Here is a 57671-nt window from a genome sequence, read left to right on the forward strand (position 1 = left end):
TCCAAGTAGCTTACATACGGCATATGCGGCTGCTATGTTTTCTGCATTGGATATTAGGTTTACTTTCACATCACTTACTGATAAGCTATGATTCTCTAGTTTTAACGAGATCTTCTGGATCCGAGTAGCCAAGCACTGGGATGACAAAAGAAGTGGCTGGAATGACAAAGAGGGTGACACCGGAGCTGATATTGGAATTTTATTCCCAGTGAATTTGTTGAATATATCAGCAGTAATCTCATTGTCACATCCTATCACAGCAACCTTACTACTATTTATCAGCCTTGATTTAACCGCTATGTAATTCTCCATACTTCCATGCCTATCTATGTGATCTGGTGTAATATTGAGCAGTGCTGAAATGTCCACGTTAATTTCATTCATCAACTCCAATTGAAAAGAGGAAAATTCAATTACATAAATTTCTGCATCTCTTTCTAGATCCAAAACAGGAACGCCTAAATTTCCACCAATAGCTACTTTTTTCCCTGCAGATTTTAATATGTGCCCTATTAGTGATGTAGTGGTTGATTTACCATTTGTTCCTGTGATGCCTATTACCTTCTGGTTCGTAGTTTTAGCTTCAAGAAATAGCTCAATGTCTGATTTTATTTTGCAATCAAATCTCCTTGCAAGTTTTACTATCCAATGTGGCTCTGTTGGCACTCCAGGGCTTAAAACCAATGCACTGATCTCATGCCAATTGTATTCCTTGGGATGAATAAAATTACATTTTTTATACATCATTTTTGCATTTGCTATTTGCTCTTCATGATCATCCCATGCATATATTCTTGCACCATTCTTTATTAGAGCGTTAATGGCGGATAAACCAGTTTTACCAAGACCAAAAACCGCGACGTTTTGATTTTTGTATTTGTTTAGTTGCACTGCTAGATAACTTATGCGAACCATTTTATAAAGATATCGTACAAACTACAACAGACTTCTTGCGTAGGTTACAACTGTCATTCAGTAGAAACAAAAAACTTCCTTGACAAACCCCGCCAGTCCCCTTATCATGAGAATGAAGCTATTTATTTATCTTCGCAATCTGTGCAGGTTAATGACAAAAAACTTAGGGTATTTGGCGTCTCATGTTTAATTTTTCGCACTACGTGCATCGCATGTCTTTAAAAATTTCTGGGTTTTTACCTATATAAGCCGAAACGCGCTTACAAAGCGTTTAAGACAGCAAAAAACGTCAAATTGACAAGGGAGAATTTGAATGCTAGCTACTACGGGGTTTCTTTGCCTTTTTTCCTGCTTAGTAAATTTCTTAAACACTTGCGGTGTAGGTTAGTTGCAAGTTAAAAGTAACTAAATCGCTCTTAATCAAGCGTTTTAGAATAAAAAAACGCCGATATTTTAGTACATAGTAAATAGCCAACCACCACGGGGCTTCTTTTGCCTTTTTTTTCGTTTGGTAAATTTCTTAATGTTTGTAGCTAACATGAACAAACATTTGAGAGTAACTTCCGCTAGTAGGGTGTCATCCCAGTGTCACGCACTGGGATGACATTATAAGGGCACTGGGATGACAAGAAGAGGGCACTGCCGTCATAAAGGAACCAGTGTTAGCTACTTGGATGACAGAGAGTAATGCAAGAAAATAATTGGATTTTTTGTAATGCTACGGAGTTCAGTGTTTTCTATAAATTTTCACGTAATTTGTTAGCAAAATTGACAGTTGCTGAAATACTGAGTAAAATACTTATACAATAGTGTTAAGTGAGGAAAAATGGATTTTGCCAAATATATCAAAGATGATACTCTTAGAACTTGTCTTGAAAAGAAATGAGAAAGAGAATATGATGAGATAAGTAAAAAATAGTAGGTAAAAATGTATCCAAGTGATATAAGTGACAAAGAATGGGAAATTTTGGAGCCAAGTGTTGCACAAGGTGCAGTAGGACGGCCAAGAAAACACAATATTAGAACAATTATTAATGCAATAAGATACATAATGAAAGGTGGTTGCCAGTGGAGAATGCTGCCAAAAGATTTTCCGCCATGGAAAACGGTGTATGATTATTTTCTCAGGTGGCGTAATAGTGGCAAATTGGAAGAAATACACGATATGTTAGTAAAAAAGGTAAGAAAAATGGTTGGCAAAAATGAAATACCTTCGGTAGGAATAATTAATCAGTGAAAACCACTCAAAAAGGGGATCCAGAGGATATGATGCTGGCAAGAAAATAAAGGGTAGAAAACGCCACATCATTGTGGATACAATAGGCCTAATTATTACAGCTGATGTTCATAGTGCAGGCATTCAAGATCGTGATGGTGCTCTAAATCTTTTTACTCAAGCTAAACGAAAAGCTCCAACGCTACAAAGGTTTTTTGCTGATCAGGGATATATTGGTAAATTGCAAAATTACTGTTTATTGAAAACAGGATACGATTACTAAAAAAGCAGCTGATGCTGTAGGATTTCAAGTTATTCCTAAACGGTGGATTGTTGAAAGAACTTTTGCTTGGCTTTCCAATTTTAGACGTATGAGCAAGGATTATTCCTCTTACTTCAAAAACTAATATCTCCTTTAATATGATTACTATTATGCTTGCTAAATTAGCTGCTTAGCTCCTTTCAAGACAGGTTCTAAAGCTGCAACTTGACTTGCTATTGTATTTTCTTGTGCTTGTTTCCCCGAAGAAACTCTTGCATATAAACTCACTGTTACCATTTGATCCTCCTTGAATCCCATTTTTATGTTTTAAATTTTTTTGGCTTACTTGCTTTGACACGGCTTTTTCATAAGTATCTAACAAATACTTTTCTGCCAACCGGTTAGTTTCATAGCTACAGCTAATCCGTATAGCTAATCTCTTATTTCCCATGAACTTTCCTTGAAATAATATGTTCATATCATTCATTGAAACTGATGGTTAATTGATTGTTGGCACTATAAATAAATGGCACTCTTGTCTTTGGACACAGAAGTTTTCGAGAAATGCTTTTCTCTAATTTTATGTTTTTTGCAACGTTGTTGGCGGAGTAGTTTCGCCACTATTAAGCAACATATACCTAAATGAGGTAGACAAAATGCTAGAGAAGGCAAAAGAGGTGACTGGAGAAGGGAAATATCAACGTATAGAATACGCCAGATGGGCAGATGACATAGTAATACTAATAGACGGGCGCTAGAGATGGGAATAGCTCGAGAAGTTGGTGTACAAAAGGTTACAAGAAGAATTAGCAAAACTAGAAGTAAGAGTAAATGAAGAAAAGACAAAAGTAATCCATCTAAAGAAGGGAGAAACGTTCAACTTTTTAGGATTTGATTTTCGAGAGAGAATCACAAAACAAGGAAAGTGGAGTGTACAAAGAACACCAATGATGAAAGCTCGAACAAATTTGCTTCAGAGACTGAAGATACCGTCTTGCAAGTCAACAAAAAAATTACAAAAATTGTTCAAGCTGTATCATAAAATCAAAAAATACTTCCAATTCACATTTTGTGTAACGTTACACAGATTATAGTTAGTGAATATGTTGATAAGTAAATTTCCGCTTTTTTGTACGTATAAAATTAATTTACTTATCAACATATTCACTAACCAACTACAAAATTTGTGTAAGATACTATTTCACATAAGATGTGATTGGAGCATTTTTTGATTTTAAAGCACTAAACTTTCAGCCAAACTCCTAGCTCTGTAGTTTTTGATATGATCTGGATCAAAAGCCTTTTTTGACCTTAAAACACCAAAAACAATATGGAGTAACTTACGCATTGCAGCTCCCACAATGGCCATGTTATGCTTGCCTTTCTCTTTTAACCTTTCGCAAAAAGTCATAATAATAGGATTATGATTCTTAGCTACTATAGCAGGAAAGTACATTGCCTTACATAATGTTCGTGAACCAGATTTACTTAATCTGGGCTTGGCATGTACAGATGTACCTGACGTTATATTTTGTGGTATAGTTCCTGCATATGCTGCCAATTGTCTGGCATTTATAAAAGCTTTTATATCAGGAATTTCAGCTAAAATAGCTATTGCTGATTCCTCTCCTATTCCTGGAATAGTTAATAGAAGTTGAAAATCCTCCAACAAATATTTGTGTTGTTTTAATAGTTCACGTATGGAATTTTTTATTGTTTCTATTGATTGTTCTATGTTAATTGCTAAGTTTTCCCAAACATTTACAACTTCTTCAGGCAGTCTCTCTTTCTTTTCTAAATGATTATTTACTAATGTCAATTCATCTTTTAATGCAACTGAGCAGCGATAAAGCTGTTTTAATTGTTTCTTTTCATGAGAAGGTGGTGTCCAACGAGAAGGTTCCTGTCTTTGACAATAATCTGCAATAATCTCTGCATCAGTCTGGTCATTCTTCTGTCGTGCAAGCTTACTTTTTGCATAAAACCTTATGCAAGCTGGATTTACAACACTAACAAAATGTCCAGCGTTGTGGAGGAATTCAGCTAAAGCTTCACTATAACAACCAGTAGCTTCCATGCAGGCTTTTACTTCTTCTAGGTTATGTTTTTGTAGAAAGTTCATCAGACCTTGAAACCCAGTATCATCGTTTTTAAAATTCCTTTTCCTACTTTCACGTTTTCCTTTTTTGCTTATGAATGAGAGAGAAACATCAAAGCGTTCTTTTGAAACATCTATACCTAAAAAGTTGTTGATCATATATAACCCCATATGTTACCATTTTAAATGAAAAGTAAGGCTAACCTTGTGAATACAGAATTAGAACCATTTAGGTTTTTCTAAGATACCGTCCAGCCTTTACTTTTGAGAAGGGAACTCTTATCTTCAGTACAGATTTTATATCTAAGGAGGAGAACAGAGTTCTTCCCTTCTCCACCTAACGCTTAAGCTTAAAACATTAGATGCTTTTTTCAAGATACAAGGAGGTATTTCGAAGACATAAATCGCAACCAATAAGGAAAATGATAAAAATCATCAATCCAATATTGAGAGGGTGGATAAACTACTTTAGGATTGGGAACTCAAATCGAAGCTTTAACTACGTAAAATACTGGGTAAACAAGAAAATAAGACGCAACTTAATGAAATCCAGAAAAATGCGAAAAGGATTTGGCTGGAAGAGGTGGAGTATGGAATGGATAGGTAAGCTTGGTCTGTATTCGGACTATAGAATAAGATATTACGTTCCGAAAGCCTTGCCAGCACAATATGTTATAGACTTTGGTAAAGAATCTACTAGGAAAGCGTAGTGCGGATGCTGCGTTTGACGAGGCGGGAGCTGGAAACGTAAATATGGGAATTTTGGATTGAGGTCCAGGATGAAAATAATGGATCAGCCACCAAGCCCTAAAAGAAGCGCGCCAGTTCTCGATCCTACATCATAGAAAATACTGTCATAAAAGGAAGTTTTCTTGTTCGTGTGAAACTCAACACAATGGATTCTCTGAAAAGTTTTCGAGTATATTATATTTTTAATTTGTAGAATAAGATTTTTTCCTTTTTGCATGTTTCACCTAAAAAGGACACATTTTAGACTTCTTTGTTGAAATAAAACAGAAACAAAAGTGCTGTTTATTGCAGCTTTTGGGTAATTTAATGGTAAAAATTTTAGAGAGAAGTTTTATACACAATCACTGATATTTTTCCTTAAGTTGACGCCATTGGCTGAACGGATACCTGCAATCAACTTGCAAGGTATTTTTAAGTAACATTAAAGATTCATTATACATTCTTTTCATGAATTCCACTGCTTCCTTGGTAAATCTAAAGTCCAGACCTTGTTTTGTTATATTTATCGAGTCTTCATTCAATAATTGACACATTGTCTCTATACTACAATTATCAACCCCTATATTACCCAAGACTATGGCTTTTACGAACGATGAGCCTTTTAGCTTCCTCTTTCTTTTTATGAATCCTGTTGTAGCTGAGATTTTATCTGCTTTTTCATTAAAAAATTCTTTGAGCTTTTTTGAGATGCAAACTATTCTTTTCATTGTATAAGTTCTCCATTTTGTTTGTTAAATTTAGGAGAACTTATATCTTCTTTTTCTTTTCTTTACACCAAATTTATTACCACAGTCCCTTAACTTGACGCGTATGGTTTATTTAACACTCCCTAACCGACAGCTCATGCTCGACTTGTCACTCAAACTAGACACTTATGCAGCTGTGCATAGAATGACAGAAGAGACTTGCGTTAGATATTGTTTATTTACTTTCGATCTTTTCTATCAATTTTTTAACTAAGCCTCTTAGCTTTTTACTGGATTCATCAAGCTCTTGAATCTGCGAGCTATGCTCTTTCATTAGTTCCTTATAGTTACCTCTTATGTAGTCAATCATTTCCTTCATCTGAGCAATCATCTTGTTAACATCCATACTACCCAAATCAGGCACCATGCCAGGCATAGCCCCTTCTAACATACCGCCAGCCATAAGCTGCTGGGACATTTGCATAAATGGTTTTAAAGTCTGATTAAGCAATTCAGGATCCTTGGCTAATTTTTCTATTTGCTCTTTGCAAGTATCCATATACTGCTTCATAAATTCATCTTCTTGTCCTTTGTCTATCATAATATGTCTACCTAAAAATAAGTATTCTTTATTATATATCGTTTTTAAATTAAAAACAATACAAAATACCTATCACAATTGCATTAATACTTTTTAAACAATAAAAAATGCTCCTTTGCTTACAAATGGTCACATACCTTCTTTAACCATTCCTTATCTTTTACGCTATTTTCTAAGTTTTCATAGACAAATTGATGATAGCTATTTATCCACTCAACTTCATCTTTAGTAAGCATTTGCACATCTATTAGCCTTCTATCATATGGAATGAAGGTCAGTTGTTTGAAATGTAAAAAGCTATTTTCTTGTCTGTCGATGTACATCAGATTTTCAATTCTTATTCCATACTCTCCCGGAATGTAATAACCAGGTTCGTTGGAAAGTATCATTCCTGGCGTGAGTTTCACTTTATTGCCCTTTGATATTGCTTGTGGTCCTTCGTGTACTGATAGGTAACTTCCTACTCCATGCCCTGTACCATGCATATAGTCCATTCCAAATTTCCATAAATGCGTACGTGCCAATATATCCAATTCTCCACCAGTAGTGCCAGAAGGAAAGATGACACTTGCTATAGCAATGTGAGCTTTCAACACTATTGTATAGTGGGTTATTTGCTCATTGGTCGGATTACCAACCACTACAGTTCTTGTCACATCAGTTGTGCCATTAAGGTATTGGCCACCAGAGTCAATCAAATATAGTCCACTTTTCTGAATTACCTTATTCGTCTTACTGCTTGCACGATAGTGAATTATTGCACCATTTTCATTAAATGCTGAAATTGTTGGAAAGCTCAATTGTTTAAACAAATTCTGCTCTTTTCTGTATTCTAAGAGTTTCTCTTCAGCTTCAAGTTCTGTACCAACATTACTTTCAAGCCAATGTAGAAAGTTTGTAACTGCTACTCCATCTCTGATATGCGCATTTATAGTCCCAGCTATTTCAGTTTGGTTTTTTACTGCTTTATAAATTAGACAAGGATCTTCTCTTTCAGCTACCTGTTTATCTTTTATTACAGCCATGATACTCATTGGAGTTGTGTTTGGATCTATAACTATTGAATTTAGCTTGTGCAGCGAATTTTCTAGCTCACTAATATCAAAAATATTTATATGATTGCCTAAATTTGCTTCTATAGTTGAATGTTCTTTATCTTGAATAAACAAATCAACATTACCGCTTTTATACAATATAGCACGGCCCAATATACATGGAGTATATTGGGCATTTTCATTTCTTAAATTTAATAACCATGAAATTGAATTTGGATCAGTCAGGAGCACTGCTTCAGCTTCTTTATCTATGCTTTTAGCGACTTTTTCACATTTGTCCTTACTACCTTCACCAGCATGTTCAATAGAATGTAAAACCACTGCTTGTTTTCGATAGTCACTTTTTTTTCCAGCTAAACAGGGTATTAATTTACAGATATTCTCATACTTTCTTATATCTTCTATGGTAAAATATTGCAAATAGTAACCTAGTGAGGCAGTCGATGTTAAGTTTGCTTTTATCCATTCGCGTGGATCCTCTTCTTGTATATTATATACTTGAAAATTGCCCCGATCGAGCTGATTGCGAGCTTGTGTGATGTAGCGTCCATCTGTAAAAAATTGGCACTTGTTGTTTTTTGTGACAATAAGCAGCCCATTTGTTCCTGTGAAGCCACATAACTTAGTTAGCTCGTCTGAATACTCATTTAAATATTCATCTTTAGTATGCAATATAAATGCGTCAACATTTGTTTCACGCATAAAAGATCGAAATTCTTCGATTTTTGACATGGAATACCTCACGCAAAACTAGCAGCTACTTTCGTTTTCTTATTCCTAAGGTACACTAATATGCTCACTATCGCTGCGGGAGTGATGCCTTGTATTTGCTTTGCAATGCCAATCGTCGTTGGTTTTATCGTCTGCAACTTTTCTATTACTTCACTTGACAGGCCTTTAACTTGTGAATAGTTAAAATCAATTGGAATTTGAGTGTTAATTTCCTCTCGTAAAAACTTCATATCTGCTTCTTGTCTTATTAGATAAGGTTTGTATTTTGCTTCAATTTCAACTGCTTCGCATATTTCATTCTTAGTTATGCTACCCATTGCGGTGTCATTCCAGCGCGTGATGCTGCTTAACTCCGGCCATATTTCTTGTAATTTATTCCAGTCGATGTTTGGATAGCTGAGTAAATCTAGTGCCGTTTTTCTTATCCCATCATAAGATATTTTAATACCATAAGACCTAAGCTGCTCAGGAGTAATTTTCAGACTCCCTAACTTCTCTTCAAGCTGCTTAATGGATTCAAGTTTATTCTGTAAAACAGAGTATCTCTCATGCGAAACAAGGGAAATATCATAACCTTTTTGTGTTAATCTTCTATCCGCATTGTCTGACCTGATAGCTAGCCTATATTCTGCACGTGAGGTAAATAATCTATAAGGCTCGATCACCCCTTTGGTGACCAAATCATCTATCATTACACCGATATACGAATCTGTACGATGGAGAACAAAGCTTTCTTTTTTTTCAGATGCAGAGAGTGCTGCGTTAATTCCAGCGATAATTCCTTGCCCTGCTGCTTCTTCATATCCAGTGGTGCCATTAATTTGGCCAGCAAAATATAGACCTTTAATTTTCTTAGTTTCAAGAGTATGGCTTAGTTCTCGTGGATCAATATAGTCATACTCAACTGCATATCCAGACCTCAATATTTCTGCGTTTTCAAGTCCTTTGATACTCTTTATCATTTCACACTGCACTTCAATAGGCAATGAATTTGAAATTCCGTTCGGGTATATAGTATCATCATCCAGCCCTTCTGGTTCTAAAAATATTTGGTGACTACTTTTTTCTGCAAATTTATTAACTTTAACTTCAATGGATGGGCAGTATCTTGGTGCAACAATGTCATCCAAATACGAAGAAGCTGACCTATGAAGATTTTCTCTAATTATTTTATGTGTATTTTCATTAGTATGGGTAATAAAGCATGATACCTGAGGTTGGTTAATTTTTTCTGTGAGATAAGAAAACGGCACAGGTGGGTTATCACCCACTTGTTCTTGCAATATTGACCAGTTTATAGTATTACGATCAAGCCTTGGTGGAGTTCCGGTACGCAATCTACCTAATCTAAAATCATACTTCTTCAACGTATTTGCAAGTTCTACTGCAGACTTATCTCCCATTCTCCCTGAAAGAGTTGTTTGCTCTCCTATATGAATCACACCTTGTAGGAAAGTTCCTGTAGTTAAAACGACTCTGCTTGTTAGTATATGTTCCCCCGAGCTTGTTATTACAGCCCTTATATGTGATTCCCCGTTGCTATCACTTTCTATAAGAAAATTGTCAATTGACTCTTCTTTTACCGTCAAATTGTTATAATTTAGAATAATTTCCTGTATTGCCTGCTTATATAATTTTCGGTCTGCCTGTGCACGCGGTCCCCACACTGCTGCACCTCTGCTGCTATTTAAAATGACTGAGTGTATGCTTGCTTGATCGATTGCTCTTCCCATTATTCCATCAAGAGCGTCAACTTCCCTAACTACAACACCCTTTGCAACTCCTCCAATTGCTGGATTGCAGGACATTTCTCCTATAGTTGAAATTTTATGGGTTATAAGCAGCGTATTTGCACCAAGGCGAGCTGCCGCAGCAGCAGCTTCGCACCCTGCATGGCCACCACCTACTACTACTACGTCATATTTATGCATGCTTTCTTGAGTAATTCTTACTCTACTAATATTCCGATTATCAACGGTTAATGTCAAATTTTATAGTGATACCTCTCCTGTTACCCAGTGCTGTGACATAACCACACAAACATTATAACCGGGAGCCAAGTAGCAGGCACTGGCATCTAAGTTATAGAAACGGATTGAATGCAAAACTTACTTGACAAACCTCGCCAGCCCCCTTACCATGATACTGAAGGTATTCAGTTATCTTCATCTGTGCAGATTAAACAGCAAGAAAACAACGTAGTTGGCGTCTTATTTTTAATTTTTTGCACTATGTGCACCTTATGTCTTCACAATATTTCTAGGTTTTTACCTATATAAGCTGAAACGCGCTTATAAGTCGTTTAAGACAGTATAGTACGCCAATTTGCAGGATTAGGAAGTGAACACTAATTACCACGGGGTTTCTTTTGCCTTTTTTTCTGCTTAGTAAATTTCTTAAACATTTAAGCTAAGGTTAGTTGCATTTAAAAGCAGCTAAATTGCAGTGTTTAAGACTTAAAAAACGCCAATACAGAAAATAGACAGTGACTAGGGTTTCTTTTGCCTTTTTTTCCACTTGGTAAATTTCTTAAATATTTATGGCTAAACGACAACCGTCATCCCGCTACTTGTTAGCGGATGAGATACCGCGGCGGTATGACGGTTCGCGGTGGCATGACGATAACCTCATCATCCCGCTGCTTGTTAGCGGGATCTAGAGATACCGCGAATGAATCGCGGTATGACGGTTCGCGGTGGTATGACGTAGGACTGCTGTCATTCCAGTCTGGGATAGCTTTGTTGCATCGCTCAAGTGAAAAGAACTGGCAGTTACTGACAAAATTCATTATAAAATAGCCATTTAACCTTTGAAGAAAAAATATGCCACAAAAAATGAGAGTCCGTAGCCAAAACGAATATAACAAATTTCTCCAAGAAAGGGGAAATATTTTTCGTTACATCAATGAAGCTATCGAAAATTGGTATGAAAATAGTCCAAAAATGCAGGGTGGCAACAATATTTACAGCAATAAAGTGGTAATTTTGATACATATAATAACCCATCTATTCAGAGTAGGTTTAAGACAAACAGTCGGGTTTATAAAAAGATATTTGCAACAAATAGGAAGAGATTTGGCAGTTATCAGCTATTCACAAGCATCAAGAAGGTTTAAGAAACTTAATATTAAGATCAATGATTGCAGAATTGATAAAAATAATATGGAAGATATCGAAATTGCCATAGATAGCACAAGCATCAGCAATACCCCAGAAGGAAAATAGTGCAGACAGAACGGCTATGAGCAGACACGGAAACTGCATGTAATGTTGAGTATAAAAAGTCATAGCAGCAAAATACAGCAGCGGAGTTTATTCGGATCACTTGCGATTTGTTAGAAGAAGTTCATGCTGTAAAGGTATTATATGCGGATAGAGCATATGACAGGCATAAGCTTTACGAATTATGTAACAAGTTTGGTATAAAGACAAAAGTTCTTCCGAAAAACAACGCAACAGAGCACCAAAAATTGGATTACATGGATGATAGAAATGCTGCTGTTAGACTAATAAAGTCATATGATTGCATAAAAAAGTGGAAAGAAGAAGTAGATTATGGAAAGAGAGCTCGCATTGAAGGATTTTTCTCAAGATTAAAGCAAATATTCGGATTTAGTTTTAGGAATAAATCTGAGATAAATCGAGAAAAAGAACTAAATGCTATTTGCTCAATAAATTCACTGATATTGGTATGGCTAAATTTGAGATAGTTACATGAATTTACCATAAATCACCATCTCATAAAGTGCGATGCAACAAGGTCATCCCAGTGTCTGGGCACTGGGATGACAAGAAAAGGGCTACTTGAATGACATCTTGATGATTTGAAGAACCGTCATTCTGCTACTCGTTAGCGCCGCGGCGGTATGATGTCTTCCTTGGGTCAGCTATAGATTACCTGATCTCACCATCTTTCCAATCACTTTATACATAATTCTCGGATTTTGAAAACTTACTTTGAGTGAATTGCTCATATTCTTTATCCTCTAGTTCTTCAAAAATCTCAGGATAATGTTCACTGGAACGAGTAATTATTGAAATTAGCTCTTGCTTTGTTTTTTTAAGTAAAAACCTTTCAAAGAGAGTCTGTTCATCTGGGCGCGCAGATGACCGATACTCCTTTCTATCAAGTTTAACCAAAGCAAAACCTGTTGCAGCCATATGCTTACATGGACCAAAGTAACAGAATGCAGGGCAGGAACATGTTCCACTGAAAAGAGGACCATCGTATTCTAGTTTTACCCGATATACACTTGATCCAACTACCTTTGATTTAGCTTGAGATTCATTAACAGATATAATCTGTACCTTTCCTTTGTTAAAATAATCCCTTCCTCTGGAGAGGTAGGGTTCTTTGATAAGACCTGTGATATCTTTATAATACAGTCTCATTTTTGCCTCCTTATTTCATATATAAAGCCCTCAATTTTCTAATATATCCTTTTTTCCATAAAAATTTATTAACCCACCACGACTTTTATATGGGGCCCTGCAGACAATTTTATAGTGCTATAGCTAACCCAAGAAAGGTTTCTCTACGTCATACCGCCGCGGCGCTAACGAGTAGCGGAATGACGGTTTTTCAAATTGTAGGTAAACCTAAACCACTTCAGCTATATATAATAGAATTTCGCTTTCTACTATCTTTCCAATCACTTTATACATAATTCTCGAATTTTGAAAATTTGCTCCATATCTAATTTCTCACTTGTATAAAATTTGTTTTCTTACTTCGAGATCTAATCTACCATAACTTTAATATGGCGCTTCTTTCCTACAGATAATTTTATAAATGACCGACCTTTAAAGCTCTCAGAATTTATTATGTAGTTAATGTCGTTTACAGTATTGTCATTAACTTTGCATCCGTTGCCCTGTATTAAACGCTTTGCTGCGCATTTTGAAAATTCAAGACCGGTGTCACGCAGTAGGCTTACTAAGGATATGCCGCTTGCAACTTGTTCTTTTTTTATGATGTAATCAGGAAGTAGTGAGCTATCTTCATTCTCAAAAGCAGAGACTGCAGCAGATAGTGCGAGTGCCGCTTCTTTGTCACCATGACATATTTTTGTCACTTCTGTTGCCAAGACCTTTTTTGCTTCATTTGTTTCCTGATCTTTTAAAGACTCTAATTTTCTAATCTCATCAATTGGCACATCAGTGAGCAATCTTAAAAAACGTCCAACATCTTGATCATCAACGTTGCGAAAATATTGCCAGTAGTCGTAAGGCTTTAGCATATTATCATCAAGCCACACTGCTCCACTTTCAGTTTTGCCCATTTTTACCCCTTGAGCATTCAATAAAAGAGGGGCAGTAAGGCCAAACAGCTCAGGTAAATTCAACTTTTTTCCAAGCTCAATTCCGTTTACTATATTTCCCCACTGGTCTGACCCTCCAATCTGCAGACGACAGCCATGCTTTTTATTCAACTCAACAAAATCATAAGCCTGCAATAGCATGTAATTAAATTCCAGAAAGCTTAAGGTTTGCTCTCTATCCAGCCTGGTTTTCACACTATCAAAACTTAGCATACGATTTACAGAAAAATAAGCTCCTATATCACGCAAAAAATCTATGTATTTTATGTTATCCAACCAATCTGCGTTATTTACTATCATTGCACCAGTCTTGCTGTCATTAAAAGACACCATTTTCTCTAATATTCTCCTTATGCTAGATGTATTTTGATTGATGTTCTCTACGGGCAAGATGCTTCTTGCTTTATCTTTGAAGGATGGGTCACCAATTTTTGTTGTGCCACCTCCAAGTAAGACTATCGGCTTATAACCAAATTTCTGCAGGTGACGGAGCATCATAATCTGAATTAGGTGACCAGCATGAAGACTTGGTGCTGTGCAATCAAACCCAATGTATGCGACTATATAATTGCTCTGCAATAATAACTGATCTAGTCCTTCAATGTTTGTACATTGGTATAGGTACCCTCTTTCTTGAATAAAATTTAAAAACTCGGACTTGTGTTTCATTTTGTAAACCCCAGCCTATCCTGTCATTAATGCGAAGTAACCCTAATAGGGAAAGATGTCATCCCAGTGCCCAGACACTGGGATCCAGAAAACTTAATTATAAACAAGCACACTATACAACGTTTTCGATGAAATTGCATGAAAAACTGGATTCCAGTGTCAGCTACTTTCATGACACCACTACCTGTGCAGGAGTTGCCTTCAAAATTACAACGTTTGTGCAATTGTGTACCAGCTATCTGGATAATCAATTCCATAACTCTTCTACTTTATAATACTCCCTTACTTCTGGCCTGAATATGTGAACCATTATGCCTTGAAAATTCAAAATCACCCAATTGCCTTCATCCATACCTTCTACATCTATTTTATCATGTCGCTCGAGACTTTTTATGACGTGTTCAGCTAACGCTTTCACATGGCGACTTGAATCACCAGATGCAATAATCATATATTTTGCAATAATGGTTCTATTCTGCACATCGAAAGTAACTATATCGTGACCTTTATTTTGATCTATTATACTTACAATCATGCTTTTTATTGATTCTGTATCACTGGATACATTAGTCATCATCTTAAATTATTTAATTTACTTATAATTATACACTCAAAATCTCTAAATATGAACTATTTTCAACGCGACTGTTCGTTAAAAAGGTATTACCTGCATCTATTTTATCATCATGTTTTTAGCATGTACAATGTATATACTTTTATGTATAATTGAGAATAGCTTTTTACTAGTATTCATTATGGGCAAGACTCTCATCTACTTAATCGGCTTTCCAGGTAGTGGTAAGTTTACTATTGCAAAGGAACTGTGTAAAATCATTGATGCAGTAATAGCAAGCAATAATCTATTCAATAATATTATATTTGATATTGTTAAATTACAAAACGCTGAAGTTCCAGATGAACTATGGGAAAAAATTTTTGCAGTTAGGGAAAATGTATTAGCAATACTAGAAAAACACTACATAAAATCAAAACATTATATATTTACAAATGAATTGATAGAGGGTGACCCCTATGATCAGAGAATATACAACTCTGTGGTAAATTTAAGTAAAAAAATGGATATGGAAATTCTTCCTGTAGTGTTACATTGTAATAATGAGGAACTGGTAAGGCGTGTTCAATCAGAAGAAAGGTACCAGGAAAATAAAATTACTGATTCGGATTTTGCTATGAAAAGAATTGAAGGGAAAAGGCTATTTATACCGGAAGGTACACTTGAAATTGGTAACTCAAATTTAAGTGCAAAAGAAGTTGCAAAGAAAATTGTTGAAGAGATGAAGGAAGAGAAAAATGGAAAATTAATTAAAACTTCTATAACAAATAATTTAACAACAGGGGATGCTTGTGATTAAGCAGAAAAGTGAATATCGTCCTTGTGTTGGCATAATGCTATTTAACAAACAAGGACATGTCTTTATTGGAAAACGCTTTGATAGCGACTCTTACTGGCAGATGCCACAGGGAGGAGTTGATGAAGGTGAAGAATTGGAACAAGCAGCGTTACGTGAGTTACTAGAGGAAGTGGGTACAGATAAAGCAGAAATTATAGCTAAAAACGAAGATTGGATATACTACAACTTGCCTGAAGAAGTTATACCAATATGCTGGAATGGAAAATATTCTGGTCAAAAGCAAAGGTGGTTCTTAATGAAGTTTTGTGGAGAGGATATTGATATTAATTATACTGACCATCCAGAGTTCAAAGAGTGGCGTTGGCAAAGTGTAGATAGTTTAGTAGCCAGTGCTATATCATTTAAAAAAGAAGTTTATAAAACAGTGATAGAAGAGTTTTCTTCTATCATAAAAGCCTCAACAATAAGCTCATGATAGTAGATTCTCATTGCCACTTGATTTATTTTTCCGATGATGAAATACCAAAAGTAATTTCAAGGGCAGAGCAAAATGGTGTAAAGATTTTGCATAACATATGCATAAGCGTTAATGATATTCCTAAATTACTAAAAATTTCTTCATCCTATGATCAAGTTTACTCCTCTGTTGGTGTGCATCCACTTGATGCTGCCATAGAAAACGGTGAGTGTATACACGTTGATGAATTAGTTGAATTTACTAAGAATCAAAAGGTAATTAGTATCGGTGAAACCGGGTTAGATTTTTATAAATCTGACAACAAAGACAATCAAAAAAAAAGTTTTGCATCACACATAGAAGCAGCAAGAATAACAGGGTTACCTTTAGTTATTCACACTAGGAGTGCTGATAGTGAGATGATCGATATGTTAAAGTCAGAAATGAAAACCTGTGCTTTTAGTGGAGTGATGCACTGTTTTGCTTCCTCTAAAGAACTTGCTTATCAATCTATGGATTTGGGGTTATATATTTCATTTTCTGGAATTATTACTTTTAAAAATGCGAGCTTACTCAGAGGAATTGCACAGAATGTACCACGCGAGCGTGTTTTAGTCGAAACTGATGCACCATATCTATCACCTGAGCCTTATAGGGGAAAAAAGAACGAACCAGCAATGGTAAAATATGTTGTGGATTGTTTGGCAGAGTTATGGAATGAGTCACCCGATAAAGTAGCAGAAATAACCACAAGCAACTTTTTTAGGCTGTTTACGAAACTTGAGCTACAAGGAAATTCTATAAAACCATTGATTTGCTTATGAGCCTAAATAGTTCTTTCACTGCATTCACAGATTTATCAAACATTTCTTGTTCACTATCATTCATTTTAACTTCTAGGACCTTTTCAACTCCATTTTTTCCGATAATTACAGGTACACCAATAAACAAATCTTTTACACCATATTCACCATTAAGGTAAGCAGCACATGGTAATATACGCCTTTTATCTTTTAAATATGACTCTAACATGCATATAGCTGAAGATGCAGGAGCGTAGTATGCAGATCCAGACTTAAGCAGATCAACTATTTCTTTACCGCCATTGCGAGTGCGTTCAACTATTTCATCAACTTTTTTCTGCGTAATGAGACCCATATCGATAACTTGGGTAAGTGGAATGCCAGCGATAGAAGTGCAATTAATGAGTGGTACCATAGTGTCACCATGTCCTCCAAGCACAAAAGCAGATATATCTTCAACTGAAATATTTAATTCACTTGCAAGGAAATAACAGAAACGGGAAGAATCAAGCACTCCTGCCATTCCAACAACCATATTAGCTGGAAGGTTTGAAAATTTATGCACCACTGAAACCATGGCATCCAAAGGGTTGGTAACCACTATTACAAACGCATTTGGAGAATACTTCTTAATATTTTCACCAACCTCCTTCATTACTTTAGCATTGGTTTGCAGGAGGTCATCCCTGCTCATTCCAGGTTTTCTAGCAATGCCTGCTGTTATGATGATTGCATCAGAATTTTCTATATCTTTGTATTGATTAGTTCCAGTTAAACCAGAATTAAATCCATCAATAGGAGATGATTCTGCTATGTCGAGTGCTTTACCTTGCGGTATTCCATCACTAATATCAAGTAAAACAACATTGCCGAGTTCCCTTAGTGCAATCATATGAGCGAGAGTTCCACCGATATTTCCTGCACCGATTAAAGATATTTTTTTTCTTTGTACTGTCATTTTCTACTCCTTTGTATTTACTTTTGTGGCTTTACCTTCCCAGGGGGATAAGCTGTCAAACATACGAAAATCTTGCGGTAAATCTATAGGATTATATACAACCTTTTTTGCCTCTATATCGTATCTTACTTCCTCATAACCAGTGAGAGGGAAATCTTTTAACATTGGATGACCTTTGAATCCATAGTCTGTTAGAATCCTACGCAAATCAGGGTGATCAGAGAATTCTATTCCATACATATCAAACACTTCACGCTCAAACCACGAAGCTGTGCTAAATACCTTTGCTATGCTTGGAGGCATATCGCCCTCACATAATTGAAGTTTTATGTGTACTCTAATATTATGCACAATGCTGAGTAAATTGTACACTAACTCAAAGCGCTTTTCTCGATCTGGATAGTCAACCCCAAAAATATCAACTAATAGTTCAAACCTACACTTTTCATCATCACGTAGAAAGGATAGGTGCTTTTCAATTTCATCTAAAGTTGAATATATTACAATAATGCCATCATCTTTTTGAATGCACTCACACTTGGTCTTTTTTTGTATATGCCTTGCAGTTTTATCCATGCTTTATATTCTGAGTTCGTTTTATTTTGTTTTGTAGGCATAGCATTCCATATAGCAACGCCTCAGCAGTTGGTGGGCATCCAGGGACATACACGTCAACTGGCACAATTCTATCACAGCCTCGGACTACTGAATAAGAGTAATGATAATAACCACCACCATTTGCACAACTTCCCATAGAAATAACATACTTCGGGTCTGCCATTTGATCATAAACCTTGCGCAATGCTGCTGCCATTTTATTAGTTAGTGTGCCAGCAACAATCATCACATCTGATTGACGTGGGCTTGCACGGAACATTATACCATATCTATCAAGATCATAACGGCTGGATGCAGTATGCATCATCTCAACTGCGCAACATGCAAGACCAAATGTCATTGGCCACAATGAACCAGACCTTGCCCAATTCATTACATAATCTATTAAATCACCAAATTTAGTAACAAGAAACCCTTCTTTTTTATAACGACCCCAGTCATCATTAGATAGAATTTGATTTGTCATAAACTACTCCCACTCTAATGCACCTTTACACCATTCATAGATAAAACCTATAGTGAGTATTGCAAGAAATACCATCATAGACCAAAATCCACCATAGCTTATCTTAGATAAAGAAACAGCCCAAGGAAAAAGAAAAGCAATTTCTAAGTCAAATATTATAAATAATATTGAAACTAGGTAAAATTTAATGTCAAAATTTTTTCTTGCACTGGATAGTGGGTTGAAGCCACACTCATATGTGGAAAGTTTTTCACTATCTGGCTTACTCACTGCAAGAAACATAGGCAATATACCTAAAACAAAAGATACTACAATTGATACGCAGATAAAGATTACTATGGTTAAATATTCGCTCATTTAACAAAACATATAACACTATGAATTTACATGCTTTCCTAACTTTTTACCACCTAAAATATGCACGTGAAAATGTGGTACAACCTGCTCTCCATTTTCACCGTAGTTAGTGACTAACCTATACCCTGTTTTTTCTAGATTATATTTATGTGCTATCTCTCTTACAGTTTTGAAGAAATTTGCTATTTCCTCTTCAGAAGCTTTTAGAATAAAATCATCGTATGAAATATATTGATTTTTGGGTATAGCTAAAATGTGAACTGGTGCATCAGGGTACTTATCGCGAAAAGCTAGTACATTTTCATTTTCATGTACCTTCTCACAAGGTAACTCATCTCTTAATATTTGAGCAAAGATGTTATTGCTATCATAAACTTCATTGCTCATATTTTAAGAGCGACCTTTCCCTCTTCCTTCGTTTTTCTCTACATTAGGTGTAGATAGTGGTTTTATCGTTTCACCAGAAGCATTTTCAAGATTTAAAGAGCTTACAAGTTCCCTTGCTTTTACCATGTTCTGCTGTTCTTTCGAAGAGGTTTCTATTCCATTTACCCTTTTTCCAGTAATAACTCCTGGTTGTAAGTAATACATATCCCCAGGAACAGTTAAACTATGATGTCTTTCCTCTATTTTAACTTCATTCATAATACTCCCCTTATAACTCATAACTTTACCCCCTACTCCTTATATTTTCAGAACCCTGCTCAACTTTATCCTGCCAATTTGCAGTTTCCTTTAATAACTCTCCTCTACTACTATCTACAAATGTTTCAGCAGCTTCCAATACCTTACTCCTATCACTAGCAGATAAAGCCAGAGTTTCTGAAGGCTGATTAGACTTCACAACCTTTTCTAATAACTGCTTTTGATTATCATATTCCTTATACAATTTTTCTGCAATACCATACAGCAATTTTAAGTCTGTGTGAACTTTAAATTCTCCACCAGTGATTTCTGCAAACTTCTTGAGGTCGCCTTCAACTTTATTAGCAATTCCTTTAAGAACAAGCTCTTTTATTTCTTTCTCGCTCTTGCCTTTATTATCAGGATTAGTTTTAATAGTGTTAGCTATTTCCTTAACGTTAATTTCAATTACAATTTCGTTTTCTTCTCTGAAAATAGTTACATTTGGCAGGTTTTTCTTTATTTGACCTAATTGTTCATCGTTCAAATAAGGTATATCTCCAATAAGAGTCCTTGATGCTAAAAATTTTACTTCCCCATCCTTACAGCTTATTATTTCTACACCAAGATCTTTACTAGCTTGTGTGGTTTTTATGGGTGGATCATATTTTTCAAGCTCGCTGCCAATAACATAGCGCCCGCCATTTTTTATGTCGTGCCACATTTCGCCCCAAGGCTTAAACCAGTTTTTTGGCTGTATAGGATATATTATACCCCCAAGTAGAGCTTTTGCACCTCTACCCAGAAAACTTCCTACTCCCGAAGCTGCATTACCAACTTTAGCTAGTATAGAAGTAGATTTTTCATTTTTTCCTGTGAACATACATACCTCCAAGGCACTTTCTACAACCAAATAGTAAAATATACCTAATTATAGACGAAAATGCTTAAACTTATATATCTATTATAAGATGAAATTATAGAGATTGCAATCATTATTTGCACATTGCCAAAATATATAGTATTTTTGCTGCTTTTCTTGTTCAACTTATTTTTAAAGATAAATTATGTTTAAGTGGAACGCAAATAATATTATTGATGCTACTGGCGGAAGAGGGGAGGGTGGTTGTAATTCGGTACATAGCTCAAATGTTTCAATAGATACAAGAAGCATAAAAAAAGGTAATGTATTTATTGCTCTCAAGGGAAAGGAATTTGATGGGCATGATTTTCTACATGAAGCATTTTTAAAAGGGGCTGCTGCTGCGGTAGTAAGCGAAGATAAATATAGAAAATTTCCTCTAATTGTTGTGCAAGATACTCTAAAAGCTTTGCATAATATGGCATCATATTACATTAGAAATGTTCTTGTTAATGCTAAAGTTATCACAATCACAGGTAGTGTCGGGAAAACCACTACAAAGGATATGCTTAACACTGTTTTGTTGCAGTATGGAATATCTCATGTAAATGAAAGTAACTTGAATAATAATATAGGATTGCCTTTTACGATTCTAAAAGCCCCAGAAGATTGCCAGTACTTAATCCTTGAAATGGGAATGAATAGAGCTGGTGAAATAAAAGAGTTATCAAAGATTAGCAATCCGGATATTGCAGTTATTACCAACATCGAACCTGCGCATGTTGAAAATTTTTCATCTCTACTTGATATTGCGCAAGCGAAATTAGAAGTTCTGTATGGTATGGAAAATAATGGTACTTTGGTTTTGAACAAGGATAATAAACATTATGATTATCTCTTATCAAATGCTGACAGAAATGTAGTGAGCTTTGGTAAGAATGAAAGTGCTACTGTTCGCTTGTTAGACCTAGTAAGAAACGATGACGGTCTAAATTTAAAAATTAAACTGAACAATGGTCAAATTATAAACTGCAATTTACGTTTACGGGGTGAGCATTTTACATACTCTGCATTAGTTGTTACAGCAGTTGTGCAAAGTCTCGGACTTGATTTATCGAAATTACCACTAGCACTTGAGAATTTTACTGTAACAGAAGGTAGAGGTAATGTTCATAAAGCTAAATACAATGGAAAATTCGTACATTTGATTAACGACTCCTATAATGCCAGCCCTACTTCAATGAAAGCTGCAATAAGAACTTTAGGTACATATTCTAATCTGAGAAAAGTAGCATTACTTGGCGATATGCTAGAACTTGGTAATGAAAGCATAGTATTTCATAAAGAATTGTTTGACTCTATCGTAGAACACGATGTGAATAAAGTTTATACGGTTGGTAAATTTATGTTAGAATTACATAGGCTTTTACCAGGCAATATAAGAGGTACGCATTTTAATGATTCTAATCAATTGAAAAGTGATTTAGCTAACATTATTCAGAATAATGACGCAATTCTAGTTAAAGGCTCACGAGGAATGAAAATGGATCTTATTGTACGGGAATTCATAATAGAATATTAAGCAAAATCATTGTATTAATTTACAGTAACAAATTATTAGGAACTCTAATCGTGACAAAACGTGTAATTATTTTTGGTGGAACGGGGTTTATAGGGAAATACATCGTAAGACGCTTGGCAGCAGAAGGATATTTAATAAAGATATTCACTCGTAACCAGGAAAAAGCTGCTTGTTTAAAATTGTGTGGCAATTTGGGACAAATATCAATATTTAAAGGCGATTTTTTTGATGAAAAATCAGTTCTAGAGGGTATGGAAGAATGTGATGTAGCCATAAACTTAGTGGGAATATTATATGAAGCAAAAAAGCACGATTTTTACGCTGTTCACGTTAAAATAGCTGAAAGGATAGCAAAAGCTGCAAAAATGAAAAATGTACCTATGATGATACATTTTTCTGCTATGGGAATAGAAAATAGCAAGTTGTCAAAATATGCCAAAAGTAAATTGGAAGGTGAAAAAGCTGTAACTTCAGCATTTCAAGAAGCAATAATAATTAGGCCAAGCCTTGTATTTGGTAAAGAAGATAACTTCTTTAATAAATTTGCAAGATTAGCAACTATTCTTCCTTTCTTACCACTAATTGGCAATGGAACGACTAAATTTCAGCCAATATGTGTAACAGACTTAGCTGAAGTGGTATATCGTATTATCAGTTTTAATAAGCAAGACAAGAAAATTTATAACATGGGTGGACCAAAGGTTTACTCTTTCAAAAGCTTATTGAAGTTTATTCTGAATGTTACTAACAGAAAGTGTTTGTTGATCAATGTATCTTTTCCAATGGCAAAGTTAATAGCTTTCTTTTTAGAAAATAAAATTATTTCTATGCTGCTAAAACCAATAACCAGAGATACAAACCCTGTGCTTACTCAAGATCAGGTGAAAGTTATGATGAATAGCTCAATCGAAAAGTCAGCTGATCTTGAAACAATGAAGGTTCGACCATTAGCAATTGAAAATGTGGTGCCAGAATACTTGAAGATTTATAGAAAGTATTGATAGAAGAGTGTGCCCGGTAGGATTCGAACCTACGACCCACAGCTTAGAAGGCTGTTGCTCTATCCAGCTGAGCTACGGGCACACAACATATATAAAATGCTTCTTAGTACACGTGAAGTCAAGTATTTCGTGTGAATATGATGTTTGTGGTAATATCTTACAACACCTTGTCATTGCAGTTGTGTGTCACGCACTGCCGAAATTGGATGCGAGAAGTCCATTTATTTTAGAAAATATTATATAGAAAGTTGCTTGACACATTTCGCCAGCCCCCTTATCATGAAACTGAAGCTATTTTATTTATCTTCGCAATCTGTGCAGGTTAATGACAAAAAACTTAGGGTATTTGGCGTCTCATGTTTAATTTTTCGCACTACGTGCATCGCATGTCTTTAAAAATTTCTGGGTTTTTACCTATATAAGCCAAAACGCGCTTACAAAGCGTTTAAGACAGCAAAAAACGTCAAATTGACAAGGGAGAATTTGAATGCTAGCTACTACGGGGTTTCTTTGCCTTTTTTCCTGCTTAGTAAATTTCTTAAACACTTGCGGTGTAGGTTAGTTGCAAGTTAAAAGCAGCTAAATCGCTCTTAATCAAGCGTTTTAGAATAAAAAAAACGCCGATATTTTAGTACATAGTAAATAGCCAATCACCACGGGGCTTCTTTTGCCTTTTTTTCATTTGGTAAATTTCTTAATATTTATAGCTAAACGACAACCGTCATCCCGCTACGCGTTAGCGGCTGAGAGATACCGCGGCGGTATGACGTAGAGCTCGCGTTAGCTATACTTTTATACTCACCAACTCAGCATCCAATCAAGTAGTCAAGCTACTTAGATCTGGTGGACTCAAATCACAATGTTCATACAGTTATGCTGTGCCCTATGGGTGTGATGTTCTACGAGTTGGGTAACAGGAGGTAATGCAGGAAGTCTAATAGTGCAGCAACACGGAACCCCAGGTCAGGCCTGCGCCTATTGCAATCAGCAGTACCAGATTTCCTGATTTTATTTTTGATTCTTGTATTGCATAGTCTAAGGCCAGTGGAATTGACGCTGCTGAGGTGTTTGCATGCTTATCAACGGTATTAATCACTTTCTCTATAGGAAAATCTAATTTCTTTACTACTGCTTCAATAATACGAATGTTTGCTTGATGGGGAATTAACCAGTCAATATCAGTAATTTTTAAATTGTTGCATCTTAGTGTTTCCTCTACTGAGGCTGTTAACTTATCCACTGCATGTTTAAACACTTCTCTTCCATTCATGCATATTTTTCCAGAATCACCAATAGAGGATACCCCTCCGTTCGTACATAATATGTCCACATTGCCATCAGAGTGTAAGTTTGTTGATATGATGCCGCTGCTACCCATTTCTGATTTTATTATCACTGCACCAGCACCATCACCAAAGAGTACACAAGTTGACCGATCTTCCCAGTCAACAATCCTAGACATTATTTCAGCACCAATAACGAGCGCATATTTAATTCTATTGTTAGATTTTATGAGCGAATCAGCAACTGTAACTGCATATATAAAACCAGAGCATGCTGCTTGTACATCAAAAGAAAATGCATTTTTACATTTTAACTTACTTTGTACAATCGTTGCACAGCTAGGCAAAGTTTTATCAGGCGTTGTTGTTGCAACTATAATCAAGTCAATTTCATCCACTGAAATTTTAGCTTTTTCTATAGCACTTTTTGCTGCATTTACAGCTAGATCTGACGTTAATTCTCCTTCATCTGCTATATGCCTTTGAGCTATTCCTGTTCTCTGCCTTATCCATTCATCGCTTGTCTCAACTATCGATGCAATTTCGTTGTTACTCAACATTTTTCTTGGTAGGTAAGATCCAGTGCTTAATATGAAACTTTTATTCAATATGACTTACCCCGTTAATTATCTTTTGATTTAAATTCTCACTAATTGCATTTACTGCAAATTTTATAGCATGGGCAAAAGAAACAGCATCAGAATTTCCATGACTTTTAATGATGATACCATTCAGCCCTAAAAACATAGCTCCACTTCTAATTTTGGGATTAAAACGCGTTAATGCTTTATTTAGTTTGGATTTTAACAATATACCAATAAGCATTTTCGCTATCCACGAGTTGAATACTTCCTGCTTTATTAGATTGATAAAGGTACTAGCGGTTGCCTCAGCTGTTTTGAGCATTACATTGCCAACAAAACCATCAGCAACAATCACATCTATATTACCCTCTAAAAATTCACTTGCCTCTATATACCCTTTGAAATTAATGCCTGGAGCGTTTTTAAGCAACTCAAAAGCGCCGCGCACTGAGTCATTACCTTTAACTTCTTCTGTACCGACATTTAGCAAAGCAACCTCAGGATTGTCAATTTTTAGCGCTACTTTTGCAAATATACTTCCCATTAATGCAAACTGGAATAACGAATCGGCATTACAATCGACATTTGCACCAAGGTCAAGCAAAGCGAAGCTTTTTGTCTTAGTTGGACAGATAGAGACAATAGCAGGACGATAAATATTTGGTAATGTTCCTAAAATAAATCTGGAAATTGCCATCAACGCCCCGGTGTTGCCTGAAGATACCACTCCGAAAGCTTTACCTTCTTTCACTGCAACAATTGCAGCTTTCATACTTGAGTCTTTACGATGTCTCAGCGCAAAAGATGGCTTATCATTTGCAAGGACATTGTCAGAACAATGAGTAAACTCAGAATTGTTACTTACTTTTTTATATTTCAAAAGCAAAGGAGATACTTTTTCCTTATCTCCATAAATATGAAAAAGAACTTTAATGCCTGGGTCAACAAGATTATCCAAAAAAAAACCAGCACCCTGAATTACGGAAAGAGGCGCAAAATCGCCCCCCATAGCGTCAAGTGCAATAACTATGTGATTATTGACCGTAGGTAACATACCATAATAGTCATTCTGCCTGTTGCTTAATGAAAACTCGTTTTCCTTTGTAACTGCCATCAACTGCTACATTGTGAGGCAACATGAATTCCCCAGTTGCTGAACATACCACAACATTCTTAGGCTCAATAGCATGATGAGAACGATGCATATTACGCCTTGACTTTGACTTTTTTCTTTTTGGAACTGCCAAAACTTCCTCCATTCTACTACAAAATTCAATTCATTAGTAACATGTTTTTTACAGGAAGTAAACAGGGATAGTAAAATAAGTAAGGTCTGTTTATATAATTTAAGTTATAAATCCTTCTTGCGAAGCTTGCAATTTATACAAATATTTGCTTTTGCAGGCAGTCCATTAAATTCTGGAGTCAATTTTACCTCAAGCACAATGGTGTCATCCCAGTGCGTGACACTTGTATCTTTATGATGTGAGGTATTAGAGCTAAAATATCTCACAGGGAGGGTGAAGCCAACTTGACACTAATGCCAATAAGGCTGAATCCCAGATTTTGCTCCCCTCCCATAGAGTTAGAAGACTGAACAGTATCTTTGGAATTATATCCCGTATTTACAAGAACTCTCAATTTATTTATAGTCTTGGAGGCAGTTTTATGCAAGTAAATGCTATTTTAGGTGTAGATATTTCTAAAAAGAAATTTGATGTTTGTTTGCTAATAAACGATAAGAAACGGCACAGAGTCTTTTGTAATAGTCAAGACGGCTTTACAAAACTTGTAGTGTGGTGCAATGGACATGGAGCAAACCTTATTCATCTTTGTCTTGAAGCAACTAGCTGGTATGGTGAAGATTTGGCTACTTTTATGCACGACTTGGGACATAACGTAAGTGTAGTAAATCCAGAAGGCTTTTGGCAAAAGTGAACTGCTCAGCCGATAAATCAGATGCAGCTATAGATTTTGTATCGCTAATAAACCTGCTCTTTGGAAACCTATTTTCCCTGAAGTTAGGCATTTAAGAGAGCTTTATCGTTGCATGCAATCACTTAAAGACGATAAGTTGCAACAGATGAACCGTTTGGAAAATAAAAATATGCACTCCAGCTGCAAAAACGCTAGATCCGAAGTAATTTCAACAATAGATGTACAAATTGCTATCCTGGAAAAAGAAATTGATGAGCATATTAATCACTATCCATACCTAAAAAATATGATAGAAAACCTCAAAACTGTAAAAGGCATAGGATATCTTACTGCTGTTGCTGTTATCGCAGAAATGCCGTCAGTTGATAATTTTAGTCATGCTAACAGCTTTTGCCGCCAGAACATCATCAATCTGGATCGTCAATAAGTAGAAGAAGCCGAATATGTAAAATAGGATCTGAGCGTATTCGAAAAGCTTTTTATATGCCAGCTATAGTAGTACAATCATCATTTTCAAAAATTTTGTCAGCGTTTAACGAGTAAAGGAAAGTGTCCAAAAGTCGTAGTTTTAGCCTTGATGAGAAAACTGATGCATGTCTTTTTTGGTATTCTTAAAAACAATCAGCCATTTAATTGTAAATTAATTGTTTGACATGAGAGACAGTATCTGGGATCTAGGTGTAAAAATATTTGTAAATTATGCAATGGGTAATAGATTCTAGGAGCATATAATGTTCATGATAAAAAAAAGATGGATCCCAGTGGGCCTTGTTGCATCGCACTTTATGAGATGGTGATTTATGGTAAATTCATGTAACTATCTCAAATTTAGCCATACCAATATCAGTGAATTTATTGAGCAAATAGCATTTAGTTCTTTTTCTCGATTTATCTCAGATTTATTCCTAAAACTAAATCCGAATATTTGCTTTAATCTTGAGAACCTGTCTTGAAAGGAGCTAAGCAGCTAATTTAGCAAGCATAATAGTAATCATATTAAAGGAGATATTAGTTTTTGAAGTAAGAGGAATAATCCTTGCTCATACGTCTAAAATTGGAAAGCCAAGCAAAAGTTCTTTCAACAATCCACCGTTTAGGAATAACTTGAAATCCTACAGCATCAGCTGCTTTTTTAGTAATCGTATCCTGTTTTCAATAAACAGTAATTTTGCAATTTACCAATATATCCCTGATCAGCAAAAAACCTTTGTAGCGTTGGAGCTTTTCGTTTAGCTTGAGTAAAAAGATTTAGAGCACCATCACGATCTTGAATGCCTGCACTATGAACATCAGCTGTAATAATTAGGCCTATTGTATCCACAATGATGTGGCGTTTTCTACCCTTTATTTTCTTGCCAGCATCATATCCTCTGGATCCCCTTTTTGAGTGGTTTTCACTGATTAATTATTCCTACCGAAGGTATTTCATTTTTGCCAACCATTTTTCTTACCTTTTTTACTAACATATCGTGTATTTCTTCCAATTTGCCACTATTACGCCACCTGAGAAAATAATCATACACCGTTTTCCATGGCGGAAAATCTTTTGGCAGCATTCTCCACTGGCAACCACCTTTCATTATGTATCTTATTGCATTAATAATTGTTCTAATATTGTGTTTTCTTGGCCGTCCTACTGCACCTTGTGCAACACTTGGCTCCAAAATTTCCCATTCTTTGTCACTTATATCACTTGGATACATTTTTACCTACTATTTTTTACTTATCTCATCATATTCTCTTTCTCATTTCTTTTCAAGACAGGTTCTTAGGAAGTCTTTTAGTATTCTTCACATCAATTGCATTTTTGATAATTAATGGTATTTCTTGTAATGTACCAATAGCAGTAGGTTTTTTTGCTCCCTTGTTAGCAGAATTTATTTTGAGTTCAGCTATTAAGAGCATTTATACTAGAAATGGAAAAGAGTTTAATAATCAGACTAATATTTTATTGTTGTTTAACTTTGACCAAGGATGCGAAAATTTTTCAAAGAGTGATAGGACTAAATTAAAGTGGCTAAAAAATTCATTTATTTTGAGCAACATAATCTGTACATCTTTAATGTTTTTCGGTGTGGGATTAGATTTAGTTGCCAACGGCTTTGGTATAACTAACTCTATGGTGTTATCCGGCTTATTACTTTCATTACCATTCACGCTTTTAATTGTTACTTCACCTGTTTTCAATGCTGCAAGTAATTGTATTCTCAAAAAGACAACTATAAATTCAATTGAGGAGCAATTTAAAGGTGATGGTCCACTTGTAGAAGTTGATGGAAAATTGCCAAGCAGTACTGTAGATTCTGATGGTGCTTTTAACGCCTCAGCTCATGGAGTGGGTTGATTATTCTCCATACTCAAATCTCTGGCTAGAAATAACGAGCCACAGATCAGTATGGTTTTGACGTTTTGGATAGAGGCTTTTAATATGTGATTTGATATTGCATCGCCAATTGATTCACATTCAACTGCTTTTATTTCTATGTTATTGGCTTTTTCCCTAATCAAATTTGTATTTGTTGCTTTAGGTTCAGACTTAACACAAACCGCACATAGTAGTTTGATATATGGTTTTAAGTGTTCTAAGAACTCTTCTACATTTCTGTTACGAGTAACACCAAAAATTATATAGATACCTTCAGCAAAGTTATCTCTTACCCACTGAGATAGCACTCTAGCACCATCATTATTGTGCGCACCATCTAAAAATAATTGCCAATCTTTTGGTAATAAAGAAATTAAATTGCCCTCTTTTATACGCTCCAGTCGTGCAGGCCAATAGGTATGCTGTAAACCTGAAGTGATATCCTCTTCTCCAATGTCAAATTCATACTTTCCACTCAAAATGCTACATGCTGCAATGGCGTTTCCTGCATTGATTATTTGGTGTTCACCCTTCAGAGATGGCAAAGGAAATTCTATTGATTGAATAGCTGATTGGAAACCCATTTTGTTGTTCTTTTTTTTGCAATTCCATTCAAGACCTCCTCTATATAGAGGAGATTTCTTATTTATTGCATGGAATTCTAGTGTACTCATCACAGACTTTTCTTGTGGTGCTATTACGCAAGGAATATTAGGTTTCATTATTCCAGCCTTTTCACCTGCTATGGTTTCTACAGTAGGGCCAAGATATTCTGTATGATCAAGGGCAATGGAAGTAATGATTGTTAAAATCGGACTATCTATAACATTTGTTGTATCAAGCCTTCCACCCATACCCACTTCAACTAAAGTTATATCGGCTTTATGACGAGAAAAAGCTAAAAAAGCTGCGATCGTTGCAGCTTCAAACAGAGTGATAGGCTGTTCTGCAATTACGGCACGGCATTCTTCTAACAAGCTATATAATTCATTATCATCGATATAACTGCCTGCAATAACTATTCTTTCATTAAAATTCACTAAATGTGGGGAAGTGTATGCGTGTACCTTATACCCTGCTGCTTGCATTATATGTCTTATAAATGCTAGTGTTGAACCTTTCCCATTAGTTCCAGCTATATGAATTATGGGCGGCATTTTTTTCTCAGGATTACCCAATTTATTTAGAAAGCTTTTTATGCGATCAAGAGAAAAATCCTTTGGTCTACTACCAAGTGGTTTAGGCCAATGAGGCATATATATCATGGATTGTTATTGCATTTTAATTCAGCTATAACGCTTGCTATGCCATGCGTGTCGATTTTTTCACTAAATTGAGAACGTTGATTAATAGCAATACTTATTCCACTCATTACAACATCACTTATCAAGAAAGAACTGTTATTTTTAGTAACTTTAAAATCAATATTTGTAAATTCTTCATCACCGTAAGAAAATCTTGTACCAATTAAGCAAGTTTCATCGTCAACTGCTTTTGTACTCATTATGATCATTTCACTATTACTCATGTATTTAGATAAAATTTTAACGCACAAACGTGTAAGATACACTTCATACTCTCTTAAGAAATCTTCCCTTTCCTTCTGGGTAGTCAAAGCCCAATATTTTCCCATGACAAATCGAGATATTTCTTTGAGGTTAACATTATTCTGAATGACCTCCTGAAGCTTTTCGTGTACATGCTCTAGGTTTTTTCTATTTCCTTTTGTAGACATGCTGTCTACTTGTTGCTTCATAGTATGCACAAAAATTTTGTGATCTGTACAACTAGTGTAAGCTCTTGAAGAAATTACAATAAAAACAATAATGATTAAAACTTTAGTAATGTTCATAAGATATATTTATTAACTATGGTACTTAGAATGCAAAGTTTAATAAAGATTAAATAATAATCGCTGACTTTAATATACCTATAGACATGCCTTGTGTAAATCGTCTATAATTCAAGTAGGGGTCTGTGCTATGCGTTATGAGTTAAGTTAAATTTCCCGAGCGATAATTTCTAGTCAAGGGAATTGCCTCTATTAATTTCGTTGAAATTAGTACGCGATGCCCACCTTAACTTTAGTCTCAGGAATCTACTAAGGCTGACGGTAGATACGGATCCTATTTTGATTGGTTTAACCATTTATGCTTCATCAATACAGAGAACAAGGTACCTTCCTATGTTCGCCTAATGAAGCATTCCAAATTGTAATTGATGTTGAAAGGTATCCTGATTTTGTTCCTTGGTGCAAAGCCGTTTATATAAAAGAAAGAATTAACAACCAAATGGTTGTGGATCTCCTCGCAGCTTTTCATGGAATTAAAGGTAGATATACATCAGAAGTTACTTCTCTTTCTCCAAGTGGAACAAATGAAGGTTGGATAAAAGCTGTATCATCAAATGGAATATTTAAACATCTATACAATGAATGGCAATTCATTCCCATAGATGAAAATAAAACTATGGTAAAGTTTTATATAGAGTTTAAGTTTAAGTCCAACTCATTTTCCACTTTATTAAACTCAGTATATAAATATACACAGAGTAAAATAATTGCTGCATTTAAAGATAGGGCTGAAAGCCTTGCTAAACAAAAGTTATCTTGACATTATTAATATAAATATGTAATTTTTTTAGTAAGTTAAGTGTTTGTATTGTAATGATTTTTAGACTATTGTTTTTACTAATTCTTATGAGTGTTAATTCTTATGCAGTTGTTAAATCCAGTAACCAACATATTCAAAAAGAAACTAATGAAATAACATCAAAGGAGTTACTATCACTATTACCTGATGATAAATTATTAGGAGATCCAAAAGCACCAATTCTAATGATAGAATATGCTTCATTAACTTGCTATCACTGCTCTCTTTTTCATAGGAATGTTTTTCCTAAAATTAAAGAGAAATATATAGACACAGGTAAGATGTTATATATATTTCGTCATTTTCCTTTGGATTACAGAGGGCTAAAGGCTGCAATGCTAAGTCATTGCTACGAAAAACAAGAAGACTACTTTAATTTTAACAAAGCTGTTTTTAACTCAATAGATTCATGGAATTACTACAATTTAAGTGATTTGACTTTACTACAAAGAATTGCTGCACTAAGCAACTTAAAGCAAGATGCATTTAACCAATGCATTAATGATAAGAAAATTATGGATAAAATCGTAAATGATAAATCACTGGCAATTAATAAACTTGGTATCACAGCCACTCCAATATTTTTCATCAAGCTTAACGATGGTAAGTCATATATAGAGCATAATAAAGTTAAACATGAAGGGTATAAAGAGCTGAAATACTTCACTAACGTAATAGATGAATTATATGGAAAAGCTATAATGAAGTAAACCACTGTAGCTTACCATATAAAAGACTCTATGCTGGTATCCGTTCAGCCAATGGCGTCAACTTAAGGGAAAATATCAGCGATAGTGTATAAAATTTCTCTCTAAATTTTTTATCATTAAATTATCCAAAGAGTGCAATAAACAGCACTTTTGTTTCTGTTTTATTTCAACAAAGAAGTCTAAAATGTGTCCTTTTTAGGTGAAACATGCAAAAAGGAAAAAATCTTATTCTACAAATTAAAAATATAATATACTCGAAAGCTTTTCAGAGAATCCATTGTGTTGAGTTTCACACGAACAAGAAAACTTCCTTTTACGACAGTATTTTCTATGATTTTAAAGTTAATTAAGAAAAGTTTAGGAATAGAATGTGAGCTTATGGATCCATTAAGTTCCACCCTCAAAGCAAGCTTTTTCTAAAGCAAGATATAAATACAGGTTTTAAAGAATTTAAGCATCCAAACAGCCTATCAAGATGAGCCTGAGTATGGAACTTGGAGAGGCTATAGGCTTATTGCAGCAGATGGTTCTGGTATTCGATTACCGAGCTCTGAAGAAATTGTATCCGAGTTTGGCCGTTTTAAACCAAATGGAACAACAGGTATAATGCCACCATTAGCAATTTGTTTGTTGATTTATGTACTTCGCTGATTTGCAGTGCTCGCCTTGCAGCTTGGAATGTGGGTGAGCAAACGTTAGCAGAAACCTGAAGTCGTTACTCAAATGCGTTCATTAAATCAAGATAGATTATTATTTATCTACGACCGTCTTCATTAAAATTCATTCAGCAGCATTATGAATTGAAAGTAGACTTTATTTTTCGCTTGCAAAAAAGAAATTATAGCAAGCTATGGGAACGAATTTCATCTGGTGAATTAGATTTTGTGCTAGAAAATAAAACGAAAAGCCAAAAAGTAAGAGTAATAGTGCTTACTAGCCAATGGGGAAACAGAGGTATTGATTACTTCACTTTTTGACCGAGACTTTGGAAGATATCAGCAAAGCTTATGTGTTAAGGTGGCATATAGAGGAGTGCTATAAACGACTCAAAATAGGTGCAGAATTAGAGAATTTTTCTGGCGTAAATTTAGAGGCTGTATTACAAGAATTTTGGGCAAACTTAGTCATGTGTAATATATTGTCGCTTCATATGTGTGATGCACAAGGGCCTTGGAATCCAGATCAAATTGCTGAGTATCGTTTAAATTTTTCAGTTTTATTTGGTGTAATGAGGCAGAAACTCTATCAGGTACTTATTGCGCCAAAAAACTTTCAAGCCCTTTTTAAGTATACGCGCTAAAGTCAAAATCCGACCAGGACGATTGTATAGCCGCGATAAGGTAGATAAGCCCAAACGCCATCATGTCTTTAGGAGAGTTTGCTAATGGAGGCTCTTAAGTTGACGCCATTGACTGTTCTCCCTCGTCACGGTATCTCTAGATCCCGCTAACACGTAGCGGGATGACGAGGTTATCGTCATGCTGCCGCGAACTGTCATGCCGCCACGAACCGTCATACCGCGATTCATTCGCGGTATCTTAGCCGCTAACAAGCAGCGGGATGACGAGCTTATCGTCATACCACCGCGAACCGTCATACCGCGATTCATTCGCGGTATCTCATCCGCTAACACATAGCGGAATGACGAATTACTTGACCTTTACAGGGATGACGGTTGTCGTTTAGCCATAAATATTTAAGAAATTTACCAAGTGAAAAAAAGGCAAAAGAAGCCCCGTGGTTGGCTAATTACTTACATTATACTTTCAAGTATGGCGTTTTTTTATTCTAAACACTTAATAACCGCGATTCAGCTACTTTTAAATGCAACTAACCTAAATTATAAACGTTAAGAAATTTACTAAACAGAAAAAAAGGCAAAAGAAACCCTAGGGTAGCTAGTTATTCACTATCCATTTTTTAAGTTGGCGTTTTTTTATGTTTTAAACGCTTTATAAGCGCGTTTCAGCTTATGTAGGTAGAAATTTTATAAAGACATAAGGTGCACATAGTGCAAAAAATTAAACATGAGACGCCAGATACGTGAGTTTTTTTGTCATTTAATCTGTACAGAGAAGATAAATAAATAGCTTCAGTCTCATGATAAGGGGACTGGCGAGGTTTGTCAAGCAAGTTTTTCGTTTCTGTGGGCTACTTGAATAACGGCTACAATGTTTGTACAGCTATGTACATAGTGCTGGAACCCAAAAAAAGAACCAAGTAGCTTGGCTACTTGGATGACAGAAGGTAATACAAGAAGTCTATTGGCTCTCGTATACCTTAATGAAATTTAACAAGTTTATCTATAGTTTTAGTGATGATTCTTGGAGTATCCGGAGAAACTGCTGAGCTCAGCCTATTTAACCGCTCTATAGCAAACTCGCTATTCTCATTTGTTATGAAATCACATAAAATATTTTCTATATCCTTAGTAATACTTTCATGCTTTCTCAGAGGATGATTATGTGGATACCTACTGATGGTTTTGATACTGGAATACTCAACAAAAGTTTGATCTTTAAAAGCAAGTTGTCTCAATTTCTCTTTGAATTTTCCTTCTTCCTCTTTTGCTAAAAGGCGAGACTTTATCAGTGATTTTATAATCAAATTTATAGCTTGATGTATTTCAGAATGCACTATAACTTTAATGGTATTTTCTTCTACTATACAATCATAAATATTTTTTTTGCTCTGTAACGACTCTATCAATGTCTTGCTACTTTGTGAATTCAATTCCAAATTCTCTTCACTCATAGGAGTTATTATGAAGGTGTTCTTACTCACTCTGATGTTAAATTGTGGAGAGCCTTCAGAAAAGGAAAATGCTACATTCTTAGATTCAAGTGCGTGATTGTATGCAGCAAAAAGGGTGTGTGCTATAACACTGCTGGGCACCTTCATTCCATGTTTACTCAGGTGGTTCAATACATTTTCAACCTCATGATATGTAAAGTCTGTATCTTTTAGTAATTCAACAACTTCTATATTGTTGTGCTGTTTATACTCTATTCTCACTTCTTCTGTAAAAAGTGTTTTAGCTGCTATATGTTTATCAAGCACTGTGAAGATCTTGATGAAGTTCTCTAAATCTTGTTTGTTAACTAATTCGATACTAATTAAGTTTCTGCTAATAATTGAAATATTTTTTGTCATTTTTTCCCACTAAAAAAACTCACTAAATGAATTGTATTTTTAATTCATTAAGAATTGTTTAAGGTGAGCATACTAGCTTTTTACTTGTGCGTTACATGACAATGAAAGCAAGATGAAAATTATATAAAATCATCGTGTAGTACAACGCCTTCTTCATATTCGTCATTGCTACTTGTGTAAGTTGTGACATCAATGTGACTGTCATTATTATTTAGCATATCATCCAATTTTCCTTCTCTTTCAAGATCCATCAATTTGTCACACCCCCCAATGTGCTTATCGTTGATAAAGATCTGTGGAACTGTTCTAACGTTATACTTTGATTTTATGTCGTTAAATAGATCTGAGTTTTTGAGCACATCGATTTCTTCATATTTCACACCTTTTTTATCCAGCAACTCTTTTGCTTTTTTGCAGAATGGGCAGTGCTGCTTTACATATATTATAACTTTTCCTTTAGTATTTTTCACAATTTATCTCCGTAGCTTACTAAAATATAGTTATTATATATAAGAAACATGTAAAAACATCAAATTGTATGAAAATTATTTATAATTGTGAGCAAGAGAGAGGAAACAACATAGCACTAACCTTCGGAAATTTCGATGGCATTCATTTAGGACATGAATTTGCAATTTCTACTCTAAAGAAGGTAGCACAAGAAAGAGGATTACCCTCCGCAGTTTTAACTTTTGAGCCTCATCCATCAACTGTTTTATTTGGTAGAAACAATTTTAGGTTAATAGACCAAGAACAAAAAAAGGAACTAATCAGCAGCTATGGTATAGATTACTTGTATATTGTTAATTTTAGTAGAGGTTTTTCTGAGGTTAGCTGCGATGACTTTATCAGTAAGATTTTAATAGATAAATATGGCGCTAAACACATAATTGTCGGAGAAAATTGCACTTTTGGTCATAAACGATTGGGTGATATATTAACTCTAGAGAAATATTCTGAAACATATGGATACTCTTTGACTAAATTAGAGCCATTAATAATTGACAGCAAAATTTGCTCTTCTTCTTCAATCAGAGAGTATGTACAGAAAGGTGAAATAGACATTGCTAATAAATTACTTGGTAGACCTTATCAAGTTTCTGGTGTTGTGACAAAGGGTGCGTGTAGAGGTAGAGAAATAGGATTTCCAACTATAAATATTCCCATAGAAGATTGTATGATAAAGCCTAAATTTGGTACATATTATGCTAAAGTGATGTTTTCTTATAATAACCCAAATTGGTTATATGGAGTAGTCAACATTGGTATGAGACCTACATTTAAGGATCTGAAAAAGCCCATAATAGAAATGCACATATTCGATTTTGATGAAGACGTATATAATCATAAAGTCAATATACAACTTTTAAAATTCATAAGGTCAGAAAAAAAATTCCATAGTATTGAGGAGTTAACAAAACAGATAAATTATGATATACTTAAAGTTTATAGGTTAAAGGCAAATTTATGAAAAAGTTATGCTTAATTGTTATATTAATTATAGTATTGATTGACCAAACGAGCAAATTGTACATAAACTCATTGATTGATGAAGAAGAATCAATTGAGATCACTAGCTTTATAAAGCTAGTTGAAGTTTGGAATTCAGGCATTAGTTTTGGAATGTGTAGCGCTTTACCACATGGCAGTTTCTTTTTGTCAGCAGTTTCAATACTAATAATTGGTATACTTGCATACTTGATATACAAGTCTGATGATCAGTCAACTTACCTTGGTTTTTCTCTGATGATTGGTGGAGCAATCGGAAACGTAGTTGACAGGATCTACTGGGGAGCTGTATATGATTTCATATATTTTCATATTGGCAATTGGTACTGGCCAGCCTTTAATTTAGCGGATTTATCTATAGTTTGTGGAATGTTTACATTGTTATATAAGTGGTATATATACGATATGTTTATTTCCAAACAAAATGAGGAATAAAATAATTGTTTTTATATTAGGTCGAAATAATGCTTCATAAGTTTTTTAGTTTTCTTATACTACCTGCACTTTTTTTTACTTACCCAATTTCTTTGAAGGCTTTAAGCATAGAGCACGACATAAAACATGCTAAACTCAGTAACGGACTAGATATCTATGTTGTTCCTAATCATCGGATTCCAGCCGTTTTACATGCAGTAATATACAAAGTTGGGGGAATGGATGATCCAATCGGCAAAGCAGGATTGGCTCACTACTTTGAACATTTAATGTTTGAAACTACAGGGAAGTTCACAGATATAGAAGCCACTATGAGTAGCATTGGGGCCCAATTTAACGCGTTTACCACTAAAGAATATACCTGTTACTACGAATTAGTCCTCAAAAATGACTTACCACTAGCAATGGAAGTTGAAGCAGACAGAATGGGCAATTTTAATGTTACTCAAGATAAAATAGATAGAGAAAAAAACATTGTGCTGGAAGAAAGAAAAATGAGACTCGATAATAATCCTGAAGTTTTACTATGGGAGGAAATGGAAAGTGCATTTTATCGTACTGGCTATGGCAGATCTATTATCGGCTGGGAGAGCGATATCAAAACTTACAATCAGGATGACATAACTAGGTTTCATGATAACTATTATCACCCCGGCAATGCAATATTACTGATTGTGGGTGATGTGGAACTTGATGAAGTAGTGAAATTAGCAGAAGAAAAATATGGCGAAATTAAAGCTAAGCCTGTAATGAGACATTACCCAAATCAGGATCCAGTACATAATGCAGGTTTATCAGTAACTTTGGAAAGCACTGAAGTAAAAGAGCCAGTTTTATACTTTCGCTATCGTGTTCCTTTATTTGAGCACACAAGTGAAACCTCTGCTGCTCATTTAGCGGTTGACATTTTGGGGAATGGCAAGTCTAGTAAACTATATAAAGATTTAGTTCTAGATAAGGATATAGCAGTGGAAGTATTTGCTTATTATAACAGTTTAGCTTTTAGTAATGGTTACATTGAGATTCGGGTAACTCCAAAAAGCGGAGTGAATTTGGATACTGTTGCAAGAGAATTAGACAGTGCTATTAATAACTTTGCCTCTGAAGGAATAACAAATGAAGAGTTGCAAAGCTCGAAATATAGATACAAAGTAGCACAGTTTGATAATCTATCTGATTTAACTCATATAGCAATGTTTTATGTGCCACGCCTTGCACTTGGTATTCCACTTGATGAAATAGATATTTCATATAGCAAAATCAATGATGTCAATCTAGAGGATGTAAATAATAAAATCCGTGCTATTTTTTCTGCTAATAAATTAGTCGGTCGTTTGCTACCAAAAGGAGGTAATAATGAAGATAAGTAAACTTGTATTTCTACTTTTTTTCTGTCTAGGCTTTAATTTACAAGCAAGTGGTAACTTAAATATAGAGGAGGTCACTACCCGTAAAGGATTTAAGTTTCTATTTGTTGAAAACTATGACTTACCAAAAGTTTCGATAAATATCTCATTCAAAGATGCAGGTTATGTGTATGAAAATTCGGAAAAACAGGGACTAGGTTGGTTTACTTCTCTTATAATTCAAGAAGGGGCAGGAAAAAATGATGCCAGAGATTTTGCGAAAAAGCTTGAAGATAAAGGGATTAGTTTAAATTTTATTGCTGGTTTAGAAGCATTTAGGGTTTCATTAAATACTTTGTCTGAGAATCTAGAGGATGCAATTTCGTTACTAAGCGACGCTATAATACGTCCTAAAGTTGACTCTGAAGGGTTGAATAGAGTTTTCGAGAAAGCCAAAGTTGATTTTAATAATCTTGAAAAAAATCCTTTTTTTATTGCTGGAGAAGAATTGAATACGTTATTGTTTAAAAAACACCCTTACTCAAAAAGTGTGTACGGTACTCTTGACACTATAATGAGCATTACTAGGGACGATGTTTTAACATACATAAAGCGTAATTTTGCTAAAGATAACATAGTTATCAGTGTTGCTGGTTGTGCAAAAAAAGAAGAAATTATTACGTTGTTAGATAAATATTTATCTAAATTGCCGTCAAAAAGATCAAAAGTTAGAAAAATACCTGTGAAAAATGATTTTGGTTCTGCAGAAAGTAAGAATATTTTTATGGATATACCACAAAGTGTGATACTTTTTGCTCAAAAAGGTATAGCTTATGAAGATCCTAATTATTATAACGCTAGTGTCTTGATTAATGCACTTGGTGGCATGGGGCTGAATTCAATATTAATGAAAGAACTGAGGCAAAACTTGGGTATTACTTATGGTGTTTATGCAAGCATTATTCCCAATAAACATGGGAACTTTATAATTGTAAGTCTTAGTACTGATAGTTCTACTGCTGGCAAAGCTATATCAGCGGTAAAAGATACATTGAGCAGAATAAAAAAGAAAGGAATTGATGAGCAGTTGTTCAAGGATGCAAAAATTGGTATGGTAAATAATTTTGTCCTTTTCCTGTCCAATAACACAAATACAGCAATGCTGCTGGATGATATGCAGATAAACGATCGCGATATTAACCGTATAAATAATTATGCGAATATCATTAATGACGTTAAATCAGAGAAAGTAAACGAACTGGCAAGTTCTTTACTGGAACCCGAAAATTTATTTTTTGTTGAAGTTGGAAAAAACACTCAAGGTCAATAATTATTGCAGTCAATACTTTCTGCTATTGATCTTACTGCTTCTACATAACACTTATGCTCCTCAGCTAGAATGCGTTCTGAGAGGCTTTGAATATCATCAGCTGGTAACACTGGCACAGCAACTTGAGCAATTATGGCTCCAGCATCAATTTCAGGAGTGACGTAATGTACAGTACAGCCTGCGATTTTTACTCCTGCTTTTAGAGCTTGCTCTTGAGCGTTTAGGCCTTTAAAAGATGGAAGTAGAGAGGGATGAATATTTATCACCTTGTTATTCCATTTACTGAGAAAATTAGCTTGCAGGATTCTCATAAACCCTGCAAGGCAAATTAAATCAACCTTATGTTGAACAAATATTTCGTGAATTTTATCAGCATCAAGTGGTTTATCTCTAACAACAAACGCTGGCACTCCTGCTTGTTCTGCTATTTTTAGGCCAGCAGCTTCGCTATTATTTGTGATAGCGCACACAACTTCTGCAGGAAAATTACGATTTTGACATGCCTCTATCAAGGCCTGCATATTTGATCCCCTGCCTGAAATTAGTATCCCAAGTTTCACCTTTTTCATTTTGTGCAATTGATTTGGTGTAATAATTAATGTTAACAAAATAACTCAAAAAGTAAATCTATAGCTAAAGTGACTTAGGTTTACCAACGATTTGAAAAACAACAAATTCGTCATTCCGCTACTCGTTAGCGGAATCTATGTTGAGATACCGCGGCGGTATGACGTGGGGAAACCTTTCTTGGGTTAGCTATATTTCAGAGTGCTCCTGTTATGAGCTGATGTCCAACTGTCATTTTACAGCTTAGCTTGCTTAGGTAATGCAGAAATAAGAGGTGCCCAATATAAACCAGCCTAAATCAACTTTAATGTTTGGATATCGTACTATTTTACATAACATGCCATTATGAATATATATTTTTATGATTGCGTTATCATTTATTTAACAAAGTATTAGTATAATCTATCTACTGGATTAAATGGAGAAAGTTGAATGAGTAAATTACCGAACAATGCAAAAATAGGTAAATCTCAGGTTACTCAGTGGGAGGTAATAAAAAATTGTGAATATGCTGATAATTGCTTGTCAAAAATAGTAACTTTATACGTTATTAGAATAACTAAGCTATCAGATTTTTATACAAATGACGAACCTGAAATTAACACTGTTTTAGCAAGAATAAGCGTGACAAGTGAAAATGTATTTTTAAACAAGGCTACTACTATTGAAGTTATGGAAGGTATTTTTCCGTATAAATTCAACAGCAAGAAGAGAAATAACATACTAAGGTTAGAAGATTTATATAATTATTTATGTTCTATTGTTAACAATAGCCTTCCAAAAGAGATGCTTGAAAGTCTTGTAAAGGAATATAAGGATGCTGTTAACTTATTTAAAGCAATTACTTGACTGAACATAGTATTTTTAAGATTTTATTTTCTATTTCAGAAATGCCGCTTTCAAGATCTTTATCTATCAGATACATGGTAGAGAAATATGTTTTCTGCTTACTTTCAACATTGATAGTTAAAGTTCCAGGAGTGATTGTAACCGAATTGGCAAATAACGCAATGCTTTCATCATTATGCCCTTTGCATTTTCTTAGGATAATGATTGGCTCAAGCTTAGATTTGAGTCGTAGCACCTTTTTTGTTACATAAATACTTGATAAAATGATTTGGTACATTAACCATGGTATATAACTTACTAACTTATAAAACGACAGTCTACTCGTACCATTTAAAATCTGGCTAAGAGCTCTTTCAGCGTTTATCAACCTTCTAAAGATAAATAATGTGAATATAGAGGAAAACACTCCACAAAAAATAAAAAATGGCTCAAAATAACCAGACAATACAGTCCATAGAGAAAATAAAATTACAAATGATAGAGAAAAAAACTTGATTTTTTGCCTAAGGTTCATGGTTTGCAGTATAACTTGAATGATTTTTTAAGGAAAGATATATTATGAATTAAGTCAAAAACTCTGTAATATATTGAAGCTTAAAGATATCTTTAGATATGGAAGTTATTGCAGAAAATAGGAAAGCAAGGTTTGAATATTTCATCTTAGAAGAATTTGAAGCGGGTATGGTCTTATTAAGCAGTGAAGTTAAATCGCTAAGAGAAAGAAAAGTAAATATTTCCGACGCCTACGTTATCGAAAAGAATAGCGAAATATGGCTGCACAATATGCATATTGCAGAATATAAAGCTGCAAACCGAAAAAATCATAAACCAAAAAGGGAACGTAAACTGCTTTTACATAAAAAAGAGATAAACAAACTAATTGGTCAAATCAAAACCGCTGGGATAACTGTTGTGCCGCTTTCGATCTATTTTAATGATAAAGGATTGGCAAAAACTAAAATTGCCATTGTAAAAGGAAAAAAACTCTACGATAAGAGAGCAACCATAAAACAGAGAGAGTGGGATCGTGAAAAAAGTAGATTGTCTAAGAATAATTTATAGCAAAATATGTCTTTAAATCCAGTAATTTTCAGCATCGGTCCTGTTTCTATATATTGGTATTCCTTAGCTTACGTTTTGGGTATAGTGTTTGCATATTGGTATTTACACAAGCTAGACGACCAAAAAATATTTACTAAGAATTTTTACGACTCGTTATTAACAGCCACTATTGTAGGCATTATCCTTGGAGGTAGACTTGGCTACGTATTGATATATGATCCAGTTCTTTATATAAGCAACCCTATCGAGATATTGAAGACCTGGGAAGGAGGAATGTCATTTCATGGTGGTGCTATAGGAGTTTTGCTTGCAGTAATAATTTCGTGTAAAAGACATAACATTCCTATATTTTATGCACTGGACCTAGTTTCTTGCGGAGTTCCCATAGGTTTATTTTTAGGTCGCATAGGCAATTTTATAAACGGAGAGTTATTTGGCAGAGTTACAACTATGCCATGGGGTATGGTATTTCCAGAGAGTGGTGATAATTTGCTGCGTCATCCAAGCCAGCTTTATGAGGCACTTTTTGAAGGACTGCTACTTTTTGCAGTTGCAAATTCACTGTTTTGCTTGACTAGAATAAGACTGTATCACGGTGCGTTAACTGGTATTGCAGTTATGTGGTATGGAACAGCACGTTTTTTCGTTGAGTTTTTTCGCGAACCAGACTATCAAATTGGCTATTTGTGGCTTGATTTAACTATGGGGCAGTTGCTTTCTATACCTATGGTTTTGCTGGGAATGCTTGTATATCCAGGCGCATTAAATTTAAAATTTAATACGAAATCTGTTACATAGAGGAAAGGTGAGTTTAATAGAAAAATGTAGCCAGAAACCCTACATCATGCACAATTGTACGAATTTTCTGCGTTGCAGTAGAATGAATGTGAGATCCGGTGTCATTCCAGCGTGTGACGCTAGGCCATAAAAATTCCTTGACACCCTTCGCCAGCCCCCTTATCATGGAAGTGAAGCTATTTATTTATCTTCGCAATCTGCAGATTAAAACGACAAAGGGAACTTTGTATTTGGCGTCTTATTTTTAATTTTTTGCACTATGTGCACCGTATGTCTTTATAAAATTTCTAGGTTTTTACCTACATAAGCTGAAACGCGCTTATAAGTCGTTTAAGACAGTATAGTACGCCAATTTGCAGGATTAGAGAGTGAACACTAATTACCACGGGGTTTCTTTTGCCTTTTTTTCTGCTTAGTAAATTTCTTAAACATTTTAGCTAAGGTTAGTTGCACTTAAAAGCAGTTAAATTGCAGTGTTTAAGACTTAAAAAACGCCAAATACTGAAAATAGACAATGACTAGGGCTTCTTTTGCCTTTTTTTTGTTTGGTAAATTTCTTAATATTTATGGCTAAGAGATACCGCGAATGAATCGCGGTATGACGGTGTAGATGATGGTTAAGTATCCCGCTACGTGTTAGCGGGATCTAGAGGTACCGCGGCGGTATGACGGTTCGCGGCGGGATGATGATAAGCCTCGTCATCCCGCTACGTGTTAGCGGGATCTAAAGATACCGCGAATGAATCGCGGTATGACGGTTAATTATTCCATGGCGGTATGACGGTTCGCGGTAGCATGACGATAACCTCGGCATCCCGCTACTCGTTAGCGGAATCTGCTGAGATACCGCGGCGGTATGACGTAGGGAAACCTTTCTTGGGTTAGCTATAGATTCACCTCGCCTATTCAGCTAATTTTTATTACAATTATAACAAAATAATTTTGGCTTTGATGAAAACTGTATATGTATGTCAATCCTGTGGTCATAGCACTGGTAGGTGGGTAGGGAAGTGTATTGCATGTGACAATTGGGATACAGTTGTTGAAGAAATAGCAGTAAAAACGGGCAAAAGAAGTATATCTGCGCCAATTTTAATAAAGACGTTATCGGGTAGCGAAATTATCACTCCAAGTCGTTTTCTAACAGGAATAGAAGAATTGGATAGAGTTTTTGGTGGGGGTATCGTTCAAGGTGCTAGCATTTTAATTGGAGGCGAACCTGGTATTGGAAAATCTACCCTTTTGCTTAGAATTGCAGCTAATGTTGTGCAACTTTCCTCTTTTGAATGTCTTTATGTATCTGGCGAGGAATCTTTAGAGCAAGTAAGCCTCAGAGCAAAGCGTCTTAAGATAAATGAACCTAAAATTAAGCTTTTATCTACAGTGTCTTTAACTGATGTAGTAGCAACAATAAAGGAAAATAAAAGTATTAAATTCTTAGTAATTGACTCTATACAAACAATGTATGATAGCAGAATTACATCAGCACCAGGAACTGTAACTCAGGTCCGCACTTGCGCACATGAATTAACCATTCTTGCGAAACAATATGGTATTTCTCTTTTAATAGTTGGTCATATAACTAAGGATGGACAAATAGCTGGACCTAAAACTTTGGAGCATATGGTGGATACGGTATTATATTTTGAAGGTGAAAATAGTAATCAATATCGCATTTTACGCACTATTAAAAATAGATTTGGTCCTGCAAATGAAATTGGTGTTTTTGAGATGTCTGAAGCAGGACTTGTGCCTGTTGATAATCCATCATCATTGTTTCTGATGGCCCATGACAGAGAAGTAGTTGGCAGCGCTGTATTTGCAGGAATTGAAGGTTCAAGACCAATTTTAATGGAAGTTCAAGCGTTGATAGCAGGGACTAATATGGCAACCCCAAGAAGGGCAGTAGTTGGGTGGGATATTAATCGATTGGCTATGATCATCGCGGTGCTAAATGCTCGCTGTAAAATGTTTTTGCATGATAAAGAAGTGTACCTAAACATCGCTGGAGGATTGAAAATACAGGAACCATCGGCTGATCTTGCTGTTGCTGCTTCCCTTATTTCAAGTGTAGTAAATTTACCGCTGCCAACTTCTTCAATAATCTGCGGTGAAGTTGCACTTTCTGGAGAAATTAGGAATGTCTCGCATGCTGATCTTAGACTAAAAGAAGCACAAAAGTTAGGATTCAAAAAAGCAATTATGCCTAAAAATGGTAATTACTCTTCTCATGATATTGAGATAATTAAGCTTGGTCACGTAAGGGAATTAAGAGAAGTCTTTAATTACAATTAAATAACGCTTCAGCAAATTCTTTACTAGTAAACTCCTTTAAGTCCTCTATACTTTCGCCAATTCCTATAGCATGTAACTTTACCTTATAAGCTTCTGCAAGTCCAATTACTACTCCGCCTTTAGCGGTGCCATCTAGCTTTGTTACGATTAGCCCGGTAACATTAACCATTTTGCTAAATGCTTCTAATTGGCTATAAGCATTTTGGCCGGTAGTTGCGTCAAGAACTAAAATAACGTCATGAGGAGCAGTATCATCTAATTTCTTTATCGTTCTATATATTTTTGATAATTCCTCCATAAGGTTCACATTATTTTGCAGCCTTCCTGCTGTGTCAATTAGAACAACATCAATGTTATCTTTTATAGCTTGACTTACAGCTCTATATGCCACACTTGCAGAGTCGCTACCGTACTCTCCAGTAACGATAGAACAATCAGAACGTTCTGCCCAAATATTTAATTGCTCACTAGCAGCAGCTCTAAATGTGTCACACGCAACAAGCATAACAGATTTTCCCATCTCCTTATATTTATATGCGAGCTTACCTATAGTCGTGGTCTTACCATTACCATTTACTCCACATACCATTATTATATGTGGTTTTTTGTTTAAAATTAACGGCTGTACAACTGGGCTCAATATAGCTTCTATTTCGTTCATTAACTGCTGCGAGATAATATTATGCTCAACTTCCTTGTCAAATTTGATGCTTGCGAACCTATCGATAATCAACTTAGAAGTTTTATGACCGATGTCCATGCTAATTAGCAATTCTTCTAATTCATCTAAAAGCGACTGATCTAATTTTTTTTTATCAGAGAAAATACTCTTTACTCCATCGCTAAAGCGCGAAGAAGTTTTCAACAAGCCTTTATAAAGATTACCAAATAAACTCAAGGGAATGCTCCTTTTAAAATTACAAACTTAATTACAATATAGAGAATGACATGCACTACGTGAATTTGTAAAGTAAAATACACTCATTTTAGCGTTATTTTGTGAGTAAAATTCCCGTGATACTAGTGTTTTTTCTTTAGTTTTTAACCTAAATATGTTATAATGTAAGTAATAGTTTACAGGTAATTTTATGAGTTATAATGAGAAAATTTTAGATCATTATGAAAATCCAAGGAATGTTGGCTCTCTGGATAAAAATGATCCAAATGTTGGTACTGGTTTAGTTGGTGCACCATCGTGCGGCGACGTTATGAAGCTGCAGATAAAAGTCAATGACAAAGGTGTGATTGAAGATGCAAAATTTAAAACTTTTGGTTGCGGTTCTGCCATTGCTTCAAGTTCCTTGTTAACAGAGATGATAAAGGGAAGAACCATCAGTGACGTTACACAGATAAAGAATACTCAAATAGTGGAAGAGTTGTCTTTACCTCCAGTGAAGATACACTGCTCGGTGCTTGCTGAAGATGCTATAAAGGCTGCTATTCATGATTATCAAAGCAAACAAAATAAAGTGGACATTGAGAACTAAAGCATGAGTGAATATCAAGGAGTAAACGCTATAAAGAAAGATAAAAAACTTATTACTATAACTGCGAAAGCAGTGGAGAGGATAAGGTATTTATTGGACCAAAAGAAGCATACTAACCTTGAGAAACCGGAAGAAGCAATAGGAATAAGAGTGCTAATTAAACAAAAAGGATGTTCTGGTTTAAAATATGATATTGAATATGCGTATGATACTCGTCCTTTAGAGTCGATGATTGAGGAAAACTGCAGTGATGACCAAAAAGTTAAAGTGTTGATCGATCCAAAATCCGTCATGTTTATTCTTGGCTCTGAAATGGATTATGTAGAAGGAAAATTTTCATCGGGTTTTGTTTTCAAAAATCCCAATGAAAAAGGAAAGTGTGGTTGTGGAGAGAGTTTTCATGTCTAGCAGCTATTTTACATTGTTTGAAATTGAACCAACTTTCAATATCAGCTTTGATGAGTTAGAGAAAAAATATATTGAGCTAAGCAGGACTGATATAAACGAAGGACAATCTAAAAATATAATTAATATTAACAAAGCTTATCAAGTGCTAAAGTCACCACTAGAACGTGCCAAGCATTTGTTGAATCTTTTTGGTGTGGAAAGCCCAAAGGATCATCCAAATTCTGAAATATTAAATGAATCAATGGAAATAAGAGAATATTTGCTGGACTGCGATGATCTACAATTTGCAAGTAGGATGGTTGATGAAAAAATAAAAGATTGCGTTAAAAACCTAATTAACACTTTTGCTGTAAAGAATTTTGATGGAGCTGCTACACAAGTCTTAAGATTGAAATATTTATATAAGTCATTTGAGGAGGTGAAAAAGAATGCAACCAATTCAAATTTCTGAACCAAATTCAAGTGAAGTAGTTTTTGGTATAGATCTTGGTACTACCAATTCTTTAATTGCCATGGTAAATAAAGCTGGCAACGTGGAGATATTTAAAGATGAGCAAGGAAGAGAGCTACTACCTTCTGTTATTTCGTATGAAAATAATACATTGAAAACTGGCTGTGACGTCGGTCAAAATGCAATCTACTCAATAAAGCGTCTAATGGGTAAAGGTGTTGAAGAATTAAATAAAGAAGGCCTCAATTTTGAAATAGATCATGAAAGCGAAAAAGTTATTAGAGTAAAATGCTCAGAGGAGAAGTATCTTACTCCTGTTGAGATTTCTGCTGAGATATTAAAAGCTTTATGCGAGAGGGTAAAAAAATCCACAGGGATAAAAGTGAAAAAAGCAGTAATTACTGTGCCAGCTTACTTTGACGATTCAGCACGTAACGCAACTAAATATGCAGCAAAATTAGCTGGCATAGAAGTTCTTCGCCTCGTTAACGAGCCAACCGCTGCAGCGCTTTCTTACTCCATTGAAAAGAACAATAACAGTGGAATATATGCAGTTTATGACCTTGGTGGAGGAACATTTGATATTTCGATATTGAAATTACATCAAGGAGTGTTTCAAGTCCTTGCGGTTGGTGGTGATACCAAACTCGGCGGTGATGATTTTGATCACCTACTAAGTTCAATTGTACTTGATAAGTATAGAGAAAAAGTAGGTTTAAACAAAGAATGCTCTAGTGTCATCCCAGTGCTCCGACACTGGGATCCAGAAAGTTTGATTACAAATGAACACACTAGAAAGTTATATAATAAGAACTGGATTCCAGTGTCAAGCACTGGAATGACAGGGCTATTATCATTCGTTAAATTACGTACTGTGAAGGAATATCTGAGCAAAAATACTGTAGGCACTTTTGGCTTTAACATTAACGGCAAGCCATTTGAATGTGAAATAACTAGAGAGAAGTTCGAACAGGCAATAAGTCCTTTGGTTAACAAGACTATCAATATAGTCACTCGTACTATAAGCGATATAGATCTTAAAATTGATGATATAAAAGGAGTAATTTTAGTTGGTGGTGCAACTAGAACACCATTGGTTCAAAATTCACTAGTCAAACTCTTTGGAAATAAAGTACTAAGTGACGCAGATCCAGATAAAGCAGTGGTCATTGGAGCAGCTTTGCAGGCTCATTCTGTTCTCCTTGATGTTCTACCTTTATCACTTGGCATAGAAACTATGGGAGGCATAGTTGAAAAAATCATACCAAGAAATACACCACTACCAGTTTCAGAGATAAAAGAGTTTACAACTTATGTTGATGGGCAACCAGCAATGAAAATTCACGTTTGTCAGGGAGAACGTGAAATGATAGAGGATAACAAATCTTTAGCGCAGTTTGAACTAAAAGGTATACCGCCACTGCCTGCAGGTTCTGCAAGAATTGAAATAGAATTTACAGTTAACGTTGACGGGATCTTGACTGTTACTGCAAGAGAAAAAGCTACTGGAATTGAGCAGACAGTTGAAGTAAATTCAAATTTTGGCTTGAGTGAAGCTGATGTTCAAAATATGGTTAACCAGTCAATAAACAGCTTTGATGAAGATATGAAGGCTCGTTCCCTTGCAGAGGCTAAAATTAACGGTAACAAGCTCATACATCTAGTTGAAAATGTTTCCACTGATCAAAAGTTGAAAAACCTATTACAAAACGCAAAAAACGCTTTACAAGGCAATGACTTGAATGAAATTAACAACGCTATCGCTGAGTTAGAAAGTTCTGCTTTAGAATTATGTGAATTAACAGATAGGTAGAGTTTACACAACTTTATGCAATATCCTGTCAAATCTCAGAGCAACAGGTAACCTGAAATTAAATGGTAACCAATCGACCTTCCCCAATTTAAACGATAAACCAACTATACTTACACGCCCAATGATATTTTCCATTGGTACAAAACCAACCTCAGGAAACCTGCTATCCAAAGAATTATTTCTATTGTCTCCCATAACAAAAAATTGATCGTTAGGTACATAATAAACCGGAGTGTTATATGATAGCTTATTAGAAATGTTATCTACCAAAATCTCATGCTCCTTGCCACTTAAAAGCGTTTCTATATATCTTGGTATGTTACGATTTGACTCATAATCAAAAAAACTTTCAATTTGCCTTCGCTCTACTTTCTGATCATTTAGGTATAATTCTCCCTCTATCATTTGCACTTTGTCACCTGGTGTTCCTATTACTCGCTTAACAAACCTGATGCTGTCATTTCTTGTGGGTTTGAAAACTACTATGTCGCCACGCTTTGGAGGGGTATAAAAAATCCTGCCGCTAAAAATGTTTGGAGAAAATGGAAATGAGTGTTTACTGTAACCGTATGAATATTTACTAGTAAAAATGTAATCCCCTTCAAGTAGGGTGCTTTTCATTGAACCAGAAGGTATATGAAATGGCTCGAATAAAAAACTACGTATTGATAGCGCAATCAACAGTAAAAAAAACAATGAAGATAAAAATCTTCCCGTTCTTATCACCCAGTTTTTGCTTAGTTCTTCCAACTTTTCCAACTTTGTTTTTCTTATAGATTAAGCTTATTATAATACATAAATTAAAAAATGGTAATATGAAATTTTACTTGTGAATGTTATTCCTCTATTCAAAACAATTTTGAAAAGGCGGTTCATTTCTTTCAACGGTGTCATCCAAGTAGCGTGACACATAACTGTACAAACATTGCAATTTGCAGGTGGCAGATGAAAGTAGCTGACACCATCTGGATGCAAATTTCCTTAAATGTTCGTAAACTTAAAACTTTACTTTAGGTCAAACTGCTGTATAGTGGCTTTATAGCTTTAGTTTTACAATGAATATACCTAGTATAGAAAATTGTGATCTTCACAATAAAACCGTCTTACTCAGAGTTGACTTCAATGTTCCTATAAAAGATGGAGAAATTCGTGACGTCACTCGTATTTTGAGAGCATTGCCTACTATTGAGTATTTAGTGAATGCAAGTGCAAAGATTATTATTATATCGCATTTCGGACGCCCAAAGGCCAGAGACAATAATCTGTCGCTAAAAAATGTAATTGACACTTTATCGCAGTTACTAAATAAAAAAGTGAAATTCATTGATGATTGCGTTGGTGAAAAAGTGCAAAAAGCAGTGAGTGCTATGGATGCAAGAGATATAATACTACTAGAGAATCTAAGATTTTATAAAGAGGAAGAGCAAAGTGACTCAAATTTTGCCAAACAACTAGCATCTCTAGCGGATATATATGTAAATGATGCATTTTCTTGCTCTCACAGAGCTCACGCTTCTATTTCACACATTACAGAATTTTTACCTTCCTACGCGGGATTTTGCTTACAAGATGAGCTAAAGTATCTTGAAAAAGCTGTATCGTTTAAAGCTAAACCTATTACTGCGATAGTTGGGGGAGCCAAAATGTCAACTAAGATAAAAATGCTTATAAAGCTAGCGGAAAAAGTTGATTACCTAGTTCTCTGTGGTGCAATTGCTAATAATTTTTTGTCATTTAGCAAAGTAAATATAGGAAAATCTTTCTTTCAAAATGGTGTTGACGACCTTCTACATAATATTATTGAAACAGCAAATAAAAACAATTGCAAAATAGTTGTGCCAGAAGACGTTCTGGTTGCAGTAAACTCTGATTACAGCACTAGTATTTCAAGAAGAACTGAGTCCATTTTGGACGGTGATATAATTTTGGATATCGGACCACAAACTTTGAGTACAATAAGCAGTATAATAGCAAGCAGTAAGACTCTGCTGTGGAATGGACCTATTGGTGTTTTTGAACATTCAGCTTTTGCAAGTGGTACAATAGGGGTAATGAAAGTCGTAAGTGACTTAACGCACAAAGGAAAGTTAACCAGCATAATAGGGGGAGGTGATAGTCTATCTTCAATAAGCGCTGCAGGCCTTACCGATAAGGATTTTACATGTGTTTCCACTGGTGGAGGAGCGTTTTTAAGTTGGCTGGGTGGTGACGAAATGCCGGGAATTGCTGCTCTGCAAAAATGATTAGATTAAAACTTTTTTAAATTGTTTCTTATAGGCTAGCTTTTTTGTGAACGTGATTATGTCGAAGACAGTTAAACTAATTTTGTGTTTAATAATACCAATAATAGGATTTATTTTTTATATTAGGGATCATTATTTTCACACTGACTATGTAGAAGAAAATGTTAAGGTCAATTTTGAGCCATTTTTCAGTTCACAACCAGGTTATATACCACCGTTTCCAGAATTAACTGACTTCGATAGAGGAGTGTTGAAAGTTTGTGGAGATTGGGGAGCACATCCAGATAAAGAAGATTTCAAAATTTTACTTAGTTGTCCGCAGCATCAAGAAGTAGTGAAAGGAATATATGATAAGCTTGATCATCAAGTGATTACGCCAGATGCGGATTTGGAGTTATTTAAAGATGAACTGGCTAACATTTGGTTTACAAATAGTGGAAGTGAAAAAGAAACTATAGGGTTTGGACATATTTTTTGTGGTGAGCCAAACGATAAATTAGGTGGTATGCATTTTGTAGGTAGATATGTTGAAGCTCAGGAAGATAAATGGGCAGGTGCAATTTGGAATGATAAGTCCCTATGCAATAAATCAGATATTAAGCCACCAGTTTATACATTTGGAATGAAATATTTGGGTAAGGATGAGGAAGTGAAAGTTAAATGCCCAAATGGATACGCATATAACCTTCATGCCGATGATAGTGCGCCGTAGAAACACGGAAAGTGTTGAAGCTGTGCAGTAGATGAGGGAGGGCCCCTCGGAGCCGGTTTGCAAGAGCAGGCTTCAAACAGCCATAAGCTGCTTTGGTAAAGAGCTAAGGTAGTGAGCGTTATGGAAAAGGCACAATTATGTGTCATGTATGAAATAGAGAGACGAACGCAAGTGAACCACTGATGAAGTGTCGAAAGCGTAGAGACGACGTCAAAACCAGGGGGTAGTCGTTAACCTGGGATGAATCTACAGGGAGCTTGTTTACTGGGTAGGTGGCGTCCGGCATAAAAGTGGCGTGAATCTATTTTAGGCTATTGCATGGAACTACGGGAACCTGTCGTTTCGATGAAAAGGGAGAAGTCCAAAGAGCTGATCTCTGAGGATGAGAGTACCGATGCGAAAAACAGGGGCGGATTAGCTCGTAGTAGCGAAGAAGTTTCTGTAATGGAAATGGAGTGAAGGGGCTAAGTTATTTAGTTTTAATTATTTATCAACCGAAAGGGAGGAGTTAATGAATGAAACAAAGTCTTTTGATATACCAAAGCAACTTATTTGGAGAGCTTATAAACAAGTATCGAAAAATAAAGGTGCAGCAGGTGTAGATGAGGTCTCGATAACAAAGTTTGAAGAAAATCTAAAGGATAATCTATACAAATTATGGAATCGGATGTCATCCGGAAGTTATTTTCCAGAGCCGGTAAAAGCTGTTGCGATACCAAAAGATACAGGAGGGCAAAGAATTTTATGTGTGCCTTCAGTATTCGACAGGATAGCGCAAACAGCAGCTACAATGTATCTTGAGCCGTTAGTAGAACCGAAATTTCACGAAGATTCATATGGTTATAGACCAAATAAGTCTGCGCTGGATGCGGTATACACAGCACGGAAGAGATGTTGGAAAAATGATTGGACGGTAGATCTTGATATATCTGGATTTTTCGACAATCTGGACCACGATTTAGCACTGCAGGCTATCAAGAAACACACAGACTGCAAATGGGTCATACTGTATGTTGAGAGGTGGATGAAAGCCCCCATTCAGCAAGCAGATGGCAGTAGGGTAACAAGGGATAAAGGAGTTCCGCAAGGAGGTTCAATAAGCCCAATCATTTCAAGCATATTTATGCACCATGCGTTTGATATGTGGATGAAACAAAATTATCCAACAGTACCATTTGAAAGATATGTAGATGATGCGATAGTGCACTGCAGAACTAAAAGACAGGCAGGATTTATGAAAGTAATGATTGAAGAAAGATTGGCTAAGTGTAAATTGAAGTTACATCCTGAAAAGACACAGATTGTGTACAGTAAGGATGATGATAGAAAAGAACAATTTCCTAAACAAAGCTTTGATTTTCTAGGTTATACTTTTAGACCTAGAGTAGCAAAGAATAAGATGAGGAATTATTTCATCTCATTTCTACCTGCAATTAGTAACAAAGCCAAGAAGAAGATCAAGAAAACCATAAAGTCATGGAGAATACATCGGATTACATGGACCACACTAGAGGAAATATCGAAGAAAATAGATCCAATAGTCAGAGGCTGGTTTCAGTACTATGGCAGGTTTTATAAATCAGAGATGTATCCATCTCTCAGAAATATAGAGAGATACCTCATAAGATGGGTCAGGACAAAATATAAGAAACTTCGTGATCACGGAAGACTAGCAAAGCAATTTCTAGGAAAAGTGAGAAAGAGGTCTCCAAGTATTTTCTATCATTGGACACTTGGGTTAGGATCAAAAGGCTAAATAATGGGAGCTGTATAAGCCGAGAGGTTTCCGTGCAGTTCTGCGAGAGACTGGTGGGGAAGTTCCGCCGGTCTACTCTCCTTTTAATTTCTGCAACTAAGGCGTTCAAGGAATTAGGAAAAGATGGAATGTGCCTATATGAAATGGAAGATGACAATTATCAATCAGTGTTTGTAAGAAAGAATGATGCTATACTTACGTTCTATCCTGACTTAACACCAAAATGTGATGATAAGAGTACTTATTGTAGTTGCAGTAAATCTTAATTTCAAAACCAATAGGGTGAACAAATGATAAAATGCTATAGGGTGTAGCAAATCCAAATGAGTTAAAATTTTGATTAAAGGGTTTTGTGAGTAATAATGAAGAAGGGCATTATTCGTCTAATAAAAGCAATTCGATACTCTTGTGAAGGAATAAAATCAGCTTTTATATCAGAAATTGCGTTCAGACAGGAGTTACTACTTTTTATAGTATGTGTTTCAACTTTGTTTGTTTTGGATGTAAGTAATCTAGAACGTGCAGTAATGATAAGCAGCCTATTCCTGGTGTTAATTGTGGAAATTGTTAACACTGCTTTTGAAACGACAATTGAGCGTATTTCCAGTGAACAACACATACTTTCAAAAAAGGTGAAAGATCTAGGTAGTGCAGCAGTTTTTCTTTCATTAATTAACTTCCTGATAACATGGATGATAATATTGACAGGTTAATACGAATGTTATTAAGATATGTTGTCAAACTCACCAATTAAAGTTTTTATATCTTGCGGTAAATCAGAGACAAATTCCATGTATTCCTTACTTTTTGGGTGGTATAAGCCCAGTGTATAAGCATGTAGTGCTTGTCTATTGAAATTACGAATGAAACTAGAGTTTTTAGCATATTTTGTGCTTTTACTACTATTTTTTCCATAAACTTGATCACCAACTATGGAATGTCCTATGTGGCTCATGTGGACTCGAATTTGGTGTGTTCTGCCTGTCTCTAAAGTGCATTTAACCAGGCTTGCTTGTCCTATAACTTTCTGCACTAAATAGTGAGTGATTGCTAATTTGCCTGTGATTTTTGTTACACACATCATTTCTTTATTACCGCGTTTGGGAGCAATATTAGTTTCTATAGTTCCCTGCTGGGAAGATAATGCTCCCCAAACTACTGCTAAATATTCTCGCTTTATTTTACGATTTGATAACAATTCAGACAAAAAACCATGGGCTTCTTCATTTTTTGCAATTACCATTAGCCCACTGGTATCTTTATCGAGTCTATGAACAATTCCTGGTCTTACATCAAGGTGAGCGATAACTGCGTTCAAAAGCGTATCATTGTTTGTCCCAGCACCTGGGTGCACTGTTAATCCACTTTGTTTATTCAGAACTATAATGTCCTCATCTTCATAGACGATATCAAGTTTTATGTCATAATTAGGCTCAATTGATGTGGATATGTCAGGTTGAACGAGATGCACCACATACTCTTCATCTGGTTTTACTATGTGGTCATTATTAATTATCGGTATGCCAAGTAATTTCACCTGCTCATTTTGTATCAATCTTTGCGCTTTACTGCGTGATATGTTGCACTTTTCAGCTATATAGGTGTCTAACCTTAATTTTTTCTCATCACTATTAATGTTTAAGGTTATATCTATCCTGCACACGCTACTTTAAATGCTGCTTGAATATTTTGATCTACAAAATCAACTTTTGTACTAGGAAGATCACCTTGTTTTTTAATATGGCAAGTTGTCTTAGAGCCATCTTTCCAGTGAATTATTATTTTATTATCAAAATTTCGTAATGTTGCCTCAACCTTTTTTTCTTTATTATCTTTTTCTTCCAACTTAATAGATTCTAATAAATAATATAGAAAGTCACTTGCTTTGCCGTTGATTTTTTCTTTCCATTCATCTGTTCTTTCTCGTTCAAATAAATCTTTTTTCAGCTGCCTTACTCTGTCTTGTTTTTCTAAGACTGCCATTTGTTCTTGTAGCTCCTTCTCTTCATCTACTAATTGATCAGTATTATCTTCATTATCAGGCTCACTTGGTCGGTTGTGTTCTTCTAATAACTGTGTCTGTATCTCTTGATCTGCAGATTCATTAGTACTAGTTTGCATATCTTTATTTAGATTGACTACTGCTTCCTTGCCCATTTTGTTGAGGGTTGGGGTTATTAGGTGCGTTAGGCAGTCTTTCATCTGCAAAAGTTGCTCCGGATAATCCCATACGGGCTCCAGGTTTAAGTCTAGCTACTCTATCGTCAATAGTCTCTACTGCACTCTTAATAACATTTATTGTGTCCATTACCTTCTTTACATCCACTTCACTCAGTTTACCTTTTATGTCTTTGCTAACTTCTTTACACAGAACATTCACACTTTTACTAATATCTTTCAGGCAGTCAGTTATTTCTTTACTAGCAGTTGTTTTCACCTTATCCACATTTTTCTTTATATCTTCTTCTAATTTATCAAGTAAAGCTTTGAGATCCTTCCCTATACTGCCAAGCGTTTCTTT

The 57671-nt window shown here is 35.3% G+C and carries 61 protein-coding genes, 1 tRNA gene, 1 other RNA gene and 7 pseudogenes (2 of these 70 running past the window's edge); 37 read left to right on the forward strand and 33 right to left on the reverse strand.

Annotation, left to right across the window (positions count from 1 at the left end; all coding sequences use genetic code 11):
* Positions 1-915: the 5' portion of a UDP-N-acetylmuramoyl-L-alanine--D-glutamate ligase gene (gene murD / locus ABWU58_RS00515; protein ID WP_353283266.1), read on the reverse strand. The gene continues 492 nt to the left of window position 1, outside the view; the window shows 915 of its 1407 coding nt (coding positions 1-915); it begins with the start codon at positions 913-915; its stop codon lies beyond the left edge, outside the window.
* Positions 916-1843: 928 nt separating this feature from the next.
* Here murD and ABWU58_RS00520 point away from each other — a divergent pair.
* The 3 genes and pseudogenes from ABWU58_RS00520 to ABWU58_RS00530 all read left to right on the forward strand — a co-directional run bounded on the left by ABWU58_RS00520 (position 1844) and on the right by ABWU58_RS00530 (position 3487).
* Positions 1844-2587: pseudogene (locus tag ABWU58_RS00520) on the forward strand (IS5 family transposase).
* Positions 2588-3049: 462 nt separating this feature from the next.
* The gene (locus ABWU58_RS00525; RefSeq protein WP_353283267.1) at positions 3050-3151 is read left to right on the forward strand and encodes a hypothetical protein; all 102 of its coding nucleotides are present in this window, start codon (positions 3050-3052) and stop codon (positions 3149-3151) included.
* Between the two features lie 24 nt (positions 3152-3175).
* Positions 3176-3487 (forward strand): hypothetical protein, encoded by a 312-nt coding sequence (locus ABWU58_RS00530; protein WP_353283268.1) that lies wholly within the window; start codon positions 3176-3178, stop codon positions 3485-3487.
* 140 nt (positions 3488-3627) lie between these two features.
* Here the strand turns inward: ABWU58_RS00530 and ABWU58_RS00535 are convergent, their stop codons facing one another.
* Positions 3628-4650, reverse strand: a complete 1023-nt coding sequence (locus tag ABWU58_RS00535) for an IS110 family transposase (RefSeq protein ID WP_353282736.1) — start codon at positions 4648-4650, stop codon at positions 3628-3630.
* A 203-nt stretch (positions 4651-4853) separates the two neighbouring features.
* Here ABWU58_RS00535 and ABWU58_RS00540 point away from each other — a divergent pair, with 203 nt between their 5' ends.
* Entirely contained in the window at positions 4854-5201 is a 348-nt protein-coding gene (locus ABWU58_RS00540) for a group II intron maturase-specific domain-containing protein (RefSeq protein ID WP_353283269.1), read from the forward strand.
* Between the two features lie 127 nt (positions 5202-5328).
* Here the strand turns inward: ABWU58_RS00540 and ABWU58_RS00545 are convergent.
* The 5 genes and pseudogenes from ABWU58_RS00545 to mnmG all read right to left on the reverse strand — a co-directional run.
* Positions 5329-5458, reverse strand: a pseudogene (locus ABWU58_RS00545) (IS4 family transposase); the annotation flags it as partial.
* Between the two features lie 169 nt (positions 5459-5627).
* A pseudogene (locus tag ABWU58_RS00550) lies at positions 5628-5948 on the reverse strand (IS4 family transposase); the annotation flags it as partial.
* A gap of 214 nt (positions 5949-6162) precedes the next feature.
* On the reverse strand, positions 6163-6528 hold the full coding sequence (locus tag ABWU58_RS00555; protein ID WP_096641498.1) for a hypothetical protein: 366 nt from the start codon (positions 6526-6528) through the stop codon (positions 6163-6165).
* A gap of 119 nt (positions 6529-6647) precedes the next feature.
* Positions 6648-8315: an aminopeptidase P family protein gene (locus ABWU58_RS00560; protein ID WP_353283270.1), complete on the reverse strand. Its 1668-nt coding sequence runs from the start codon at positions 8313-8315 to the stop codon at positions 6648-6650.
* Positions 8316-8323: 8 nt separating this feature from the next.
* Positions 8324-10246, reverse strand: coding sequence for a tRNA uridine-5-carboxymethylaminomethyl(34) synthesis enzyme MnmG (gene mnmG / locus ABWU58_RS00565; protein ID WP_353283674.1), 1923 nt, complete (start codon positions 10244-10246; stop codon positions 8324-8326).
* 891 nt (positions 10247-11137) lie between these two features.
* On the opposite strand from mnmG, the gene ABWU58_RS00570 reads away from it, so the two are divergent.
* Both ABWU58_RS00570 and ABWU58_RS00575 read left to right on the forward strand, forming a co-directional pair.
* Positions 11138-11539, forward strand: a complete 402-nt coding sequence (locus ABWU58_RS00570) for a transposase (RefSeq protein ID WP_353282841.1) — start codon at positions 11138-11140, stop codon at positions 11537-11539.
* A 107-nt stretch (positions 11540-11646) separates the two neighbouring features.
* On the forward strand, positions 11647-12024 hold the full coding sequence (locus ABWU58_RS00575; protein WP_353282842.1) for a transposase: 378 nt from the start codon (positions 11647-11649) through the stop codon (positions 12022-12024).
* A gap of 214 nt (positions 12025-12238) precedes the next feature.
* Here the strand turns inward: ABWU58_RS00575 and ABWU58_RS00580 are convergent, their stop codons facing one another.
* Both ABWU58_RS00580 and tyrS read right to left on the reverse strand, forming a co-directional pair.
* Positions 12239-12706 (reverse strand): SWIM zinc finger domain-containing protein, encoded by a 468-nt coding sequence (locus ABWU58_RS00580; RefSeq protein WP_353283271.1) that lies wholly within the window; start codon positions 12704-12706, stop codon positions 12239-12241.
* A 347-nt stretch (positions 12707-13053) separates the two neighbouring features.
* Positions 13054-14304, reverse strand: a complete 1251-nt coding sequence (gene tyrS / locus ABWU58_RS00585; RefSeq protein WP_353283272.1) for a tyrosine--tRNA ligase — start codon at positions 14302-14304, stop codon at positions 13054-13056.
* Positions 14305-14355: 51 nt separating this feature from the next.
* Here tyrS and ABWU58_RS00590 point away from each other — a divergent pair.
* A pseudogene (locus ABWU58_RS00590) lies at positions 14356-14433 on the forward strand (WPE palindromic element domain-containing protein); the annotation flags it as partial.
* Between the two features lie 118 nt (positions 14434-14551).
* On the opposite strand, the gene rsfS reads toward ABWU58_RS00590, so the two are convergent.
* Positions 14552-14878, reverse strand: a complete 327-nt coding sequence (gene rsfS, locus ABWU58_RS00595) for a ribosome silencing factor (protein ID WP_353283676.1) — start codon at positions 14876-14878, stop codon at positions 14552-14554.
* 181 nt (positions 14879-15059) lie between these two features.
* Between rsfS and ABWU58_RS00600 the strand changes: the two genes are divergently transcribed.
* Genes ABWU58_RS00600 through ABWU58_RS00610 form a run of 3 tightly spaced genes read left to right on the forward strand, consistent with a single transcriptional unit; the run spans position 15060 to position 16958 of the window.
* Positions 15060-15677: an AAA family ATPase gene (locus tag ABWU58_RS00600; RefSeq protein WP_353283273.1), complete on the forward strand. Its 618-nt coding sequence runs from the start codon at positions 15060-15062 to the stop codon at positions 15675-15677.
* A 34-nt stretch (positions 15678-15711) separates the two neighbouring features.
* Positions 15712-16152, forward strand: a complete 441-nt coding sequence (locus ABWU58_RS00605; protein WP_410542048.1) for an RNA pyrophosphohydrolase — start codon at positions 15712-15714, stop codon at positions 16150-16152.
* Positions 16149-16958, forward strand: a complete 810-nt coding sequence (locus tag ABWU58_RS00610; RefSeq protein ID WP_353283275.1) for a TatD family hydrolase — start codon at positions 16149-16151, stop codon at positions 16956-16958. Before ABWU58_RS00605 ends, ABWU58_RS00610 begins: the two co-directional genes overlap by 4 nt.
* Here ABWU58_RS00610 and mdh read toward each other — a convergent pair.
* From mdh to ABWU58_RS00645, 7 genes are read right to left on the reverse strand one after another with little or no spacing between them, the layout of a single operon-like run.
* The gene (gene mdh / locus ABWU58_RS00615) at positions 16933-17895 is read right to left on the reverse strand and encodes a malate dehydrogenase (RefSeq protein ID WP_182183353.1); all 963 of its coding nucleotides are present in this window, start codon (positions 17893-17895) and stop codon (positions 16933-16935) included. The genes ABWU58_RS00610 and mdh overlap by 26 nt on opposite strands.
* A gap of 3 nt (positions 17896-17898) precedes the next feature.
* Positions 17899-18471 (reverse strand): NADH-quinone oxidoreductase subunit C, encoded by a 573-nt coding sequence (locus ABWU58_RS00620; RefSeq protein WP_353283276.1) that lies wholly within the window; start codon positions 18469-18471, stop codon positions 17899-17901.
* Positions 18464-18979 (reverse strand): NuoB/complex I 20 kDa subunit family protein, encoded by a 516-nt coding sequence (locus ABWU58_RS00625; RefSeq protein WP_164224545.1) that lies wholly within the window; start codon positions 18977-18979, stop codon positions 18464-18466. The genes ABWU58_RS00620 and ABWU58_RS00625 overlap by 8 nt, the downstream gene beginning before the upstream one ends.
* 3 nt (positions 18980-18982) lie before the next feature.
* On the reverse strand, positions 18983-19336 hold the full coding sequence (locus ABWU58_RS00630; protein ID WP_007548575.1) for an NADH-quinone oxidoreductase subunit A: 354 nt from the start codon (positions 19334-19336) through the stop codon (positions 18983-18985).
* An 18-nt stretch (positions 19337-19354) separates the two neighbouring features.
* The gene (locus ABWU58_RS00635; protein ID WP_096617328.1) at positions 19355-19723 is read right to left on the reverse strand and encodes an HIT domain-containing protein; all 369 of its coding nucleotides are present in this window, start codon (positions 19721-19723) and stop codon (positions 19355-19357) included.
* Between the two features lie 3 nt (positions 19724-19726).
* Positions 19727-19981, reverse strand: coding sequence for a hypothetical protein (locus ABWU58_RS00640; protein ID WP_353283277.1), 255 nt, complete (start codon positions 19979-19981; stop codon positions 19727-19729).
* A gap of 25 nt (positions 19982-20006) precedes the next feature.
* Positions 20007-20843 carry a hypothetical protein gene (locus tag ABWU58_RS00645; RefSeq protein ID WP_353283278.1) on the reverse strand — a complete coding sequence of 279 codons (837 nt, stop codon included), beginning with the start codon at positions 20841-20843 and terminating at the stop codon, positions 20007-20009.
* A 184-nt stretch (positions 20844-21027) separates the two neighbouring features.
* On the opposite strand from ABWU58_RS00645, the gene ABWU58_RS00650 reads away from it, so the two are divergent.
* On the forward strand, positions 21028-22404 hold the full coding sequence (locus ABWU58_RS00650; RefSeq protein WP_353283279.1) for a UDP-N-acetylmuramoyl-tripeptide--D-alanyl-D-alanine ligase: 1377 nt from the start codon (positions 21028-21030) through the stop codon (positions 22402-22404).
* Positions 22405-22454: 50 nt separating this feature from the next.
* On the forward strand, positions 22455-23405 hold the full coding sequence (locus ABWU58_RS00655) for a complex I NDUFA9 subunit family protein (protein ID WP_353283280.1): 951 nt from the start codon (positions 22455-22457) through the stop codon (positions 23403-23405).
* A gap of 8 nt (positions 23406-23413) precedes the next feature.
* Here ABWU58_RS00655 and ABWU58_RS00660 read toward each other — a convergent pair.
* The 4 genes from ABWU58_RS00660 to rpmF form a co-directional block, all read right to left on the reverse strand.
* Positions 23414-23487 (reverse strand) — tRNA-Arg (locus ABWU58_RS00660).
* 852 nt (positions 23488-24339) lie between these two features.
* On the reverse strand, positions 24340-25296 hold the full coding sequence (locus tag ABWU58_RS00665) for a beta-ketoacyl-ACP synthase III (protein ID WP_353283281.1): 957 nt from the start codon (positions 25294-25296) through the stop codon (positions 24340-24342).
* Positions 25289-26326 carry a phosphate acyltransferase PlsX gene (gene plsX / locus ABWU58_RS00670; RefSeq protein ID WP_353283677.1) on the reverse strand — a complete coding sequence of 346 codons (1038 nt, stop codon included), beginning with the start codon at positions 26324-26326 and terminating at the stop codon, positions 25289-25291. Before plsX ends, ABWU58_RS00665 begins: the two co-directional genes overlap by 8 nt.
* A 10-nt stretch (positions 26327-26336) precedes the next feature.
* Positions 26337-26519 (reverse strand): 50S ribosomal protein L32, encoded by a 183-nt coding sequence (gene rpmF, locus ABWU58_RS00675; RefSeq protein ID WP_096617771.1) that lies wholly within the window; start codon positions 26517-26519, stop codon positions 26337-26339.
* Between the two features lie 421 nt (positions 26520-26940).
* Between rpmF and ABWU58_RS00680 the strand changes: the two genes are divergently transcribed.
* Positions 26941-27210, forward strand: a complete 270-nt coding sequence (locus ABWU58_RS00680; RefSeq protein WP_353283282.1) for an IS110 family transposase — start codon at positions 26941-26943, stop codon at positions 27208-27210.
* Positions 27211-27562: 352 nt separating this feature from the next.
* Positions 27563-27753 (forward strand): annotated as a pseudogene (locus tag ABWU58_RS00685) (transposase).
* Positions 27754-28169: 416 nt separating this feature from the next.
* On the opposite strand, the pseudogene ABWU58_RS00690 reads toward ABWU58_RS00685, so the two are convergent.
* A pseudogene (locus tag ABWU58_RS00690) lies at positions 28170-28913 on the reverse strand (IS5 family transposase).
* Between ABWU58_RS00690 and ABWU58_RS00695 the strand changes: the two are divergent.
* Positions 28904-29554 (forward strand): hypothetical protein, encoded by a 651-nt coding sequence (locus ABWU58_RS00695; RefSeq protein WP_353283283.1) that lies wholly within the window; start codon positions 28904-28906, stop codon positions 29552-29554. The pseudogene ABWU58_RS00690 and the gene ABWU58_RS00695 overlap by 10 nt on opposite strands.
* Here ABWU58_RS00695 and ABWU58_RS00700 read toward each other — a convergent pair.
* Both ABWU58_RS00700 and ABWU58_RS00705 read right to left on the reverse strand, forming a co-directional pair.
* A complete protein-coding gene (locus ABWU58_RS00700; protein WP_353283284.1) occupies positions 29539-30840 on the reverse strand; it encodes a bifunctional folylpolyglutamate synthase/dihydrofolate synthase in 1302 nt (433 codons plus the stop codon). The genes ABWU58_RS00695 and ABWU58_RS00700 overlap by 16 nt on opposite strands.
* On the reverse strand, positions 30837-31427 hold the full coding sequence (locus ABWU58_RS00705; RefSeq protein ID WP_353283285.1) for a phospholipid-binding protein MlaC: 591 nt from the start codon (positions 31425-31427) through the stop codon (positions 30837-30839). The genes ABWU58_RS00700 and ABWU58_RS00705 overlap by 4 nt, the downstream gene beginning before the upstream one ends.
* A 117-nt stretch (positions 31428-31544) precedes the next feature.
* On the opposite strand from ABWU58_RS00705, the gene ssrS reads away from it, so the two are divergent.
* The 4 genes and pseudogenes from ssrS to ABWU58_RS00725 all read left to right on the forward strand — a co-directional run bounded on the left by ssrS (position 31545) and on the right by ABWU58_RS00725 (position 34321).
* A non-coding RNA gene (ssrS, locus tag ABWU58_RS00710) (6S RNA) lies at positions 31545-31705 on the forward strand.
* A gap of 20 nt (positions 31706-31725) precedes the next feature.
* Complete coding sequence (locus ABWU58_RS00715) at positions 31726-32187, forward strand: type II toxin-antitoxin system RatA family toxin (RefSeq protein ID WP_353283286.1); 462 nt, start codon at positions 31726-31728, stop codon at positions 32185-32187.
* A 53-nt stretch (positions 32188-32240) separates the two neighbouring features.
* On the forward strand, positions 32241-32936 hold the full coding sequence (locus ABWU58_RS00720; protein WP_353283287.1) for a DsbA family protein: 696 nt from the start codon (positions 32241-32243) through the stop codon (positions 32934-32936).
* Between the two features lie 206 nt (positions 32937-33142).
* A pseudogene (locus ABWU58_RS00725) lies at positions 33143-34321 on the forward strand (IS4 family transposase).
* Between the two features lie 895 nt (positions 34322-35216).
* On the opposite strand, the gene ABWU58_RS00730 reads toward ABWU58_RS00725, so the two are convergent.
* Together ABWU58_RS00730 and grxC are read right to left on the reverse strand one after the other, a co-directional pair.
* On the reverse strand, positions 35217-36089 hold the full coding sequence (locus ABWU58_RS00730) for a hypothetical protein (RefSeq protein ID WP_353283288.1): 873 nt from the start codon (positions 36087-36089) through the stop codon (positions 35217-35219).
* 119 nt (positions 36090-36208) lie between these two features.
* Positions 36209-36559, reverse strand: coding sequence for a glutaredoxin 3 (gene grxC, locus ABWU58_RS00735; RefSeq protein ID WP_353283289.1), 351 nt, complete (start codon positions 36557-36559; stop codon positions 36209-36211).
* A gap of 68 nt (positions 36560-36627) precedes the next feature.
* On the opposite strand from grxC, the gene ribF reads away from it, so the two are divergent.
* From ribF to ABWU58_RS00755, 4 genes are read left to right on the forward strand one after another with little or no spacing between them, the layout of a single operon-like run.
* On the forward strand, positions 36628-37560 hold the full coding sequence (ribF, locus tag ABWU58_RS00740) for a riboflavin biosynthesis protein RibF (RefSeq protein ID WP_353283290.1): 933 nt from the start codon (positions 36628-36630) through the stop codon (positions 37558-37560).
* Positions 37557-38033: a signal peptidase II gene (gene lspA / locus ABWU58_RS00745; protein ID WP_353283291.1), complete on the forward strand. Its 477-nt coding sequence runs from the start codon at positions 37557-37559 to the stop codon at positions 38031-38033. The genes ribF and lspA overlap by 4 nt, the downstream gene beginning before the upstream one ends.
* Positions 38034-38062: 29 nt before the next feature.
* On the forward strand, positions 38063-39403 hold the full coding sequence (locus tag ABWU58_RS00750) for a M16 family metallopeptidase (protein WP_353283292.1): 1341 nt from the start codon (positions 38063-38065) through the stop codon (positions 39401-39403).
* Positions 39390-40709 (forward strand): M16 family metallopeptidase, encoded by a 1320-nt coding sequence (locus tag ABWU58_RS00755; protein WP_353283293.1) that lies wholly within the window; start codon positions 39390-39392, stop codon positions 40707-40709. Before ABWU58_RS00750 ends, ABWU58_RS00755 begins: the two co-directional genes overlap by 14 nt.
* Here the strand turns inward: ABWU58_RS00755 and purN are convergent.
* Positions 40703-41278, reverse strand: coding sequence for a phosphoribosylglycinamide formyltransferase (gene purN / locus ABWU58_RS00760; protein WP_353283678.1), 576 nt, complete (start codon positions 41276-41278; stop codon positions 40703-40705). The genes ABWU58_RS00755 and purN overlap by 7 nt on opposite strands.
* 430 nt (positions 41279-41708) lie before the next feature.
* Here purN and ABWU58_RS00765 point away from each other — a divergent pair, with 430 nt between their 5' ends.
* Complete coding sequence (locus ABWU58_RS00765; protein WP_353283294.1) at positions 41709-42125, forward strand: hypothetical protein; 417 nt, start codon at positions 41709-41711, stop codon at positions 42123-42125.
* Here the strand turns inward: ABWU58_RS00765 and ABWU58_RS00770 are convergent.
* Positions 42118-42639, reverse strand: coding sequence for a Na+/H+ antiporter subunit E (locus ABWU58_RS00770; protein WP_353283295.1), 522 nt, complete (start codon positions 42637-42639; stop codon positions 42118-42120). The two genes, ABWU58_RS00765 and ABWU58_RS00770, sit on opposite strands and share 8 nt — an antisense overlap.
* 98 nt (positions 42640-42737) lie before the next feature.
* On the opposite strand from ABWU58_RS00770, the gene smpB reads away from it, so the two are divergent.
* The 3 genes from smpB (at position 42738) to radA (ending at position 46280) form a co-directional block, all read left to right on the forward strand.
* Positions 42738-43187 (forward strand): SsrA-binding protein SmpB, encoded by a 450-nt coding sequence (smpB, locus tag ABWU58_RS00775; RefSeq protein ID WP_353283296.1) that lies wholly within the window; start codon positions 42738-42740, stop codon positions 43185-43187.
* A 6-nt stretch (positions 43188-43193) separates the two neighbouring features.
* Positions 43194-43985 carry a prolipoprotein diacylglyceryl transferase gene (lgt, locus tag ABWU58_RS00780; RefSeq protein WP_353283297.1) on the forward strand — a complete coding sequence of 264 codons (792 nt, stop codon included), beginning with the start codon at positions 43194-43196 and terminating at the stop codon, positions 43983-43985.
* A gap of 951 nt (positions 43986-44936) precedes the next feature.
* Positions 44937-46280 (forward strand): DNA repair protein RadA, encoded by a 1344-nt coding sequence (radA, locus tag ABWU58_RS00785; protein ID WP_353283298.1) that lies wholly within the window; start codon positions 44937-44939, stop codon positions 46278-46280.
* Here the strand turns inward: radA and ftsY are convergent.
* Positions 46267-47178, reverse strand: coding sequence for a signal recognition particle-docking protein FtsY (gene ftsY, locus ABWU58_RS00790; RefSeq protein ID WP_353283299.1), 912 nt, complete (start codon positions 47176-47178; stop codon positions 46267-46269). The genes radA and ftsY overlap by 14 nt on opposite strands.
* A 190-nt stretch (positions 47179-47368) precedes the next feature.
* Here ftsY and iscU point away from each other — a divergent pair, with 190 nt between their 5' ends.
* From iscU to ABWU58_RS00810, 4 genes are read left to right on the forward strand one after another with little or no spacing between them, the layout of a single operon-like run.
* Positions 47369-47767: a Fe-S cluster assembly scaffold IscU gene (iscU, locus tag ABWU58_RS00795; protein ID WP_341819324.1), complete on the forward strand. Its 399-nt coding sequence runs from the start codon at positions 47369-47371 to the stop codon at positions 47765-47767.
* 3 nt (positions 47768-47770) lie between these two features.
* Positions 47771-48175 carry a HesB/IscA family protein gene (locus ABWU58_RS00800; protein ID WP_353283300.1) on the forward strand — a complete coding sequence of 135 codons (405 nt, stop codon included), beginning with the start codon at positions 47771-47773 and terminating at the stop codon, positions 48173-48175.
* Entirely contained in the window at positions 48168-48626 is a 459-nt protein-coding gene (locus tag ABWU58_RS00805) for an iron-sulfur cluster co-chaperone HscB C-terminal domain-containing protein (protein WP_164224977.1), read from the forward strand. Before ABWU58_RS00800 ends, ABWU58_RS00805 begins: the two co-directional genes overlap by 8 nt.
* Entirely contained in the window at positions 48604-50439 is a 1836-nt protein-coding gene (locus tag ABWU58_RS00810) for an Hsp70 family protein (protein ID WP_353283301.1), read from the forward strand. Before ABWU58_RS00805 ends, ABWU58_RS00810 begins: the two co-directional genes overlap by 23 nt.
* A 3-nt stretch (positions 50440-50442) precedes the next feature.
* Here ABWU58_RS00810 and lepB read toward each other — a convergent pair whose 3' ends face one another.
* The gene (gene lepB / locus ABWU58_RS00815) at positions 50443-51189 is read right to left on the reverse strand and encodes a signal peptidase I (RefSeq protein ID WP_264329043.1); all 747 of its coding nucleotides are present in this window, start codon (positions 51187-51189) and stop codon (positions 50443-50445) included.
* A 305-nt stretch (positions 51190-51494) separates the two neighbouring features.
* Here lepB and ABWU58_RS00820 point away from each other — a divergent pair, with 305 nt between their 5' ends.
* From ABWU58_RS00820 to ABWU58_RS00845, 6 genes are all read left to right on the forward strand, one after another.
* Entirely contained in the window at positions 51495-52682 is a 1188-nt protein-coding gene (locus ABWU58_RS00820; RefSeq protein ID WP_353283302.1) for a phosphoglycerate kinase, read from the forward strand.
* A 58-nt stretch (positions 52683-52740) separates the two neighbouring features.
* On the forward strand, positions 52741-53394 hold the full coding sequence (locus ABWU58_RS00825) for an EndoU domain-containing protein (protein ID WP_353283303.1): 654 nt from the start codon (positions 52741-52743) through the stop codon (positions 53392-53394).
* A 318-nt stretch (positions 53395-53712) separates the two neighbouring features.
* A complete protein-coding gene (locus ABWU58_RS00830; protein WP_019078704.1) occupies positions 53713-53853 on the forward strand; it encodes a hypothetical protein in 141 nt (46 codons plus the stop codon).
* A 52-nt stretch (positions 53854-53905) separates the two neighbouring features.
* Entirely contained in the window at positions 53906-55150 is a 1245-nt protein-coding gene (gene ltrA / locus ABWU58_RS00835) for a group II intron reverse transcriptase/maturase (protein WP_353276809.1), read from the forward strand.
* A 53-nt stretch (positions 55151-55203) separates the two neighbouring features.
* Entirely contained in the window at positions 55204-55416 is a 213-nt protein-coding gene (locus ABWU58_RS00840; RefSeq protein WP_353283304.1) for a hypothetical protein, read from the forward strand.
* Between the two features lie 96 nt (positions 55417-55512).
* Entirely contained in the window at positions 55513-55863 is a 351-nt protein-coding gene (locus tag ABWU58_RS00845) for a diacylglycerol kinase (protein WP_353283305.1), read from the forward strand.
* A gap of 11 nt (positions 55864-55874) precedes the next feature.
* Here ABWU58_RS00845 and ABWU58_RS00850 read toward each other — a convergent pair whose 3' ends face one another.
* The 3 genes in view from ABWU58_RS00850 to ABWU58_RS00860 are tightly spaced (at most 53 nt apart) and all read right to left on the reverse strand, a layout consistent with a single transcriptional unit that may run on beyond the window.
* Complete coding sequence (locus ABWU58_RS00850) at positions 55875-56747, reverse strand: RluA family pseudouridine synthase (RefSeq protein ID WP_410542049.1); 873 nt, start codon at positions 56745-56747, stop codon at positions 55875-55877.
* Positions 56748-56800: 53 nt separating this feature from the next.
* On the reverse strand, positions 56801-57271 hold the full coding sequence (locus tag ABWU58_RS00855) for a hypothetical protein (RefSeq protein ID WP_353283306.1): 471 nt from the start codon (positions 57269-57271) through the stop codon (positions 56801-56803).
* Between the two features lie 4 nt (positions 57272-57275).
* On the reverse strand, positions 57276-57671 hold the 3' end of the coding sequence (locus tag ABWU58_RS00860; protein WP_353283307.1) for a hypothetical protein. It continues 900 nt past the right edge of the window; 396 of the gene's 1296 nt are visible here — the last part of the coding sequence; the start codon falls outside the window, past its right edge; its stop codon occupies positions 57276-57278.

Source organism: Wolbachia endosymbiont (group A) of Pogonocherus hispidulus (assembly GCF_964028195.1).
Lineage (GTDB): Bacteria > Pseudomonadota > Alphaproteobacteria > Rickettsiales > Anaplasmataceae > Wolbachia.

Coding starts and splice junctions, on each gene's coding strand:
- ABWU58_RS00625 (WP_164224545.1), bottom strand. CDS start 18,979: ATGACAAATCAAATTCTATCTAATGATGACTGGGGTCGTTATAAAAAA.
- ABWU58_RS00800 (WP_353283300.1), top strand. CDS start 47,771: ATGAGTGAATATCAAGGAGTAAACGCTATAAAGAAAGATAAAAAACTT.
- purN (WP_353283678.1), bottom strand. CDS start 41,278: ATGAAAAAGGTGAAACTTGGGATACTAATTTCAGGCAGGGGATCAAAT.
- rsfS (WP_353283676.1), bottom strand. CDS start 14,878: ATGACTAATGTATCCAGTGATACAGAATCAATAAAAAGCATGATTGTA.
- ABWU58_RS00535 (WP_353282736.1), bottom strand. CDS start 4,650: ATGATCAACAACTTTTTAGGTATAGATGTTTCAAAAGAACGCTTTGAT.
- ABWU58_RS00730 (WP_353283288.1), bottom strand. CDS start 36,089: ATGACAAAAAATATTTCAATTATTAGCAGAAACTTAATTAGTATCGAA.
- ABWU58_RS00830 (WP_019078704.1), top strand. CDS start 53,713: ATGGAACTACGGGAACCTGTCGTTTCGATGAAAAGGGAGAAGTCCAAA.
- ABWU58_RS00645 (WP_353283278.1), bottom strand. CDS start 20,843: ATGTTCACAGGAAAAAATGAAAAATCTACTTCTATACTAGCTAAAGTT.
- ABWU58_RS00680 (WP_353283282.1), top strand. CDS start 26,941: ATGCAAGTAAATGCTATTTTAGGTGTAGATATTTCTAAAAAGAAATTT.
- ABWU58_RS00750 (WP_353283292.1), top strand. CDS start 38,063: ATGCTTCATAAGTTTTTTAGTTTTCTTATACTACCTGCACTTTTTTTT.
- ltrA (WP_353276809.1), top strand. CDS start 53,906: ATGAATGAAACAAAGTCTTTTGATATACCAAAGCAACTTATTTGGAGA.
- ABWU58_RS00570 (WP_353282841.1), top strand. CDS start 11,138: ATGCCACAAAAAATGAGAGTCCGTAGCCAAAACGAATATAACAAATTT.
- ABWU58_RS00605 (WP_410542048.1), top strand. CDS start 15,712: ATGCTATTTAACAAACAAGGACATGTCTTTATTGGAAAACGCTTTGAT.
- ABWU58_RS00650 (WP_353283279.1), top strand. CDS start 21,028: ATGTTTAAGTGGAACGCAAATAATATTATTGATGCTACTGGCGGAAGA.
- radA (WP_353283298.1), top strand. CDS start 44,937: ATGAAAACTGTATATGTATGTCAATCCTGTGGTCATAGCACTGGTAGG.
- ABWU58_RS00755 (WP_353283293.1), top strand. CDS start 39,390: ATGAAGATAAGTAAACTTGTATTTCTACTTTTTTTCTGTCTAGGCTTT.
- lspA (WP_353283291.1), top strand. CDS start 37,557: ATGAAAAAGTTATGCTTAATTGTTATATTAATTATAGTATTGATTGAC.
- ABWU58_RS00620 (WP_353283276.1), bottom strand. CDS start 18,471: ATGGATAAAACTGCAAGGCATATACAAAAAAAGACCAAGTGTGAGTGC.
- ABWU58_RS00700 (WP_353283284.1), bottom strand. CDS start 30,840: ATGATATATATGCCTCATTGGCCTAAACCACTTGGTAGTAGACCAAAG.
- ABWU58_RS00640 (WP_353283277.1), bottom strand. CDS start 19,981: ATGAATGAAGTTAAAATAGAGGAAAGACATCATAGTTTAACTGTTCCT.
- tyrS (WP_353283272.1), bottom strand. CDS start 14,304: ATGAAACACAAGTCCGAGTTTTTAAATTTTATTCAAGAAAGAGGGTAC.
- ABWU58_RS00845 (WP_353283305.1), top strand. CDS start 55,513: ATGAAGAAGGGCATTATTCGTCTAATAAAAGCAATTCGATACTCTTGT.
- ABWU58_RS00630 (WP_007548575.1), bottom strand. CDS start 19,336: ATGAGCGAATATTTAACCATAGTAATCTTTATCTGCGTATCAATTGTA.
- ABWU58_RS00560 (WP_353283270.1), bottom strand. CDS start 8,315: ATGTCAAAAATCGAAGAATTTCGATCTTTTATGCGTGAAACAAATGTT.
- iscU (WP_341819324.1), top strand. CDS start 47,369: ATGAGTTATAATGAGAAAATTTTAGATCATTATGAAAATCCAAGGAAT.
- smpB (WP_353283296.1), top strand. CDS start 42,738: ATGGAAGTTATTGCAGAAAATAGGAAAGCAAGGTTTGAATATTTCATC.
- ABWU58_RS00580 (WP_353283271.1), bottom strand. CDS start 12,706: ATGAGACTGTATTATAAAGATATCACAGGTCTTATCAAAGAACCCTAC.
- mdh (WP_182183353.1), bottom strand. CDS start 17,895: ATGACAGTACAAAGAAAAAAAATATCTTTAATCGGTGCAGGAAATATC.
- ABWU58_RS00600 (WP_353283273.1), top strand. CDS start 15,060: ATGGGCAAGACTCTCATCTACTTAATCGGCTTTCCAGGTAGTGGTAAG.
- ABWU58_RS00820 (WP_353283302.1), top strand. CDS start 51,495: ATGAATATACCTAGTATAGAAAATTGTGATCTTCACAATAAAACCGTC.
- ABWU58_RS00635 (WP_096617328.1), bottom strand. CDS start 19,723: ATGAGCAATGAAGTTTATGATAGCAATAACATCTTTGCTCAAATATTA.
- ABWU58_RS00540 (WP_353283269.1), top strand. CDS start 4,854: ATGCTTTTTTCAAGATACAAGGAGGTATTTCGAAGACATAAATCGCAA.
- ribF (WP_353283290.1), top strand. CDS start 36,628: ATGAAAATTATTTATAATTGTGAGCAAGAGAGAGGAAACAACATAGCA.
- plsX (WP_353283677.1), bottom strand. CDS start 26,326: ATGTTACCTACGGTCAATAATCACATAGTTATTGCACTTGACGCTATG.
- ABWU58_RS00525 (WP_353283267.1), top strand. CDS start 3,050: ATGCTAGAGAAGGCAAAAGAGGTGACTGGAGAAGGGAAATATCAACGT.
- ABWU58_RS00770 (WP_353283295.1), bottom strand. CDS start 42,639: ATGAACCTTAGGCAAAAAATCAAGTTTTTTTCTCTATCATTTGTAATT.
- ABWU58_RS00855 (WP_353283306.1), bottom strand. CDS start 57,271: ATGCAAACTAGTACTAATGAATCTGCAGATCAAGAGATACAGACACAG.
- ABWU58_RS00765 (WP_353283294.1), top strand. CDS start 41,709: ATGAGTAAATTACCGAACAATGCAAAAATAGGTAAATCTCAGGTTACT.
- ABWU58_RS00610 (WP_353283275.1), top strand. CDS start 16,149: ATGATAGTAGATTCTCATTGCCACTTGATTTATTTTTCCGATGATGAA.
- ABWU58_RS00705 (WP_353283285.1), bottom strand. CDS start 31,427: ATGAACATTACTAAAGTTTTAATCATTATTGTTTTTATTGTAATTTCT.
- lgt (WP_353283297.1), top strand. CDS start 43,194: ATGTCTTTAAATCCAGTAATTTTCAGCATCGGTCCTGTTTCTATATAT.
- ABWU58_RS00715 (WP_353283286.1), top strand. CDS start 31,726: ATGCTTCATCAATACAGAGAACAAGGTACCTTCCTATGTTCGCCTAAT.
- mnmG (WP_353283674.1), bottom strand. CDS start 10,246: ATGCATAAATATGACGTAGTAGTAGTAGGTGGTGGCCATGCAGGGTGC.
- ABWU58_RS00810 (WP_353283301.1), top strand. CDS start 48,604: ATGCAACCAATTCAAATTTCTGAACCAAATTCAAGTGAAGTAGTTTTT.
- ABWU58_RS00825 (WP_353283303.1), top strand. CDS start 52,741: ATGTCGAAGACAGTTAAACTAATTTTGTGTTTAATAATACCAATAATA.
- ABWU58_RS00805 (WP_164224977.1), top strand. CDS start 48,168: ATGTCTAGCAGCTATTTTACATTGTTTGAAATTGAACCAACTTTCAAT.
- ABWU58_RS00555 (WP_096641498.1), bottom strand. CDS start 6,528: ATGATAGACAAAGGACAAGAAGATGAATTTATGAAGCAGTATATGGAT.
- ABWU58_RS00720 (WP_353283287.1), top strand. CDS start 32,241: ATGATTTTTAGACTATTGTTTTTACTAATTCTTATGAGTGTTAATTCT.